The organism is Streptomyces sp. NPDC051738 (assembly GCF_044453205.1).
Lineage (GTDB): Bacteria > Actinomycetota > Actinomycetes > Streptomycetales > Streptomycetaceae > Streptomyces.
Map to the genome: position 1 here is coordinate 1 of NZ_JBITCM010000040.1, position 41,956 is coordinate 41,956.

At 69.5% G+C, this 41,956-nt stretch carries 32 protein-coding genes and 5 pseudogenes; 13 read left to right on the forward strand and 24 right to left on the reverse strand.

What is annotated here, in order from left to right; translation table 11 throughout:
- Positions 1–71: 71 nt before the first annotated feature.
- A complete protein-coding gene (locus ACIA8X_RS45845; protein ID WP_393462496.1) occupies positions 72–467 on the reverse strand; it encodes a hypothetical protein in 396 nt (131 codons plus the stop codon).
- 714 nt (positions 468–1,181) lie between these two features.
- Between ACIA8X_RS45845 and ACIA8X_RS45850 the strand changes: the two genes are divergently transcribed.
- A complete protein-coding gene (locus tag ACIA8X_RS45850) occupies positions 1,182–2,096 on the forward strand; it encodes a trypsin-like serine peptidase (RefSeq protein ID WP_393462494.1) in 915 nt (304 codons plus the stop codon).
- 536 nt (positions 2,097–2,632) lie between these two features.
- Entirely contained in the window at positions 2,633–4,390 is a 1,758-nt protein-coding gene (locus ACIA8X_RS45855) for an NlpC/P60 family protein (RefSeq protein WP_393462492.1), read from the forward strand.
- A 53-nt stretch (positions 4,391–4,443) separates the two neighbouring features.
- Here the strand turns inward: ACIA8X_RS45855 and ACIA8X_RS45860 are convergent, their stop codons facing one another.
- The 3 genes and pseudogenes from ACIA8X_RS45860 to ACIA8X_RS45870 form a co-directional block, all read right to left on the reverse strand.
- Positions 4,444–4,875, reverse strand: a complete 432-nt coding sequence (locus ACIA8X_RS45860) for a hypothetical protein (protein WP_393462490.1) — start codon at positions 4,873–4,875, stop codon at positions 4,444–4,446.
- 483 nt (positions 4,876–5,358) lie between these two features.
- Positions 5,359–6,261 carry a hypothetical protein gene (locus tag ACIA8X_RS45865; protein WP_393462504.1) on the reverse strand — a complete coding sequence of 301 codons (903 nt, stop codon included), beginning with the start codon at positions 6,259–6,261 and terminating at the stop codon, positions 5,359–5,361.
- A 101-nt stretch (positions 6,262–6,362) separates the two neighbouring features.
- Positions 6,363–6,995, reverse strand: a pseudogene (locus ACIA8X_RS45870) (serine/threonine-protein kinase); the annotation flags it as partial.
- A 268-nt stretch (positions 6,996–7,263) separates the two neighbouring features.
- On the opposite strand from ACIA8X_RS45870, the gene ACIA8X_RS45875 reads away from it, so the two are divergent.
- Positions 7,264–7,884: an alpha/beta fold hydrolase gene (locus tag ACIA8X_RS45875; RefSeq protein ID WP_393462488.1), complete on the forward strand. Its 621-nt coding sequence runs from the start codon at positions 7,264–7,266 to the stop codon at positions 7,882–7,884.
- Between the two features lie 93 nt (positions 7,885–7,977).
- Here the strand turns inward: ACIA8X_RS45875 and tnpA are convergent, their stop codons facing one another.
- Positions 7,978–8,409 carry an IS200/IS605 family transposase gene (gene tnpA / locus ACIA8X_RS45880; protein WP_393462486.1) on the reverse strand — a complete coding sequence of 144 codons (432 nt, stop codon included), beginning with the start codon at positions 8,407–8,409 and terminating at the stop codon, positions 7,978–7,980.
- A gap of 26 nt (positions 8,410–8,435) precedes the next feature.
- Here tnpA and ACIA8X_RS45885 point away from each other — a divergent pair, with 26 nt between their 5' ends.
- Both ACIA8X_RS45885 and ACIA8X_RS45890 read left to right on the forward strand, forming a co-directional pair.
- Positions 8,436–9,779, forward strand: coding sequence for an RNA-guided endonuclease InsQ/TnpB family protein (locus tag ACIA8X_RS45885; protein WP_393462484.1), 1,344 nt, complete (start codon positions 8,436–8,438; stop codon positions 9,777–9,779).
- A 100-nt stretch (positions 9,780–9,879) separates the two neighbouring features.
- Complete coding sequence (locus ACIA8X_RS45890; RefSeq protein ID WP_393462482.1) at positions 9,880–10,065, forward strand: alpha/beta fold hydrolase; 186 nt, start codon at positions 9,880–9,882, stop codon at positions 10,063–10,065.
- On the opposite strand, the gene ACIA8X_RS45895 is transcribed toward ACIA8X_RS45890, so the two are convergent.
- From ACIA8X_RS45895 to ACIA8X_RS45945, 11 genes are read right to left on the reverse strand one after another with little or no spacing between them, the layout of a single operon-like run.
- Positions 10,055–11,497: an aldehyde dehydrogenase family protein gene (locus ACIA8X_RS45895; RefSeq protein ID WP_393462480.1), complete on the reverse strand. Its 1,443-nt coding sequence runs from the start codon at positions 11,495–11,497 to the stop codon at positions 10,055–10,057. The two genes, ACIA8X_RS45890 and ACIA8X_RS45895, sit on opposite strands and share 11 nt — an antisense overlap.
- Entirely contained in the window at positions 11,497–11,871 is a 375-nt protein-coding gene (locus tag ACIA8X_RS45900) for a nuclear transport factor 2 family protein (RefSeq protein WP_393462478.1), read from the reverse strand. Before ACIA8X_RS45900 ends, ACIA8X_RS45895 begins: the two co-directional genes overlap by 1 nt.
- Before the next feature lie 34 nt (positions 11,872–11,905).
- The gene (locus ACIA8X_RS45905; protein WP_393462476.1) at positions 11,906–13,189 is read right to left on the reverse strand and encodes an acetyl-CoA carboxylase biotin carboxylase subunit family protein; all 1,284 of its coding nucleotides are present in this window, start codon (positions 13,187–13,189) and stop codon (positions 11,906–11,908) included.
- Positions 13,186–14,832, reverse strand: a complete 1,647-nt coding sequence (locus tag ACIA8X_RS45910; protein WP_399460739.1) for a condensation domain-containing protein — start codon at positions 14,830–14,832, stop codon at positions 13,186–13,188. The genes ACIA8X_RS45905 and ACIA8X_RS45910 overlap by 4 nt, the downstream gene beginning before the upstream one ends.
- A gap of 10 nt (positions 14,833–14,842) precedes the next feature.
- A complete protein-coding gene (locus ACIA8X_RS45915) occupies positions 14,843–16,135 on the reverse strand; it encodes a cytochrome P450 (protein ID WP_399460740.1) in 1,293 nt (430 codons plus the stop codon).
- The gene (locus tag ACIA8X_RS45920) at positions 16,132–17,919 is read right to left on the reverse strand and encodes an amino acid adenylation domain-containing protein (protein ID WP_399460741.1); all 1,788 of its coding nucleotides are present in this window, start codon (positions 17,917–17,919) and stop codon (positions 16,132–16,134) included. The genes ACIA8X_RS45915 and ACIA8X_RS45920 overlap by 4 nt, the downstream gene beginning before the upstream one ends.
- A 2-nt stretch (positions 17,920–17,921) precedes the next feature.
- The gene (locus tag ACIA8X_RS45925) at positions 17,922–18,713 is read right to left on the reverse strand and encodes a thioesterase II family protein (RefSeq protein ID WP_393462468.1); all 792 of its coding nucleotides are present in this window, start codon (positions 18,711–18,713) and stop codon (positions 17,922–17,924) included.
- Complete coding sequence (locus tag ACIA8X_RS45930) at positions 18,710–19,582, reverse strand: hypothetical protein (RefSeq protein WP_393462466.1); 873 nt, start codon at positions 19,580–19,582, stop codon at positions 18,710–18,712. The genes ACIA8X_RS45925 and ACIA8X_RS45930 overlap by 4 nt, the downstream gene beginning before the upstream one ends.
- The gene (locus ACIA8X_RS45935) at positions 19,579–20,904 is read right to left on the reverse strand and encodes an MFS transporter (RefSeq protein WP_393462464.1); all 1,326 of its coding nucleotides are present in this window, start codon (positions 20,902–20,904) and stop codon (positions 19,579–19,581) included. The genes ACIA8X_RS45930 and ACIA8X_RS45935 overlap by 4 nt, the downstream gene beginning before the upstream one ends.
- Positions 20,905–20,907: 3 nt before the next feature.
- On the reverse strand, positions 20,908–21,141 hold the full coding sequence (locus ACIA8X_RS45940) for an MbtH family protein (protein ID WP_393462462.1): 234 nt from the start codon (positions 21,139–21,141) through the stop codon (positions 20,908–20,910).
- Positions 21,141–26,981, reverse strand: coding sequence for an amino acid adenylation domain-containing protein (locus ACIA8X_RS45945; protein WP_393462460.1), 5,841 nt, complete (start codon positions 26,979–26,981; stop codon positions 21,141–21,143). Before ACIA8X_RS45945 ends, ACIA8X_RS45940 begins: the two co-directional genes overlap by 1 nt.
- A gap of 629 nt (positions 26,982–27,610) precedes the next feature.
- Between ACIA8X_RS45945 and ACIA8X_RS45950 the strand changes: the two genes are divergently transcribed.
- The 3 genes from ACIA8X_RS45950 to ACIA8X_RS45960 all read left to right on the forward strand — a co-directional run bounded on the left by ACIA8X_RS45950 (position 27,611) and on the right by ACIA8X_RS45960 (position 31,278).
- A complete protein-coding gene (locus ACIA8X_RS45950; RefSeq protein WP_393462458.1) occupies positions 27,611–27,877 on the forward strand; it encodes a hypothetical protein in 267 nt (88 codons plus the stop codon).
- 239 nt (positions 27,878–28,116) lie between these two features.
- Positions 28,117–30,864: a hypothetical protein gene (locus tag ACIA8X_RS45955; protein WP_393462456.1), complete on the forward strand. Its 2,748-nt coding sequence runs from the start codon at positions 28,117–28,119 to the stop codon at positions 30,862–30,864.
- Between the two features lie 180 nt (positions 30,865–31,044).
- The gene (locus ACIA8X_RS45960; RefSeq protein ID WP_393462454.1) at positions 31,045–31,278 is read left to right on the forward strand and encodes a response regulator transcription factor; all 234 of its coding nucleotides are present in this window, start codon (positions 31,045–31,047) and stop codon (positions 31,276–31,278) included.
- 122 nt (positions 31,279–31,400) lie between these two features.
- On the opposite strand, the gene ACIA8X_RS45965 is transcribed toward ACIA8X_RS45960, so the two are convergent.
- Entirely contained in the window at positions 31,401–31,952 is a 552-nt protein-coding gene (locus tag ACIA8X_RS45965) for an AAA family ATPase (protein ID WP_393462452.1), read from the reverse strand.
- Positions 31,953–32,316: 364 nt separating this feature from the next.
- On the opposite strand from ACIA8X_RS45965, the gene ACIA8X_RS45970 reads away from it, so the two are divergent.
- Positions 32,317–32,733, forward strand: a complete 417-nt coding sequence (locus tag ACIA8X_RS45970; protein ID WP_393462502.1) for a hypothetical protein — start codon at positions 32,317–32,319, stop codon at positions 32,731–32,733.
- Between the two features lie 31 nt (positions 32,734–32,764).
- On the opposite strand, the gene ACIA8X_RS45975 is transcribed toward ACIA8X_RS45970, so the two are convergent.
- Together ACIA8X_RS45975 and ACIA8X_RS45980 are read right to left on the reverse strand one after the other, a co-directional pair.
- Positions 32,765–33,478, reverse strand: coding sequence for a serine hydrolase (locus ACIA8X_RS45975; protein ID WP_393462450.1), 714 nt, complete (start codon positions 33,476–33,478; stop codon positions 32,765–32,767).
- Between the two features lie 661 nt (positions 33,479–34,139).
- Positions 34,140–34,887: pseudogene (locus ACIA8X_RS45980) on the reverse strand (AI-2E family transporter); the annotation flags it as partial.
- 127 nt (positions 34,888–35,014) lie between these two features.
- Here ACIA8X_RS45980 and ACIA8X_RS45985 point away from each other — a divergent pair.
- Complete coding sequence (locus tag ACIA8X_RS45985; protein ID WP_393462448.1) at positions 35,015–35,359, forward strand: hypothetical protein; 345 nt, start codon at positions 35,015–35,017, stop codon at positions 35,357–35,359.
- Positions 35,356–36,417: an IS5 family transposase gene (locus ACIA8X_RS45990; protein WP_393462500.1), complete on the forward strand. Its 1,062-nt coding sequence runs from the start codon at positions 35,356–35,358 to the stop codon at positions 36,415–36,417. The genes ACIA8X_RS45985 and ACIA8X_RS45990 overlap by 4 nt, the downstream gene beginning before the upstream one ends.
- Before the next feature lie 583 nt (positions 36,418–37,000).
- Here ACIA8X_RS45990 and ACIA8X_RS45995 read toward each other — a convergent pair.
- The 4 genes from ACIA8X_RS45995 to ACIA8X_RS46010 form a co-directional block, all read right to left on the reverse strand.
- Complete coding sequence (locus tag ACIA8X_RS45995; RefSeq protein WP_393462498.1) at positions 37,001–37,699, reverse strand: 2-phosphosulfolactate phosphatase; 699 nt, start codon at positions 37,697–37,699, stop codon at positions 37,001–37,003.
- Between the two features lie 183 nt (positions 37,700–37,882).
- Positions 37,883–38,236, reverse strand: coding sequence for an antibiotic biosynthesis monooxygenase family protein (locus tag ACIA8X_RS46000; RefSeq protein ID WP_393462446.1), 354 nt, complete (start codon positions 38,234–38,236; stop codon positions 37,883–37,885).
- A 185-nt stretch (positions 38,237–38,421) separates the two neighbouring features.
- Entirely contained in the window at positions 38,422–39,180 is a 759-nt protein-coding gene (locus ACIA8X_RS46005) for a DUF899 family protein (protein WP_393462444.1), read from the reverse strand.
- Positions 39,181–39,265: 85 nt separating this feature from the next.
- Positions 39,266–40,083 (reverse strand): IS5 family transposase gene (locus ACIA8X_RS46010; protein WP_393462442.1). Its coding sequence is split into 2 segments (ribosomal slippage): positions 39,266–39,732 and positions 39,732–40,083, totalling 819 coding nucleotides; the frame shifts between segments, so codons are not numbered across the junction.
- Positions 40,084–40,143: 60 nt separating this feature from the next.
- Here ACIA8X_RS46010 and ACIA8X_RS46015 point away from each other — a divergent pair.
- Positions 40,144–41,384: pseudogene (locus ACIA8X_RS46015) on the forward strand (UvrD-helicase domain-containing protein); the annotation flags it as partial.
- Between the two features lie 71 nt (positions 41,385–41,455).
- Here ACIA8X_RS46015 and ACIA8X_RS46020 read toward each other — a convergent pair.
- Positions 41,456–41,563 (reverse strand): annotated as a pseudogene (locus tag ACIA8X_RS46020) (hypothetical protein); the annotation flags it as partial.
- Positions 41,564–41,729: 166 nt separating this feature from the next.
- Here ACIA8X_RS46020 and ACIA8X_RS46025 point away from each other — a divergent pair.
- Positions 41,730–41,834: pseudogene (locus ACIA8X_RS46025) on the forward strand (helix-turn-helix domain-containing protein); the annotation flags it as partial.
- Positions 41,835–41,956: the final 122 nt, after the last annotated feature.

Here is a 41,956-nt window from a genome sequence, read left to right on the forward strand (position 1 = left end):
GAGCCCGATGCTCCACCCGGCGTATCGGCACCGCCGTCCGAGCCATCCACACACTCTTGACCTGCGATTATTCAGGATGAAAGAGGTTCACTGAGAACGAACCAAAGCGTGAGCCGGAACTGGGGCGTGCCCTTGCCAACTTGGCCCATAAGGAAAGTGATTTGGGAAAGCGCAGCGTCGCCGCCGAGGAGACCCTCACCATTGGCACGCGGCAGCGGAAGGCCGGCAGCCTCGAAGAAGTCGTCGTACAGGCCGAGGATGGTGTCGAGGTCTTCCGGCGGCTCGCGGCCGAGGACCCCGTCGCGCACGAGCATGCCCTGTGCGATGGCCTCGCACGGCTCGGGCTCGCGCTGGTCGCCGTCGGGCGAACTGACGCGGCGCGCGAAATCCACGCCCAGGTGGCGGCACTGGCGGCGCGTATCGGTGAGGATGCCGAGTAGGCCGAGGCGTTGACCGAACTTGCCCAAGCTCTGTCACCCGCTGTCGACAGAGGCGGACTATGGCGCCGCATCGCCAAGATGCGTCGGGGGAGACGGAGTCAGCCGGTGACCTCCGCGCTCTCGTGCGACGGCAGTACGACATTCACGAAGCGCGGCCGGCTGCTGATCCCGGAGGCACCCGAGGGCACGACGATGTTCCGTGACCCGAGGACGCAAGGAAGGGGACGAGCTTTCCGGGTTTCGTCGGAACCGTGCTCTCCCCTTGCACCGGCGACGTGCCGCGTTGCTCACCACTCCCACAGCCTTCAACCACACCATTTCCGCTCAACCCGCCGCTCTCAGCCGGAAACTGCGAACTTTCAGACAACCCCTGTCACGCGCGTTGATCGCCGCCCAATCCCCCTCCCAAGCTGTGTCGAGCGCGGCGGGGGCGTCGAAGCGCTTATTGTCATGGCCATTGCATGTAGTGGCCGGTGTCCCACGCTGTGCCCGTTTCGGTCGACACATCCATGCACCGAACATCAAGGGGGAACACGGGTGAACACATCTGCACGGAGAGCATTACGCGTCGGTCTCACCGGCATCGCGCTTGCCGTCGTGGCACTCGGCCTGCCCGCACAGGCGGCCACCGGGGCAGAGACCAGTGAGAGTTCAGCAGGCAGGGTCGCGGCCGCCTCCGCGGGGGCAGGCGCAGTCGCGTCGCCCGGGGCCGATGCCTCGGCGTACTGGACACCGAAGCGCATGGCTGAGGCCGAGATGGTGCCGCTCCCGGAACTGAGCGCTGAGCAGTCCCAGCGCGCCCGGCGCGCGGCAGAGACCGCCGCCACCGGACAACTCGCCCCACTGTCCGCACCGCCCACCGCGCCGAAGGCCCAAAGTGCGCAGAGCGGCGACGTGTCGCCGCTGGAGGTCAACGACGCCGAGCGTTGGGGCAGGGCCGGATCGGCGCCCGCGATCACCACCGGACGCCTCTTCGTCGTCAACAACGACGGCCAAGGCATGCAATGCACCGCGAGCGTCATCAACGCTGAGAACCGCAACACCCTGTGGACCGCAGGGCACTGCGTTCACCCGGGTGGTGAGGGCGAGGACGCGTACTACGACGTCGGGACGATGGCGTTCGCCCCGGACGACGACGACGGCCAAGCGCCGCACGGCCTGTGGGAGGCCACCTACGTCAACACGACCACAGGCTGGCAGGACGAGGAGGACTACCAGTACGACCTCGCCGCGGTGGAGGTCTCTCCCCAGGCCGCCAACGGCAACCTGCAGGAGTTCACCGGCGCTCAAGGGTTCCGCTTCGGCTACGGCCAGGACTTCAGCGAGGTGACGTTCCTCGGCTACCCGGGAGCGGGCAACGGCCGTGACTTCCCGAGCGATGAGCTGTACTACTGCCAGGACGACACCGAGGACGCCAGCATCTGGTACTGGGACGAGCGGCTGCAGATGGTGTGCGACATGGGGCAGGGATCGAGCGGCGGCCCCTGGATCGACGACCTGAACAGCAGCGGCGGCGGCTACATCATCGGCACCATGTCTCACATCGACGACACCGACCCCAATGTCCCGGACGACGAGTGGGAGGACGAACACGTCTGGTCGTCGGACCACGGTGACGGGGCGATCAACGTCTACAACGACGTGTCCCAGCACTGAGTCCTGCTGCCGCGGCAGCACAAGGCACGGCGCCATTGCACGCACATGGCGCCGTGCCTTCTACGGTTCGTGCGGCTCGGGCATCGGGGCAGGGGACGCGCTGCGCCTGCGTTCATCCGTCCAGTAGGTCGAGGCCGACCCCGGCTCTTCATTCTCGGTGGCCCCGCTGCCGACCCCCTGCGGCCGATACGTCGATGACGTCGCAGATCCGTCCTTCGGCCCGGCCGGAGACACACCGTCGGCATCGCTGTCCGAGACAGCGGACCCGGCCACCACTGCGGTCACCGCCCCTGCCGCACAGGCCGCGGCCACCACGGCCGTCCACCTCTTCCGCCTCGTCACACGCCTCGCCCCCTGTGTGCTGCGTACGGCATTCGGTACTTCTGGGACGTGCGCGACGCCCGTGTGGTTCCGTCCGGCTGCCCGCGACGGCTTCGTTGCCTGTCGTACCCCGCCGGACCGCTCAGTCCGCTTGGCACTGGCCGAAGTCGGGGGTGCCGCGACGCTTCTGTGCGCGGCCATGGATCATGCAACACATGTCTCACACATCTCGTCGAAGACTCCTCGCCGCCTTCGCGGCCTCGGCCGCCGCTGCCCCGCTCACCGGTCTGGCCGCCGCACCGGCGCGTGCCGCCGCGGCGGCGGACGTGCCGGGCTTCCCGGGGCCGGGTGGTCTGTCCTCGGCCCGTTCGTGGGTGACCATGGCGCCCCTGGGCGCCTCGTACTTCACGCCGGTGGCCCTTACCACCCCACTCACCACCACAGTGCTCTCCGGCACCCCGCCCCGCACCGAGGTCACCTCCGGCGGCAAGCGCGTCGCGCTGCTGACGCACGGCGCGCGAACCGTCGTACTCCCCGGACCACAGCGGACGTTCGTGGAGAACAAGCGGCCCTTCGTGGACGACTTCCAGCGGGCGCTGCCGGACCTCGCGTCGGACGAGGAGGACCGGGTGTACTGGGGCACCTCGCCGGGCGGCGGCAGGTGGGTCACGTCCGAAACCTTCAGGACCGACTTCTCGGTGGTGCCGGGCACCGGAATCATCGACCTCACGACCGCCGGGTACAGCCGGCACGCCAGCCTGCGCGACGACGAGATCACCGACGTCGACGTGCACTGCACGGCCAGGTTCGACAAGGTCCCGACGGGTCAGGCCTGTTCGTTCGCGCTGACCTTCGGTTACGGCAGCACCCAGAACCACTACCGGGCGCGGCTGTCCTTCCGCACCTCCGGGGCGGTCGAGATGCGGCTGGAGAAGGAGGTCGACAACGACGTGACCCCGCTGGAAACGGCGGTCCCCCTGGCCACGGGTGTGCCGGCGGGGACCGACTGGACGATCCGGGTGCGCCGGGATGGCACCCGCATCCAGGCGAAGGCCTGGCAGTCCGCGTCGGCGGAACCGTCTGCGTGGGCCTTCGATGTCACCGACTCCACGCCCACGTTGGCCAAGGGCCGGGTGGGCCTGCGCGCCTTGGCCAACGACGGTTGCACCAACCTGCCGGTCCGACTGTCCGTGACCCGCTTCGAGGTGGCCGCCGCGAACTGGGCGGTTTTGCCGACCGTCACCCACGGCGACTGGGCGCGGCTGCTGCCCGAGCCGTTCGACGGCGCCTGGACCGCCGAGCTGGAGCAGACGATCCGCGGCTGGGCAGGATCCACCGTCCCGGACGTACTGGCGTACGCCGCGATGTTCCTCGGCGGCGCTCCGGCGGTCACGGCCGGCGCCGGACCGGCCCAAGGCAAGCAAGTGCTGGGCGAGGCAGGCTACGGCTATCTCGACGCGCAGGGCTACCGGCTCGAGGGTGCCGACTTCCATGAGTACATGAAGGTGGGCTGGACCTTCCCGGGCGGCACGTACAAGGGGCCATCCAGCAAACAGGTCGGCAACCTCGACTGCTCGGGCTATACGCGCATGGTCTACGGCTACCACCTGAGCGTTCCCCTGGCCGCCGAGGAGGACACCTCGGGCACCCGGATCCCGCGCAAGTCCCGGCACATCGCCGACTACGCGCCGGGCGTGGTCGTCGACCGCGCTACCGGGACCACCCCGCCCGCCGCGGCCCTGCTCCAGCCGGGCGACCTGGTGCTGTTCAACGCCGACTCCGGTGACGACGGGGTCAGCCCGACCGTCGACCATGTCGGCATCTATCTGGGTCTCGACGACGGCGGCAAACGCCGCTTCCTCTCCAGCCGCAAGACGGCCAACGGGCCCACCATGTCCGACCTGGGCGGCGCGTCCCTGCTCGACGGCTCGGGGACGTACGCCAAGACACTGCACACCGTGCGCCGTATCTGAGCTTGTTCACCAAACACCGCTCAACACAGCGACGTTGAACACCGTCCGCCCGGTCAGGCAGGAGGCCGACGCCCAGTGCGCTGCTCCCAGCGGTCGAGTGCTGTGCCGAGTTCCGCCAGCGCCTGGTTGAGCTTGCCGTCGTTGTCCTGTCGGGCGCGGACCGAGTCCAGGTGCTCACGGGCGGATTGCTTCGGGCCGGTGTCCGCCCGGGCAGCCGCCAGGTGCGCTTCCACTGTGCGGATCGACGCCTCGCGCTCGGCGCAGGTCCCCTCCTCCGCGATGACCGCGTTGCGGATCGCCAACTCGAAGCTGTGGACCTGGTGTTCCGCGTACTCGTCGAATGCGAACGTCTCGAAATCCTGGTAGCCCTGGGGAAGGGTCAGATACAGGTAGTGGTGGTTCTCGCCCCTCTTCATCTCTACCGCAAGGCCCTTCAGCGGTACGTCTTCGCCCTTGAAGACCACCACGTGCTGATACAGCGACATCGTGCCGAACGGCCCGTTGGTCAGCTCGCCCCGGCCGAGATCTTCCTGCAGATGCTGCCATGCCTGCGTCAGCTCGCCGATGCGCCGCTCGTAGGCCTGATCAGCTGCGATGACACGGTCCCGAGCCTCCCCGAGCTCCCGCAGAGCCGTGCTGCGCAGCGAGCATCACGACGGCTGTCCAGCCTCTGCCTCTCAGCCTCATGTCCGGCCCCGAACGCATACTCCCGGCCGCCGGGATAGCGGTGCAGCTGCCAGCCTGCCCGTATACCCCCCGCTGCACCCGCAACAAACAAGAGCGCCAAGACCAGCCAGACCCCACCCACATGTCCTCCAGCCCCCTACGGAGCGAAAACACCGGCGTGCTGAGCGCGGTGTTCCGTCGAACTCCAGCAATATGAGGGGTGCTTGAGCCCGGGTCAACGGTGCCTGCGACAGGAGCGGTCCGGGACACCCTGATCGCTCACCCGCAGGACTCCGAGCGGGTCAGGAGGAGCGGGTCAGCCGGGAGGGCGATCCTGTGGTCTGGCTGCCCTCGTCCCCCAAGGTCAGGGTGTGGGCGCGGGTCTTCGCCAGGGTGTAGAGGTTGCCTCGCGCGCACAGCACTCCGGCCGACGGATCCGTGGGAGCGCTGGTGACCGCCTCGAAGACCATGGACGTTCCATGCGTCTCCCGCAGACGCAGCGTCTCGGTGCACCCGAGGTCCCGGCCTGTGCCTTCCTCGGTTACGTGGCTGATCTGTCTGCCCACCATCTCGCCCCGGTCCGCGGCGTGGAGGGTGACGGTCACGGCCACCCGGGTCGTGCGCGCGTTGATGATGCCGTCGCCAGCGGGGCTACCGGGGCCTGTGCCCTTCCACGTGCCCACCCAGGACGCGGGCAGGGCATTCCCGGCAGCGGTGGGGGAGGGGGACGTGGAGGTGGGCGGGGTCGTACGACCGTTCCCACCCGCCGCGTCGTCAGAGCCGTCGGGCCAGGCCAGCGCCGTGACGACGGCCGCGGTCGCGCTCGCGGCCACGGCGGCCGTCCATGCCCGCGCTGACGACCGGCCGGGCGCCGAACCGGCCCCGGACGGGGCGAGGGGCACATGGCCGGGAGCGGGATTCGACGGGAGGGCGGGGGGAGGGCCGTACGCGATCGGCGAGCCGTACTCGGGCGGTGGCCCGAACCCGGTCTGCGGTGCAGGGTCCGGCGCTGGTTGGGACTCTGGGGGGAGGGGTGCGGAGTGTTCCAGCAGCGCCGCCAGCTCGGTTTCCCGCGCGGCGATGTCCGCCTCCAGGCCCGGCGGCAGGGCCGGGGCCCAGACGCCGGGCCTCGCCGCGAGCCTCTCCAACAGCGCGTCCGCGGTGGGGCGGGCCTGCGGTGACTTCTCCAGGCAGGCGGCCAGCAAGGGCGCGAGCGGCCGCGGTACGCCGTCCAGTACGGGCTCCTCGTGCGCGATGCGGTAGAGCAGTTGGGCGGCGGACGGATCCTCGCCCGGGTGCAGAAAGGTCCGTTCCCGGTGGCGGCGTACACCAGGACCGCGCCCAGCGCGAAGATGTCGCCGGGCTCGGCCGATATCCCCCCGGTGACCTGCTCGGGTGCCATGTAACCGGGGGAGCCGATGACACCGCCGGTACGGGTGTGCCGGGTGTCGTCCGCGGCCCGGGCGATTCCGAAGTCGATGAGCAGCGGATGGCGGCGTGCCAGGAGCACGTTGGACGGCTTCACGTCGCGGTGCGCGAGCCCCGCCCGGTGCACGGCCCGCAGCCCCTCGGCGAGTTCCGCCGCCAGAGCCCGGACGGCGGACTCGGGCAGCGGGCCCTCGCACGCCACCCAGTCCGCGAGGGACGGCGCGGCCACGTACTCCGTGGCCAGCCATTGCGGCCGGTGACCCGCGGGGCTGTAATCGACGACCGACACCGTCCACGGGGAACGCACCTGGTCGCTGCTGGCGATCTCGCGGGCGAACCGCTGCTCGAACCCCGGGTCCAGACCGAACTCGGTGCGTACGGTCTTGAGAGCCAGCGGGCGACCCGACGCCGTGCGGGAGAGGAACACCTGCCCCATGCCGCCCTCGCCGAGTCGCGCCAACAGGGGGTAGCCGCCGATGGCATGCGGATCGGTGGGATCCAGACGTCTCATGAACCTCTCCGCGCGCTGCTCGGGCCGCAGGGGCGGTGGCCCGTGCCTGCGGCGGACGTACACCGCCCGTGATACACGCGGGCCTCTCCTGCACGCGAGGCATTCATATCAGTTCATATCTAGAGTGCTTGGCGGGGCGGGACCGTACGTCTCTTCATGCGCAAGCGAACCGCTAACCGCGCACTTCGGGCTGTTGTCGTGGCGCGTCAGCTGCACACCGGCCCCGACCCCGAATGGGTCAAGCTCAACGGCTAGGAGGAGCCCAGGGATGCCGTATGTCGTGGCACACGACGGGACGAAGATCGCGTATCGCATGCTCGGGCAGGGCCCGCCGCTGGTGTGCCTGGCCGGTGGGCCGGGAACGGACGTGCGGAGCCTGGGGAACCTGGGCGGGCTCGACCGGCATCGGACGCTCGTCCTGGTGGACTCACGCGCCGCGGGTGCTTCGGATGTGCCGGCCGACTTGGCCGGCTATGCGTACTCCGAACAGGTCCATGATCTGGAGGCGCTGCGTCGTCACCTGGGAGCCGGACCCGTGGACGTACTGGCGCATTCGGCAGGTGCCCTGACCGCCCAGCACTACGCGGCCTCCTTCGCGGACGGGGTGCGCCGTCTGGCGCTGGTCGCGCCCGCGGGCCGCGTCGGGCGGGAGGTCGACTCGGCCGAGGTCGCCACCCTTAGGGCGCGCCGCGCCGACGAGCCGTGGTACCGCTCCGCCTCTGAGGCCGCGGAACTGTTGGCCACGGGCGTGTCAGGTGCCGAGGCCGAAGAAGCCCAGCGGCGATTGGCTCCCTTTCTGTACGGCAGGTGGACCGACGAGACGCGCGCCCACCATGAAGCCGACCGCGTCCGGCCTCCCGCCGGGCTCTACGACGCCTTCTACCTTTGATCTTGGCCAGTGCTCCGGCCTTCAGGCCGGATGGTGAAGGCCATCTCAAAGTAGGGGTGACCCTCACCGGAGCACGGGTCTGCACTGTTGATCTCAGCTCACAAGGCGTTTCTGTCGCTCGATGTACTGCTGTATGACGGTCAGGGGCGCCCCGCCGCAGCTTCCGGCGAAGTAGGAGCCGGACCAGAAGTGGCCGCCCCACAGGTACCGGCGCACGTGCGCGTCGTACTCCTTGCGGAGCAGGCGGGCGGAGACGCCCTTGAGGGAGTTGACCAGCTTGGAGAGCTGGACTTTCGGCGGGTAGTGCACGAGCAGGTGTACGTGGTCCTCCTCGCCGTTGAACTGCTTGAGGTCGGCTTCGAAGTCCGTGCACACCTCCCGCATGATCTCTTCGCAGCGCGTCAGCATGACGTCCGTCATGGCTTTGCGCCGGTACTTGGTGACAAACACCAAGTGCACGTGCAGGTTGTAGACGACGTGACGGCCGGTGCGTACGTCAGGGTTTGGATTCCAGCGTGGTGACATAAACCAATTGTAGTAGAGTGATCGTCATGAGCGAACTCGGCCTGGTGAAGCGGCAGTTCGGGCACCGCGCCCGACTGGCACTGAGCCCTGCCGAGATCCGCGTCATGGATGACCAGGCGCACGCGGCCCGCACCATGTGGAACTGCCTGCACTCCTGGTGGCAGATGATGCCCAAGGGCAAGCGCACCCTGGCAGGCGCGGACGCTGCGATACGGCAGGCCCGTAAGGATCTCGATTACCTCGCCGTCCTTCCCGCCCAGGCCGCGCAGGCCGTCTTGAAGACGTACCACCGGGCGTGGGTGAACTGCTGGGAGGGACGGGCGGAGGAGCCCAGCTACAAGGGCCGCTTCCGCTCGCCGATGTCCGTGGACATTCCGCAGGGCCGGGACCTGAACATCGTCCGCGTCCACCGCCGGTGGGGCATGGTCAACATTCCCAAGGTGGGCCGGGTCCGCTTCCGCTGGACCAAGGATCTCCCGGTCGGCCAGCGGGCGAACAAGGAGAACCGGATCACCGGCGCCCGGCTGGTCAAGGACGCGTTGGGCTGGCACATCGCCTTCCGCATCCAGACCCTCGAACGCGTCCCTGAGCCGCACCGGGGGCCGGAGGCCGGCATCGACGCCGGAGTGAACATCCCCCTCGCCCTCTCGAACAAGGACCACCAGGACCACGGGCGCCCGCCGCGCCTGCCGAACGGTGACTCCGACCGTGACAGGTGGCTGACTGAGAAGGAGAAGGCCAAGCTCCTCAAGCTGGAGCGGCAGGCCGCGCACCGCAAGACGTTCCGCAAACGCGGGGAGAAGACCTCCAAGCGTTTGCAGCACACCTACGACCAGATCAAGCAGCTCCGAGCAAAAGCCACGCGACGAGCCCTTGACTGGCAGCACCAGACGACCAGGTATCTCGCCCGCACGTACGGCGTGCTGGTGGTCGAACAGCTCAACATCCTCGGCATGACCAAGAGCCCGGCCCCCAGGCCCGACCCCGAGCAGCAGGGCGCGTTCCTGCGCAATGGGGCCAAGGCGAAGGCCGGACTGAACCGCTCCATCGCCCAGGAGGCATGGGGCCGGACCGTGACGATGCTGACGTACAAGACCGCCCGCTACGGCGGCCGGCTCGTCAAGGTCCCCGCCCCACACACCTCCCAGCGATGCTCAGCCTGCGGCTTCACCATCCCCGGCAACCGAGAGAGCCGGGAACTGTTCGTATGCAAGAACCCCGACTGCGGCTGGACGGCGAACGCCGACTGGAATGCAGCGAGGAACATCTTGCACCTGTACCGGATCGGCCATGTCATCGTGGAGGTCCCGGCCGCCGGAAGGCGCGGTCGCAGGGCGGGTAAAACCGTCAAACCTGTCGCCGCAAGGTAGACAGGAATCCCCTTCCTGAGCTTGCGAAGGGAGGGGAGAACTTCAACGAGGGAACCCGGCCGAGCAGGCGACCGCCGAGCGGCTGCGGTTCCTGGGGTCGGTGGCCGTCCCGGTGCTGGTGCTGGCCGGCGCCGAGGACTGCGTCGCCGGTACCCGGCCGGCCGCGCTGACCGCGGAACTCTATCGGCACGGCCGTCTCGAGACCGTTCCGGGCGCCGGCCACCATCCGTGGCTGGACGAACCGGAGTACTTCCGCCACTCGGTCGAAGGTTTCCTCAGGGACTGACTCCGGGGCCGGTGGGGTCGGCCTCCACTTCGTCCGGGGCGCCGCTCGTGGGCCGGTCCAGGTGCTGCACCACCTTCAACGCCCCAAAGGACAACAGGCCTTGCACGCCGCCTTCATAGCCGTACCCGCTCGCGCCTCGTCCCCCAAGGGGCGCGTCGGGCGCGGCCCCTGGGGAGCAGTTGACGCCGACGCTCCCGGCGTCGAGCCGCCGTGCCAGCTCCCGCGCGTGTGCGGTCTCGCCGTAGACGTACGCCGACAGCGCGTACGCGGTGCTGTTGGCCAGCGCGACGGCTTCGGCGTCGTCGCGGTAGGGCACGACCGGCGCGACCGGACCGAACGGCTCCTCGTGCAGGATCCGCGCCTGCGGCGGCACGTCGCCGAGCACAGTGGCCGGATAGTGGAAACCGGCCGTCCCGGGGACGCGCCCCCCGAGCAGCAGGCGCGCGCCGCCGCGTACGGCGTCCTCGACCAAGGCGTGCACGGCGTCGCGGCGGCGCGCGCTGTTCAACGGCCCCATCGTGCCGCCCGGCTCGCTGTCCGGGGCGGGCGCGCACCGCACCAGGCGTCGCACGAAGGCGTCGACGACCTGCTCGTGCACGATAAAACGGCTCGGTGCGCCGCAACTCTGGCCGGTCGAGCCGAACTTGGCGATCGTGAGGGCGTCCGCCGCGGCCTCGACATCCGCGTCCTCGGTCACGATCACCGGTGCGTGGCCGCCCAGTTCGAGGACGCACGTGGTGAGCTGCTCCGCAGCGGCGGCGGCCACCAGACGGCCGACGGCGGTGGAGCCCGTGAAGGAGACGCGCCGGAACTCCGGGCGGCGCACCAGGGCCTCGGCCTCGGCCGGAGCCGCGTGCACCACCTGGACCAGACCGTCGGGCAGCCCGGCTTCGGCCGCCGCCCGGGCCACCGCGGCGGCGACGCACGGGGTCTCCTCGGGGCCCTTGACGACGACGGAGCAGCCCATGGCGAGCGCCGGACCGAGCTTGCGGGCGAGTACCACGGCAGGGAAGTTCCACGGCACGATCGCCAGCACAGGGCCGGCCGCGTCCACCACGACCTCACGCGCGACCCCGGCACGTTCGGGCAGCGCGATGGGCCGGGTGACCTCGAGGGCGGCGTCGGCGCTCCACCGCAGGGTCTCCACCGCGCGCTGCAGTTCCGCCATCGCCTCGGCCGGCGTCTTGCCGTGCTCCTGGCTGAACCGGGGCGCCAGTTCGGGCAGTCGACGGGCCAGGACGTCGGCGAGGTGCCGGATCTTCTGGGCCCGTTGATCCACGGTCGTCCCCGCCCAGCCCGGCGCCGCCGCCGCGGCCGTCCGCGCGACACGGGGCACGTCCTCTGCGGACAGCAGCGGGACCTCGCCGATGCACCGCCCTGTACGGGGATCGACCACAGCGGCTATCGCGCCGCGTCTCGTCTGAGTGGCCATCAGATCGCCGGCCGGAAGAAGTAGGTACGACGGCCGACGATCCGGCCGTCGCGCACCGTGTAGGTGTCCGCGAACTGCTCGTCCAGAGGTTCACCGGACCGGCTCGTGCCGGCGAACCTGCCCCAGCAGGCGGCGGCTTCCAGGTCACTGACGATGTGCAGTACCTGATGGCGCCCGGAGGCGATGACGCGTTCGACGCGGTAGAACCGCTCGATTCGCGCCAGGCCCCGCAGCGGCTCGTAGCCGGGACGGTCGTAGACACAGTTCTCGGCGAAGACGCGGCCGAGGTCGTCCCAGCGTGCCGCGTCGATGATGGAGAAGAGCTCGGTCACCAGGCTCTCGGCCGACCGGGTGACCGTCGTCAGTGCTGCCATGTCGTCCTCTCTGGGTAGGGTTCGTGACTTCGGGTCAGGCCAGCAGGGACGCGGCGGACACCCGGTGCATGCCGTCCACGTCCTCGAATTCGTAGGTGAGAACCGCCAAGGCCTTCGCGATAACGGCGGTCATCGCGTCGTGGTCGTCGCAGGCGCCCCACAGAATGTCCATCTCGTGGGTCATCACCCCGCCGGGCAGATCGTCGCCGGGCCGCACGAAGGTGCGGTACCCGGAGATCCCGTCCAGCTGCCGCGCCTCCCGTCGGCCGTGGACGGCGACGAACCGGCACGGGGCGACCGGTGCGAGCCCGTGGTGCTGGAAGTGCACCTTCTCCGGCCGCAGTTCGCCGGCCTCGACCTCCTCGCCGAGTGCCTGTCGGCCCGCGAGCCGCACCAGGTCGACTCCGCAGGCGCGCCGGGACAGCTCGTTGATGTGCCCGCCGACCCGCCCGTTGACCTCGATGATCCTCGGACCCGACGGGGTCAACTTGAGCTCGGTGTGGGTCAGGCCGGTGCGCACGCCCAGGGCCATCAGCGCCCGCGTCGTCAGGTCGAGGATCTCCTGCCGTTCCGCTTCGGACACTTGGGCCGGCCAGTACTGGCCGGGCTCCCGGAAGGGATGGACCAGCGGGAACTTTCCGGTCAGCGCCAAGTGGACCACTCCGTCGGGGCCGCAGAGGCTCTCGACGGACACGTAGTCACCGGACGGCAGCCCGGCCCTGCCCACCAGCAACTCCTCGACGACGAGCGGCGCTTCGTGGCCGGGGGACGTGCGCACGGCGGCGAACAGGTCGGCCAGCAGAGCCGGGGCCGCGGCCGCGTCGTACACCGCGTGGGTGTGGCGACTGCCCTCACCTCTGACGGGCTTCACGATCGCCGGAAGACCGACCGCCGCGACCGCCGTGGACCAGTCCGCCGGCACCCGCAGCGGATGGCTGCGCACCTCGTCGACGCCCGCCTCCCGAAGCCGTCGCCGCTGACGCACCTTGTCGGTGAGCAGCCGGGCCGTGTCCTCGTCGTGGAAGGGCAGCCCGAGATCGGCGGCGAGCCGGGCCGCGGTCCGTAACATCGGTTCGCTGAAGGTGACGAGCGCCGACGGCCCGTACCCGCGCAGCGCGGCGGCATCTACCGCCGGGTCACCCGTGAGCGGGAGAACGGACCCCAGGGTGTCCAGGACCTCCGCGAGCCGCGCCACATGATCGGTGGGTGCCACGACGAACACGATGTCCGCGAGGTCACGCAGCCCCACGGCGATGTCCCCGGCGGCCACGGCTCCCTTGTCGTAGACGACGGCGATGACCGGCCGACCCCCCGTCATGCGCGCACCGCCCGCGATACCGACGGCAGTTGGGCCGGGGCCGAGGGATCCTCGGCCGCAGCGGCCAACGCCTGACGGTACAACTCGGCGTAATGCTCCGCCTGATTCGGATCCACCAGGTCGGGGTCGAAGTCCACGACGACGCGGCTGCCGCCCTCCAGCCCCTCGACCTCGAAGTCGACACGGAACGGGAAACTGGGCTTGCCCTCCACCCACCAGCCGTCGGCCCGCAGGGCGGTCAGGTTCCCGAGACCCTCGTAGAGGTGGAAGTCGGTGTAGTTGAACGTGACGTCGAAGGCCGGACGGCCGAGCCGGGTCTCGATCTGGGCCAGCGGAAACGCCCGGTGGGGCATGGATCGCCGCTCGGCCGTCATGGCGTCCCCGGCGAGTTCCGCCCACGACCGCGCGGTCCGCACGAACCGCATGGGGAGTGTGTTCAGGTAGAGGCCGACCACCAGGTCGGAGTCCGCGGTCTCCGGACGGGTACTGACCACCACGCCGGTGACGATGTCCTGGTCGCGGCCGAGCCAGGCGCCGAGCGTCCAGGCGTGCACGCCGAGCACGAAGGCCTTCAGCGACGCCCCCGACCGCCGCGCCGCCGACCGCAACGCCTCGAGCAGCTCCGGCTCCAGGCCGAAGGCGTGCTGGCCGACCGCGTTCGCCGCGGCCGTGCGGACGCCCGGGTCGATCAGCAGCACGGGCACGTCCGCCTCGGCCCGCCAGAACTCCGCCGCCTCGGGGGAGGCGATGGCCGCGGCCTCGGCGGCGGCGAAGTCCTGGTGAGCGGTGGCGGGGAGCTCCGGCAGGTCGGGGGCGACGCCCCGCAGCAACGCGTCGTACACCGTGAGCAGGTCCACGATCATCCGGCCCAGCCCCCACCCGTCGGCGATGGCGTGATGGCAGGAGAGCGCCACCTGGAAGGAGTCCCGCTCGGTCACGACATGGCAGCGCAGCAGCGGCGCCCCGCTCCAGTCGAGGGGCCGCTTCACCTGCTCCGCGCTCCACCGCCGGGCGAGCTCGGCTGCCGTGTGAGGACCGTCCTGGTCAGCCGGCTCGACGGTGAGCCGTGGCTCGACCTCGGCCCACACCAGCTGGACGGGCACTGAGAACGTACCGAGGTCGAAGGAGGTACGCAGCGCCGGGTGGCGGCGGCTCACCGTGGTCAGCGCCTCGCGGAACAGCTTCTCGTCGAAGGCCGCCCGGGTCCTCCAGCCCGTCCTGGAGTGATACAGCTCGGGATCCCCGCTGGCCTCGCACAGGTAGATCATCCCGACCTGGAGCGCCGAGGCCGGGACCGCCTCCGTCACCGCGTCGGGCACCAGGGCCCGGTCCACCGGGTCGAGCAGACCGGCGCGGGCCGGCCCGGCGGCGCCGGACGCGGCTGCCCCGAGGGACTGTCCGGCACTGGCCTGTTCGGAGGTGTTGGCCTGTTCGAGGTGGGCCGCCAGATCGCGGGCCGTCGGGTAGTACAGGAGGTCCCGCAGGGAGACGGACAGACCTCGGCCTTGCGCCTCGGTGACGACGCGCAGCGCGGTGAGCGAGTCCCCGCCCATCGCGTAGAAGTCGTCGTCCGGGCCGATTTCCTCATCGCCCAGGTGCGTGCGTATGAGATCCAGGAGCAGGTCGGTGACAGAGGCAGTCATGGGTTCTCCCTCAGAGCGAACGGGCCTGGGGCGGGACGCGTCGGCGTGCGTCCGCGCGCAGCCGGGTGCGGACGGGCAGCCGGGTGAACCCCGCCACGAAGTTGGACGCGAGCCGGCGCGGCGGCCCGGCCGGCTCGAACTCCTCTACCAGGGCGACGATCTCCTCGAAGAGGACGCGCAGGGTCAGCCGGCCGACGGCTGCGCCCAGGCAGTAGTGGGGGCCGTATCCGAACGCGATGTGCCGGTTGTCGGGCCGGGGCACGAGGAACCGCTCGGGGTCGGCGAAGACGGTCTCGTCACGGTTGGCCGAGCCCACCCACACCGCCACCGCGTCCCCCGCCGGCACCAGGCCGCCGCTCAGTTCGACGTCCTGGACCGCGTGCCGCAGGAAGGAGCGGGCAGCGGACGTGAAACGCAGTCCCTCTTCCACGAGTTCCGGGACGAGTTCCGGGTTCTCCCGCACCGCCCGGTACACCTCCGGGTTCCGGGCGAGCGCGAGCACGGTGCCCGCCGCGGTGTGCGGAGTGGTGGCGTTGGCGCCGAGCAGCACGCTGTAGCAGTTGACGACGACCTCGTCCCGGGTGAGCGCGGTCCCGTCGACGGATACGGCCGTCAGGTGGCGGATGAGGTCGTCGCCCTCGGTGCCCGCCCTCGACCGGGCCGTTCGCGCGAAGTACTCGAACAGCTCGTGGTGTGCGATGGCGAGCGTCGCGGCGCTGCTGCCCGTGCGGTGGACCGGATCCTCGGGCGCCGCCGCCATGCCCGTCCACCGCACGAGGTCCGGCCAGTCCTCCTCGGGCAGGTCCATCAGAGCCGCGGCCGCGGCCATGGGCAGCAGCGCGGCGTGCTCGCTCACGTCCCACACCTCGTCGTCGGCGACGGATCGCAGGACCGCGTCCACGGCAGCCCGGATCCGCTGCTCGGCCGCCATCAGCGGGGCACCGCTGAACAGGGCCCGCAGCGGGCGGCGCAGTTCGCCGTGGCGGGGCGGGTCCGTGGCGACGAGCATCTTGCCCGCCGCCGCGTCACCCCGCCCGAGCTGTTGGAGAAGGCTGCCCCGCTCGGACGTGAACTCGCGGTGCTGACCGAGCACCCGGCAGGCGTCCTGGTAGCGGGTGACCGACCAGAAGGCGCGTCCGTCCGGCAGCTCCTGACGGTGCAGCGGCGCCCGGCGCCGCATGGCCGCCCATGTCAGATGGGGGTCGCTCGCGGCGTGGAAGCCCGCGTCGAACAGGTCGACGCCGTCCAGGTCGACCGTGTCGAGGTCGGCAACCGACCAGCCGCCCGCCGGGTTCTCCGTCACGATCGCGACCTCGCTTCCTGCACGGCCCGGGCCAGCCCGGCGGGGCTCGGGTCCAGATACAGGGAGCGCGGCGAGATCTCGACGCCGTACGACCGCCGTAGTTCGCCCAGGATCGTCACGGCCAGCAGCGAGTGCCCGCCGATCTCGAAGAAGTCGTCGTCCGCGCCGACCCCGAGGACGCCGATGTGGTCCGTCCACAGCTGGCAGATCGCCCGCTCAACCGGCGACTCGGGCGCCCGATGGGGCGCGCTCAGCTCGGGCCTCTCCTGCACCGACGCGGCGGCCAGAGCGGCACGGTCCACCTTGCCGTTCGGGGTGAGCGGCAGTGTGTCGACGATCCGCACGAGGGCGGGCACGCAGTAGTCGGGCAGCACCCGCACCAGCCGCTCCCGCACGTCCAGCGCGGAGAGTTGACCTCCGTCATCGGCGACCACATGGCCGATCAGCCGGCGTTCGCCGGACGGTGCCCGCTGGACGACGACGGCTGCCCGGGCCACGCCGGGCACCGCGGCCAGCGCCGACTCCACCTCGCCGGTCTCGACCCGAAAGCCCCGGATCTTCACCTGGTCGTCGTCGCGCCCGAGGAACTCCAGCGTGCCGTCGGTCAGCCACCGCACCCGGTCTCCGGTGCGGTACATGCGGGCGCCGGGCGTCGCCGCGTACGGGTCGGCCACGAACCGCTCCGCCGTCCGTCCCGGGTTCCCCAGATAGCCGTGGGCCAGGCCCTCACCGGTGACGTAGAGCTCGCCTTCCCCGTCCTCCGGCACGGGGCGCAGCCGCTCGTCGAGGACCCGCACCCCGCTGCCCCTGATCGGCCGGCCGATCGGGACCGTCGTGGTCACGGGCGCCTCCCGCATGGGGTGGCAACAGCTGAACGTGGTGTTCTCCGTGGGCCCGTACCCGTTGACGACGGTGGTCTCCGGCAGGGCGGCGACGGCGCGGGCGACATGCGGCGCGGACAGTACGTCGCCCCCCGCCAGGAGGTAGCGCAGCCCGCGCAGTTCGGCCAGACCGGTGTCGACGACATGGTGGAAGAGACCGGCGGTCAGCCACATCATCGTGACGCCCTCGCGGCCCGCGTACGCGGTCAGTTCGGCCGCGGACAGCTGCCCGGGCGGCGGAACGGCGAGCCGAGCCCCGGCCAGCAGCGCCCCCCAGACCTCCCACGTCGACGCGTCGAAGGCGAGGGGCGCGAACTGGAGGAACACGTCGTCCCGGCGGATGTCGGCGATGTCCGTCCCGACCACCAGGCGCAGCACCGCCCGGTGCGGAACGCACACACCCTTGGGAGGGCCGGTGGACCCCGAGGTGTAGGCGACGTAGGCGATGTCCTCCGGGGTGGTCACAGCGGCCGGCCTCGCGGCCTGCCCGCCGCTGTCCGCCTGCCCGCCGTCGTCCGCCTGCCCGTCGCCGTCCGGGGTGAGTACCGTCCGGCCGTGGCTCGACATCTCGGCCGCCAGGTGGGCCTGCGACAACACCACCTTCACCGAGGCGTCGTCGAGGATCGTCTGCCGCCGTTCGAAGGGCTGTCGGGCGTCCAGCGACAGGTAGGCGGAACCGGCCTTGAGCACGGCCAGGATCATCGCCACCGCCGCGGCGGAGCGCTCGGCGTGCACGGCGACGACGTCTCCGGGTCGCACCCCGTGCCGCCACAGCCGCCGCGCCGTGCGGTCGGCCCTGGCGTCGAGTTCGGCGTAGGTCAGCTCGCCGTCGCAGGCGCTGACCGCGACCGCGTCGGGTGTCTCGCGGACCCGCTCGGCGAACACCCCGTGAATGGTCTGCATGATCAGCCCCGACCTCCTCCGTGACCGGTCCCCGCACCACTCGGCTCGGGGCTCCTCGGGTCGGCGAGCAGCGACGCGAACAGGTCCGTCAGCTGCTCCGGTGCGGAGAGGAAGGCGTAGTGCCCGCCGTCGAGCACAGGGAACCGGACGTCCGCCGAGTACTCCTGCCACGGCCGGATCTGCTCCAGGGTGATCTCCTCGTCGTCGGCCCAGTGCAGCGCCGTGATGCCGACGGGCAGAGTCAGCGGACGCTGCCGGCGGTAGACACGGTTGGCGTCGAGGTCCTGGTGCAGCACCTCCAGCGTCAGCTCGATCAGGGCGGGATGCGGCTCGCCGCCCCGCTCGACGATGATCCGGCCCAGCTCCCGGCCGAGTTGCTCGTCGTCCATGTCCAGGAAACGGTCCTGCGGACAGTGGTGCGGGGGCACCTGGGCCGAGACGACCAGCCGGTGCGGCAGTGGCAGACCCCGCTCGGCCAGCAGGGCCGCTGTCTCGAACGCGGGCAGCGCGCCCGCGCAATGCCCGAACAGCACGAACGGCCGGTCCAGATAGGGCAGCAGCTGTTTCACCAGATCGGCCGCCAGCTCCTCGTAGGTGCCGTAGTGCGGCTCCCGCACCCGGTTCTCCCTGGCCGGGAGCTGGATCGGGCACACCTCGGCGGTGCCGATCATGCGGGGCCACTGAGAGAACATCGAGCCGCCCACACCGGAGTACGGAAAGCAGAAGACGCGGGCCTCGGCGTCCTCGGACGGCCTGCGCAGCAGCCGGGCGGGGAAGGGACGCGTGTCGCTCATGTCCACGACACCACGGTCTTGTCGTCGACGAAGCCGAGAATGCCCGCCAGCGTGGTACGGCGCAGCTGCGGATCGGTGTTGGGCTCGACCGCGTGGACGTGGGCGCCGTTGAAGACATAGACGTCACCGGCGTGCACGTCGACCCACTTCAGCTCGATGCCCTCCAGGGTGTCCAGGGGGTAGGGCGACCCCGTGTAGTGCAGGCCCAGTGCGTGCTTGGACGTTTCGTCGGGCCGGATGTTCCAGTAAGCGAGCCGGCCGCCGTCGCCGTTCTCCAGGCAGATGTTCAGCGCCGCGGGCTGGTACCCGGCCACCTTCTGTATCTCGAAGTCGGCCTGCTGCGGTTCGGTGCACTGGGACAGATCGTCGTGCGGGGCCAGCGCGTACTCGCCCTGGCCGTGCCAGGAGCGCAGCAGTCCGCGGCAGGCCTCCCGGTCCTCGTGCCGGGCCGGCCGTACCGTGGCGCCGTCCTCGGCCAGCGCCCTGTCCAGGCCTGCGAAGAAGATCTTCAGGGGATCGTCGGGAACGGCCAGCACGTCGTCGAGCGCCGCGGCCACCTCCGCGGTCTCGTCCAGGTATGCCGCGGTGGTCTTGTGGTAGTGGTAGGCGCCCAGGAAGTAGCCGGGTGCCTCCACGCCGCGGGCCCTCCTGGCGGGGCTGGCCCAGAACCGCTCGGCCAGCTCGGTGCAGGTGCCCGGCTTCACCATGCCGCGGAACATGACTCCCGCGATCCGGCCGTGCAGGACGTCGAGGAGCGCCCCCGGCTCGAAGGTGTCGTACTCGCGGAAGACGAAGTAGTCGGCGTCACCGCTCCAGCCGGTGAGCCGGCGGTGGGACGCGGTGCTGTTGGTCGTGGCGAACGTGGTCATGACTCCTCCAATCGGTGATCGCCGCGGGCCGGGTCGGCGCCCGTGTCCGAGTGATCCTCGGGCGGGCCGGAAGCCGGGACGGAGACCGCGGATGTCGCGCCTTGCGGGGACTGCCCCTCGTCGACCGCACGCAGCGAGGGCAGCAGCAGGACGACGGGTCCTGCGAGCACGATCAGCGCGCCGGCCCAGACCAGCGCGGGACCGACGCCGAGCGCCGCCGACGCGGGACCGGCGAGGGCGAGCCCGAGCGGAACGAACGCGAACGAGCCCACGGCTTCGTACGACATGACCCGGGCGAGCTTGTCCTCGGGCACGTTCTGCTGCAGGGCGGTGTCCAGCAGCACTTCGTAGACGTCGATGCACACGCCCGCCACGAAGGCGAGCACGGCGACGGCGGCGACCGGCGCCCCGGACGCGAGCAGGAACAAGGGCAGCGGGAAGCCCATGGTCAGCAGTGCCGCCAGCCGGAGCGGGCGGCGGGTGCGCAGCCGTACGGCCGTGGTGCTGCCGACCACGTAGCCGATGGCCTGGGCGGTGAGGATCAGGCTCCAGGCGGGCGCCCCGCCCAACTCGTCCTTGGCGACCACCGGGCCGAGCACGTAGAAGCCGCCGGCCAGCAGCACGTTCACGACGCACAGCTGGCCCACCATCACCCACACCCACTGGCGTGCCGTGAACTCCTTCCAACCGTCCCGTAGTTCCCGCACCAAAGACGTGGACGTTCCGGTCGGCGGGGTCGACTTCAGCCGGATCCCGGACAGGAGCACGGCGGAGACGAGGAAGGAGGCCGCATCGATGGCCAGAGTCGGCCCGGCGCCGACCAGGGCGACCAGGATCCCGGCGACGGCCGCACCGATGATGTTCCCGCCGCGCATGGCCAGTTGCAGCAGGCCGTTGGCGGACTGCAGGACATTCCCCGAGACCAGCTGCGGCATCACGGACCGGGAGGCCGGTTCGAAGAGGGCGGCGGCGGCGCCGTTGACGCACGCCAGCAGGGCGAGGGAGAGCGTCGAGGCGTGCTCGCTGATCACCAGCGCGGCCGCGACGCCCTGCGCGAGCCCGGCCACCACGTCCGCCCCGACCATCACCCGGTACTTGGGCCACCGATCGGCGACGACGCCGCCCAGCAGGACGAACACCACCTGGCTCGCCAGCCGGGCGGTGAGCACCAGACCGAGCCCGGTGGCCGACCCGTCCGGCAGTTCGAGCACGGTGAAGGCCAGGGCGACCGGAGCGATCGCGTTGCCGAGCAGGGAGACGGAACGGGCCGACAGGAGGCACAGCACCGAGCGATCGCGCAGGACCCAGAGGTTCGAGGACAACGGTCACCCACCCGTGCCGAGGTGCGGACCGGGTCCGGAGGCCACCAGGCCGGCCGGACGCAGGTCGGTCCAGTGCTCCTCCACATACGCCACGCACTCCGGGCGGGGCCGGTCCGCGCGGACCAGGTCCCAGCCCGGCGGGACGTCGGCGAAGGACGGCCACAGCGAGTACTGGCCCTCCGCGTTGCGCAGGACCCGGTACAGCGCATCCGGATCGTCGAAGGGGTTCGTCGTCATCAGTGGTCTCCGTTCGCAGGGGCCGTACCGGCTCCGTGGGGGGATACCGGCCGTTCGAGGGCGGCGCAGAGATGACGGCCGATCTCCGCGAGCGGGGCCGGGTGGTTCATGTTCGTGTGGGTGGTCTCGATCGGGTGCCAGACCACCTCGCCGTCCACGAACTCCTTCCAGACGTCGGGCGTGGGAGCTCCCTCGGTGCGGCCTTGCGTCGCCATGAAGAACAGCACGTCGCCCGTGATCCGCTTCGGCTCGTACGCGCCCACGATGTGCCGGTTGTGCGCCATCGCCGTCAGCAGGGCGACCAGTTGGGGTTCCTGAAGGCTGGCGAGGGCCCCCGTGTCGTTCCGCAGGATCTCCACCGCCTTGGCGATCTCGGGCGATCCCTCCTGCGGGATGACCTGCGGCCGGGACGGGTCCAGCAGCGCCGCCAGCATTTCCCGGTCGTCCAGGCGGTAGTGGTTGGGCACGCCCGGATAGCAGTCGAGCATGGTCAGCAACGCCACCTCATGGCCCTGCCGCTGGAGCTGTGCGGTCATCTCGAAGGCGACGATGCCGCCGAACGACCAGCCGAGGAGGTGGTAGGGGCCGGCGGGCTGGATGGCCCGGATCCGCTCGGCATAGTCGGCGGCCATCTCCTCCACCGTGGCGGGCATGTCGTCCGGGTGAAGCAGGCCCCGCGCCTGGATGCCGTGGACCGGGACGTCACCGGGGATGTGCTTCAGGAAGCCCGCGTAGCTCCAGCTGAGACCGCCGCCGGGGTGGATGCAGAAGAGCGGGGGCCGCGTGCCGCCCGGCCGCAGCGGCAGTTCGACCTCCAGGGCACTGTCCCCGTTGCCGATGCCGGCGTGTTCGGCCAGCCCGGCCACGGTGGGTGCCTCGAACAGGGTGCGCATCCCGATCCGAAGCCCCAGGGTGGCACGCACCCGGCTGATCAGCCGGGCCGCCAGCAGGGAGTGCCCGCCCAGCTGGAAGAAGTCGTCGTCGATGCCGACCGAGGGCAGTCCGAGCACCTCGGCGAACAGCTCGGACAGCACTTCCTCACGCGGTGACCTGGGCCGTCGGGCGCTGACGTGGCCGGTGAGGTCAGGCACCGGCAACAGGTCCCGGTTGAGCTTGCCGTTGCCGCGCAACGGCAGGGTCTCCAGGCTCACGAACGCGGCCGGCACCATGTGTTCGGGTACCCGCGCGGAGAGGTGGTCGCGCAGCTCGCCGGGACCGGGGCCGTCCGGCGATCCCGGCACCACGTAGGCGACGAGCCGCTTGTCGCCGGGCACGTCCTCGCGTACGACGACCGCCGCGCGTGTGATGCCGGGATGTTCGCTCAGGACCGTCTCGATCTCGCCCAGTTCGATGCGGAAACCGCGCACCTTGACCTGGTCGTCGGCCCGGCCGGCGAACTCCAGGGCGCCGTCCTGTCGCCAGCGCGCCAGGTCCCCGCTTCGGTACATCCGCTCGCCGGGCGCACCGAACGGGTCGGCGACGAACCGCCCGGCGGTCAGGCCGGGCTGCCCCAGATACCCGCGCCCGACGCCGACGCCCGCCAGGTACAGCTCGCCCGTGACGCCCACCGGCACCGGGTTGAGCCACTGGTCGAGGACGTGGACGCGGGTGTTGGCCAGCGGCTGCCCCACGGGGATGACACCGTCCAGGTCCGCCGGGCGCACCCGGTGGACGACGCTCATCATCGTGGTCTCGGTGGGGCCGAGCTGGTTGACCACCTCGCAGCCCCAGCGGTCCAGCAACTCCCGCGCCTCGCCGGGGCGCAGCGTCTCCCCGGCGGTGCCGACCAGGCGCAGCGAGGAGAAGTCGGCCGGGTCGGCGCCGTAGACGGTGATCGACTCCAGCAGCGAGGGTACGACGCAGAGGATGACCGTGGGACGGCTGACGCGAATGGCGTCGATGACCACACCAGGATCCCGGCTGCCCTCCTCCGGCAGCAGCGCGACGGACGCGCCCACCGCCAGCGGCCCGAAGATCTCGCGCACCGGAGGCTCGAAGGCCAGAGAGGTGATCTGCAGGCTGATGTCCTGGGCGGTGAGGCGGAACCGCCGTGCCATGTCGAGCAGCCGGTTCACCACACCGCCGTGCTCGATCAGCACACACTTGGGCCTGCCGGTGGAACCGGAGGTGTAGATGGCGTACGCCAGATCCTTCCCGCCGGTTTCGCGGACGGGCCGTACGACCGGGGCGGCGTCGAGCCGTGCGTCGGAGTCCACCCGGACCACCTCGGTGCCGTCCGGGGTGATGCCGTCGGCGAGGTCGCCCCGGCTGACCAGGAGGGCGGCCCCGCTGTCGGCGACCATGTAGCGCAGCCGTTCCGCGGGCAGCTCCGGGTCCAGGGGCACGTACGCGCCGCCCGCCTTCCACACGCCGAGCAGGGCGGCCACGGCCTCCGGGCCGCGCGGCAGGCAGATCCCGGCAACGGTGCCCGGGCCCACGCCCAAGTCGCGCAGCAGGTGGGCGTACTGGTTGGCGCGTTCGTCGAGGCGCCGGTACGTCCAGCGGACATCCTGCTGGATCAGAGCCGTCGCCTCAGGGCTGCGGTCCGTCTGCTCCTCGACCAGGTCTGCCACGGTCTTCCGGTGGGGGAAGGGCGCGGCCGTGTCGTTGCGGTCCACGACCAGCAGCCGGTGTTCGGCCGGATCGAGAACGGCGAGGCGGCCGAGCCGTGTGTCGGGCCGCGCCACCACGTCCCGCAGCAGCCGGACCAGGCACGCCGCGAGGCGCTCGGCGGTCTCCCGGTCGAAGAGGTCCCGGCTGTACTCCAGGTCGCCCAGGATGCGCTGCGGCGCGTGGGGCGCCGCACCCCCCGTGTCGAACTTGAAGGACAGGTCGAACTTGGCGGTGCCGGTGGTCACCGGCTGGGACGAGACCTCGAGTCCGGGCAGGGCGAAGTCGTCCGGGATACCGTTCTGGGCCGCGAACATGACCTGGAAGAGTGGGTGACGGGCGGCCGAGCGGGGCGGATTCAGTACCTCGACCAGCCGCTCGAAGGGCAGGTCCTGACGGTCGTAGGCGGCGAGACTGCCCGCGCGCACCCGGCCCAGCAGCTCCGCGAAACTCGGGTTGCCGGAGGTGTCGGCGCGCGTCACCACCGTGTTGACGAAGAAGCCCACGAGCTGGTGCAATGCCTGATCGTCACGGCCCGCGACGGCGTTGCCGATGGGGAGGTCGGTGCCCGCTCCCAGGCGGGTCAGCAGCGCGGCCACCGCCGCCTGGAGCACCATGTGGACCGTACAGCCGCTGCGCCGGGCCAGGGCGACCAGATCGGCGCTCAGCTTCTCGTCGAGGTCGACGGGAACCATGTCACCGAGAAAGCTGGGGTCGGCGGGGCGTGGACGGTCGGCCGGCAGCGCCAGTTCCTCCGGGGCGTCCTCCAGCGCCGCCCGCCAGAACGCGAGCTGCCCGGCCGCCAGAGTTCCGGGCCGGTCGTCGCCCTCCAGCAGACGCCGCTGCCACAGGGCGTAGTCGGCGTACTGGACGGACAGGGGCGGCCACGCCGGCGCCGTGCCGGACAGCCGGGCCGTGTACGCCTCCGTCAGGTCCCGCATGAGCGGTTCGAGCGACCAGCCGTCACCAGCGATGTGGTGCAGCACCAGGAGCAGCACACTGCGTTCGGCGCCGGTCTCGAAGAGCGTGGCACGCAGCGGCAGATCGGCCGCAAGGTCGAAGGGCCGCCGCGCTTCCTCGGTGAGCAGTCCGTCCACCTGGCCGGGGGAGGCACTGCGGACGACCAGCCGCAGCGCGGCGTCCGCCGGAGCCAGGATCCTCTGGTACGGGGTGCCGTCCCGGTCCACGTACAGCGTCCGCAGGATCTCGTGCCGCTCCACCACGTCCCGCAGGGCCGCTTCGAGAGCCGCCACGTCGACGCGGCCACTCAGGCGCAGCGCATAGGGGATGTGGTACGCCGGGTTCTTCCCGTGCACCTGCTGCAGGATCCACAGCCGTTGCTGGGAGAAGGACAGCGGGATGTCACCGGACCGGTCCGCCGGCGTGAGGGCGGGACGACTGGAATCGGCGCCCGTCTCCAGCCTGCGGGCGAGGGCCGCCGGGGTACGGGTGTCGAACAGGTCCTTGAGGGCGACCTCCACGCCCAGCAGCGCACGGATCCGGTTGACCACACGGATGGCTGTCAGCGAGTGGCCGCCGAGCGCGAAGAAGTCGTCGTCGGGGCCCAGCCTGTCGCGGTCCAGCACTTGGGCGAACAGCTCGCGGATCAACTGCTGGCGCAGGGAGCCGGAGAACGCGTCGCCCGGTGAGAGGGGGGTGTCGGCGGGGGCGTGGGGCAGGGGCGCCCCTTGTCCGCCGAGCGCGTCCCGGTCCAGCTTTCCGTTGGGCGTGAGGGGCAGGGCGTCGAGGGTCCGCAGAGAGGCGGGCACCATGTAGTCCGGCAGTCGATCCCGCAGGTGGGCGCGCAGGCCGGGCTCGTCCAGGGGGACCGACGGGTCGGGTACGACATAGGCGACGATGGCCGGCGTGCCGTCGGTGTCCTCCCGGGCGGCAGCGGCCTGCCGGACGGCGGGATGGGCCGTCAGCGCCGCCTCGATCTCGCCCAACTCGATGCGGAATCCCCGTATCTTGACCTGTTCGTCGGCTCGGCCCAGGTACTCGATGTCGCCGTCGGGCAGCCGGCGCCCCAGGTCTCCGGAGCGGTAGCCGCGCACAGTGCGGCCGTCCGCGCCGGTGATCGTGACGAAGCGCTGAGCCGTCAGTTCCGGACGGCCCAGGTAGCCCCTGGCGACGCCGGGACCGGTCACCACGATCTCGCCCGGCTGCCCGTCGGGAACGGGAGCCAGGTCCTCGTCCGCGATGAGCACGCCGAGATCGGGCAGCGGACGGCCGATCAGGCTGCCGCCGCGGTCCAGGTCCTCGCGCAACACGCGCCGGAACGTGGCGTGCACGGTGATCTCGGTGATGCCGTACATGTTGGCGAGCGCCGGAGTCCGGTCCCCGTACAGGTCCAGCCATGGCGCGAGGTCGGTGAAACGCAGCGCCTCCCCGCCGAACACCACCCACTTCAGGGGGAGCCGCTCGTCGTGGCGGGCCTCCTCGGCGACCAACTGGGCGAACGCGGTGGGAGTCTGACTCAGGACGGTCACCCGCTCCTCGGCCAGCAGCCGGCGGAACGCGGCCGGATCCCGGGCGGTGTCACCCGGGACGACGACGATCCGGCCACCGTGCAGGAGAGCTCCCCACATCTCCCACACGGAGAAGTCGAAGGCGAACGAGTGGAAAAGGGACCACACGTCCTCGTGGTCGAATTCGAACAGGGCCTGGCTGCTGTGGAAGAGCCGCAGGACGTTGTGGTGGGTTATCTCGACACCCTTGGGGCGGCCCGTGGTTCCGGACGTGAAGATGACATAGGCACGGTTTGAGGGTGCGATATCCGGTGCCGTATACGTCGCGTCATCGGCATCGTCGGGCACGTCGTCGACGTACACCACGGGTACGCCCGTGGGCACTTGGCCGGCCAGCGAGCGTGAGGCCAGGACGAGGGGCGGCTCCGCGTCTTCGAGGACCGCCCGCACTCTGGCGCGAGGGGTGGCGGGATCGAGGGGGACATAGAAGTTGCCGGTCTTCAGGACGGCGAGCCCGGCGGCCACCATGTCGGCGGAACGATTCACCATGAGGGCAACAGCCTGATCGCCTGCCGACGCGTGTGGCTGGATCCTGTTGGCCAGCGAGTTCGCGCGTAAGTCCAATTGGTGGTAGCTGAGACTTTCCTCGCCGCAGCGTACGGCTTCCCTCTCGGGATACTTTTCCACCGTTGCCGAGAATGCCTCAAGGAGGTTTTCCGAGAAGGGTGAATACTTTTCGGAAATGGCTTCTCGTATCGGCATTGATCCCCCGTACCCTCGCTCACTTCTTGAAAGGGCGGCGCGGAATCTGCATATGCAGACCGCACGCACATGAGGACGCTAGTCACCATCAGAGAAATGATCAACCACCCGTCTCTGTATGGCCGAAACGGATACGCGATCCAGGCTGCAGGGTTGGCTCTTTCGCGCAGATGGAAGGGCTGATTCGCAACCCTTCGGCAATTCTGGATCATGGCTTGAAGGGAGGCGTTTCTCCTTTGAGGGAGCGGGTACGGATCAAAAATTCTCCGCCCCGCTGGACCCCTCAGGACCGCTCAGGACCGTTCACCACCGCTCGGGACTGCGGTGGCAGGGGATTGCGCGGGGAGGGGTCCCGGTCGAGGCGGGGTTCAATGGCGGCCATGATGCGTAGAACGTCCTCCACCGCCGTCGTCGGCGTTGTTGTCGCTGTCGTGTTCGCCGCTCTCACGTCGTGTTCCTCGGATACGTCGGACGGGTCCCCGGCCGAGGGCCGGCCCAGTGGGTCCGGCTCCGGGGCGCCGGCGTCCGACCCCGGTCCGACTCCCACGGAGACGGCCTCGCTGTCGCCCTCGCCGACCGGGCCGTGCGCTGACGGGACGTGTGAGATTGAGGTCGCAGTGGGGGACGTCGTGACAGTGCCGGAAACGTACGGCCTCGGGCAGATCAAGGTGACGGCGATCACCGCCGACGAGGTCGAGATGGTCGCGCCGCTGACGGGATCGGGCTACAGCGTTTCGGGCTGTTCCGGTGGCGGCGGCGTGTCCTCGGAGGGCAGCGGCGGCGTCGGGCTCCGCTGCGGCAAGGGACCAGCCGCGACCATCAATGACGCCATGAGCCTGGAGGTCGTCGAGATCCGCGACACTGCCGCCGTCCTGCGTATCGGGCCCGTTGGGTGACGTACGAGTAAGTGGGCCCGTGGGCCCGTGGGCCCGTGTGCGTGTGGGCGTGTGGGCGTCGCTTTCTGACGTCGGGACGGAAAGGGCCTTTTCGCAGCGCCAACCATTGAGTACCGCGTGAGGTCGCCGGAGGCATATCGGCTCCAGGTACCGCCGGCTCGGGTGCTACCGTGCCGCGCAACATCAACTGGCTGTCACGCATGCGGTGTTGTGGGGGACCTTTTGGGATGGATGAGCTCATGGGCGCAGAGGACGGCGCGGAGCGCCCGGGGCTGGGGCGTCCTTGCGGTACCTATCGCCCGCAGCGAAGAAAGCTCTCCGCGTACGCGCTGCTCCTGCTGGCCCTCACTCCCTTCTCGGCCCTGACCTACCTCCTGACGATCCTCCTCTGTGCGTTCTTCGACTGGGAGGGAGCCGTCGCGGCGAGCGCGCTCGGCGGGCTGGCGTTGCTGGGGCCGTTCGCTGTCCGAGTGCTGTGGGATCGGCGGCACACAAGAGTGGAGTTCCGCCTTTACCAGAAGGGCCTCGTCGCGATTGCGGCCGACGGTACGGAAGCGGTCTATCCCTGGCATTCGACCGCTGTCTTCACGACCGGCTGGAATCGCTACAAGCTGTCCAACCCCGAGGGGACGGTCGTCACGTTCGGGGCGGCGCACCGTAGCCCCGCAATCGGCGGCGAGAAAATCCGAGGCCTGCGCACTCGTACGGTGATCAGGGGCGCGCAGCTCCCTCAGGAGGAGGAGTGGGGTCCGGCGATCCTGCAGGGTGTCCGGGACGCGCGGCTGGCCCCGGCCGTCGAAACGGCTCTGAGCGGCGGTGAAGTCTCTTTCGGAGACCTCGTGTTGAGCCAGGACGGGCTGACCATACTGCGCAGGCGCGGCCGGGACGAGTTCACCACCTGGGAGGACGTCGACTCGCTCTCCCTCACGGCCGAGGGCGACCTCATGGTCGCCTCGCGTGGGAGCGACTTCCCGACATATTTCGCCAGGCCCCGGTACCAGGTACCCAATCTGGAGATCTTCCTCGAAGTCGCCTGTCGGCTGCACGAAGGCAGGTCGCAGCCCGCACCCGATCCGGGCACACCGACTCCGGCCGCACCGACTCCAGCCGCACCGACTCCGGGCACCCCGACTCCGGCCACACCGGATCCGACCGGACCCGCGTCGGCTGCCCGCGATGACGAGGAGTCGCCGAGTGGCGTGCCGGAACTCCTGGCCCTGTACGTCACCTTCGGGGTGGGCGCGTGGGCGGCCTGGCGCCTCGGCACCCGGCAGGAGATCGACGGACCGGGGTCCGCACTCCTCGCCGTCGTCAGGGCGGCCTTCGGCGGATTCTTCGGGGCGATCTTCGGCCTGGGCCTCGCGGCAGTCCTCATGGTCGTGCCGAAGACTGTGGGCGGGCTGCTCGTCGAATCCCTGATCCGCTGGTTCCGGCACCGCCGATACGTCGCCGCGGCCGCCCTCGCGCTGTGCACGGTCGCCCCGTCGGTGGCACTGCTCCTCGTCCTGTTCCGCGCATTCCCCTCCCGTCTGGTCCCCCTGGTGGCGCTGCTTTTCTTCGGCGGCTGGACGTTGCTGCTCGCGGTGAAGCGGTGCGGTGCGTCCGAACGCCTGCTCGTGCGCCATCTCCCGGATCTCCCTGGCGTGTTTCTGGTCGTCCTCGCCGTCGAGCAGCTCTACTCCGGCGACGTACTGACCCTCACGCCGGCCGCCGGACTCTTCTTCCCGCTCGCCATCTGGCTCTCCTGGCGCGGCTGGCGAAAGTTGACGGAATCGACGCGGCCGACGGTGCAGGCGATGGCCGACATCGTCCTGTCCGTGGAACTCGGCCTGGTGCTTACCGTGTTCATGGTGTGGCTGGCCAACGTACTGTCGTTCACCCCGCTCCAAGTCACCGTTGTGCGCGGCATGGTGGAAAAGGTCCAAGGACTGACCGAGGTGCACTGGCTGTACTGGATGGCGGCCTACACGGTGCTGGCTGTCGGCAGTTACGCCGTACTGCGCTGGACGGACCAGGTCGCGCGGGTCAGAGGGCGGCTGCGCCCGGCGCGCTTCAGCGAATCCCGGCTGCCGCTGGGCATCACCGCCAACTTCGCACGGCGGTCCCTCTCAGGGATCAATATCGGCATCATGGTCGCCCTGCTGTTCCTCGTCGTTCCGGCTCCGGTGTCCGAGGGCGCATGGAAGCGGCCGGTGGCGGAGAGATACGCCCTCGAGGTTCAGCGCCGGCAGTACGCCGAGGGCTCTGCGGCTGCGTACAAGGAGATACATCAGCAGGTCTCGGCGCATCCCCGGGCCGCCGCCCGGCTGAGGGCCATGATTCTCGCCGTGCACCGGGCCGCTCCTTCGCCACCCGGAGAGCCCGTGAACCAAACGGCGCTGGACATCGCCCGACAGGTCGGCCGCTTCCAGGCCGCCACCCTCGCTCTCGACGACCCGGCGCCAGAACCGGCCCAGACCCCGGAGGCCGACGACCTCGACGGCCGGCTCGATCAGCTCGACGAGAGCCAACAGCGCACCGCAGAGCGGGAGCAGCAAACCGACCGGTTCGCCGAGCTCGCCTCCCTCGCGATCACCCGCGCCTTCGACGCCCTCGACCTGGGCGACAACCAAGCCGTACAGCTCATCAAGGAATACCTCGGCGGGCTGGTGGAGGACGGCCCGGTGAAGAAGATCTTCCACCAGTGGGGCGAAGGAATCGGCCGGCCCCCGCCCGACGGCGGCCGACTCGTGCGCATCGACGTCCGCCGCCTGACGACGGTGGCCTACGACCGCACCCGGGCGGCCGTCGAACGCGCCGACGCCGGCCTGCTCGCCTTCTATGCCCGGTTCGGCATCGGCATCCCCACGGAGGACACCTCGCTGACACCCACGATCGACCTGGCCAACCAGCACCGGTACCTGCAGCAGGGCACAGGCCCCTGCACCGGCTGCGTCAACTCCACGACCGGCGGTACCAGCACGGGCGGAGGCGGCGGCCGCCGCTGAGCCGAGGCCCGCGGGGCCCGCATCCGCCCAGCCGTACGCCGTCGGGCGGTGAGACGGCGGAGGCGATCAGGGCGACGACGCGAGCCCGGGCGCGCAGGACACCGACCCCGTCGCCCGGGCTCCGGGTCAGCGCCTCAGCAGCAGGTTTCGGCGAGGCGCTCCCTCTACTTCGCCGCTGCCGTGGCGAGCGGCGCGGTCCACCCCTTCCCCGAACTCACCGCTCGCGAACGGGATGTCCTCGACCTGATGGCCCGCGACCTGAACAACGCCGACATCACGCACCGCCTCGTGCCCCAGCCGAAGTCCGTCCGCAAGCGTGTCTCCAGCATCTTCGCCAAGCGCCGCGTGGCCGACCGTGCCGAGGCCATCGTCCGCGCCCGCGAGGCGGGGCTCGGGCGCTCGGGGGCGGGCTGAGGGAGGCACGTCACGCAGCGCCGAGTCCGCCCTCGCCGCATGGGCGACCCGCACCGGGCCAGCTCCACACGGCAGCTGCCCTCACCGTCAGGGGCGGCTGACCTCAACCGCCGGCATCGCGATCACACCCCGGAGGTTCCGCTGGCGAGGACCCGGGCCAGCACCTGGTCGGCCAACTCCTGCGGGGGCAGCTCGCCGTCCAGGAACACCGTGTCGCTGGGCAAGGTGTCGGCCGCGGCCATACATGGCGCGATCCTGTCCTTGCACCAGCGCCGAACCTTCTCGTCCTGCTCAGGGCTGTCCGGGGTGAAGACCCGGCCATCGATCCGCTGCTCCAGAACCTCTCGGGAGACCTTGAGGAAGAAGTGGTGGACATCGATGCCCGCATCCTTCAACGCACCGAAGATCTCACCGACATAGCCAGGGTCGACCAAGGTCATGGGGACCAGGACCGGGCGGCGATACTCCTCAACCAGTCCCACCGCCAGGTCGGCGACCTGCCGTCGCCACAGCCGAAGGTCCTGGAAATCGCCGGTCGGCACCTCCACGATCTCCCGCAGCACATAGCCGACCATCTCCGGGTCATAGACCAGTACCTCGGGCCAACGCGGACGCAACTCGTCCACCAGCGTGCTCTTTCCGCTGCCGAACGCACCGTTCACCCAGACGATCAACGTGATCCTCCCGCCCCGTTGCCATGCCCCCTACGTCGGGCCCGGCATGTCGGATCAGCATGCCGCGCGGTCTGGTGGGGCCAAACTCCACTGCCAGATCAGGCCCGAAAGATCGCTAAGCGGGCCGAAACCCGCTGCCGAGCGAAGCCGGCTCACGTTGTCGAGGCCACCAAGGTCGTGTCGGCTGTGGCCTTCAGGACAGACTCATTGCGGCTGGCGTGCAGGTTCAGGAGAGCGGAAGCCGAGGGCCGAGGCCCTTTGGTTCGGATGACCGAACTCTAGGCATGTGATCGCGCTCATCGAGTGCGGAGCCTCCGACGGCCTCTGTAGCCTGGCGTCGCTGTACGTCGGGGGGGAGCTGACCGTGGAGAACATCCTGTCCGTGGCCATCGGGGCCGCTATCGGCCTCATGGGGGTGTTGCTCGGTTCGTGGTTCACCGCACGCCGACAGGACCGCATGTGGCTTCGCGAACAGAAGCTCAAAGCCGGGATCGGCTTCAACACGGCCGTGGTTCAGCTACTGGACTACCTGAAGGAAACGCAGCTGAGTGACGACGGTCCCGGAGCCAACGAGTTGGCGAACCGGATGCAGGAGGCACGCTCAGCCCTCTACCTGCTCTGCGCCGACGACACCGTCGACCTCGCCGATGCTCTCGCGCGTCGCGTCTGGAGCACCCGGCCCACCGACGGCAGGGACGACCGCCGGGCCGAGTTCCGGGAGACCTTGGACCTCCTGCGCAGCTTCACCCACCAGCTTCGGCAAGAAATCGCCAGACCGTAGTAGATGCCCTCCTGGGGCGGTGTTGGTGCGGCTAATGGGTGATGGGGGGTACGGGAGGGGGGTTGCTGCAGAGGGCGTGGATGGCTGTTTGGGTTGCTCGCTCGACGGTGGTGATGCCGTGGGTCATGGTGGGGCTGCCGTGGGAGAGAACGACGATGTAGAAGGGGCGTCCATGGGCTTCGATTCGTCCCATGGTGTTGATGGTCCAGCGTTGTGTGTGGGTGCGTTGTAGCCAGCCGTTTTTGAGGCGCCAGCGGCTGCCTTCCGCGGATACTCCCCAGTCCTGGTCGGCGTCGATCCGGCCCATGTAGGTCTGGATGAGGTCGCGTGAGGTTTTGCTGAGTGGTGAGTGGTTGGTGAACACGGTTCTCAGCAGGGTGAGTTGGTCGGTGGCGGTGGTTTGGGTGAGGCCCCAGTGGGTGTCGGGTCCTGGGGTGGTGGAGGTCAGTCCGAGGGCTTTGTTGGCGTGGGCGAGTCCTGGGCCGCGGCCGATGCGTCGCCATAGGGCGCCTGCGGAGTCGTTGTCGCTGCTTTGGATCATTGAGGCGGCGGTGGAGGTCTCCCAGGGGGTGAGGGAGCGTTCTTCGCGTTGGGCTTGCAGGAGCAGGGCGGCGAGGATGTTCACTTTCGCGAGGCTGGCGGTGATGTGTTTCTGTGAGCCGTACACCGCCCGTCGGCTGGTCCTGGGCTCCAGAACGGCGACGGACACCTGAGTGCCGCTCTGCGTTCGGATCGGTTCGAGCAAGCGAGAGAGCGCGCTTTTCACTTCGGTCTGGGCCGACGTCCGCGTGCTGGGACTGCCTGGCGGAGCCGGGGCCGGCTTGCGCTTCGCCGACGTTATTACCTCCGGGCTCTGCGCCGGGGGGCGTCCGACCCGGTGTTCGGTGGTGGTGTCGGCGGAGGCGACGCAACTGGTGAGGAGTATGCCAGCTGCTGAGCATGCCAGTGCGAGGTGCATGCGTTCGCGGCGGGTGCCGGCGTTGTCGTGCCCGGCGGGGTCGGGCGAGAAGGACTGGTGCCTCCTTCCACGGGGTGGACGGGGGGTGTGCTTCGGTTTCATCGGGAACCTCAATCGGGCAAAGGGGCGGCAGCTGGAGGGGCAGTCGGCATGTCCACAGTCTTTTCCGGGGTGAGGCGCGCCGCATCCTGGAGCGTTTTCCCTCTGTTGGCGTAACGCGCGCGCCGTGGGGGCTGTCTGACGGTCTCTTGGAACCCGGGGTGAAGGCCTGTCTGTCGTGGCCTGGTGCGTCTGCTCCGCGCGGCCTTGCTGTGGGAGGCAGGTGCACCGGGCTGTGGTGTGTGGTGGTTTGTGTGTCACTCGTGGTGGTGAGTGGTTGGGGTGTTTGGGGGTGTGCGGCAGTGGGTGGCGGTGGGGGTGGGCGGGGTGTGGAGGGTGCCGGGGGTGTTCAGGGGGTGTGGTTGTGGTTGGTGTGGGTTGTGTTCTGTTCGGTGTTGCCGCTGGTGGTCCGCAGTGTTTGGCGGATGGACCAGGTGACGGCTACGAGTGGTACGGCTACGACGGCGCCGATGACTCCGGCGGCGACGGCTCCGCTGACGACGGCGAGTGCGACGACGACGTGGTGGAGCTGGACGGCCCAGCTCATCACGATGGGCTGCAGGAGGTGGCCCTCGATCTGTCCGATGACCACGATCAGGATTACGACGAGCCCGGCGGTGAGGTGAGGGGCCCTTTCGAGGCGAGTGCGACCACGGCCGCTACGGCCAGGGCGATGGGGAAGCCGATCAGGGGGATGAAGGCGGCGAGGAATTCCAGTAGTGCCAGCGGGAGGGCGAGCGGTACGCGCAGGGCGGCCAGGGCGATGCCGACGAGGGTGGTGCGCTGCCGTGCTGCCGGGGGGAGCTGTTCGCACAGCCATTGCCACTGCCGGTCGCCGGAGTGGGTGAAGAAGATGGCGCAGAACAGGGCCAGGGCGAGCACGGTCAGTACTTCGAGGAGCCGGCTGGCGCCGCTGAGTGCTTCGCTGGCCAGGGTGGAGCGGTGGCTGGAGAGGAGCTTGCCGATCCGGGACTGCAGGTCGTCGAACACATCCGGCGGGAGGGGGGTTGTTCCAGGCGGCGTTCGATGCGGTCGATTCCAGCCACGAACTCTTTCTCCAGGCCGGTCCGCTGGTCTGCCACGGCCTCGCCGACCAGGGTGCGACTTCTCATTTCGGTGTCACCAGTGGTTCTCATCTGGATGTAATGAGCCCTTTTTCAACCTCAGCAGGGCTGTTGACGCGGCTCGCTCCTGGTTGAGCCAGGTGGAGACTGTGGGGGCAAGATGACCTATGTGCCCACCATGGTTGTTGAGATCCACGTGCCGTTGCTGCCGACGCCCGGCCTGTCGGACGGCTCCTACCTGTTTCCCTGGATCGAGGAGGTCGAGGACTTCCTGTCCGATCTCGAAGACCAGGGTGACGTGGAAGTCTTCGATGAGGGAGAGGAGGACGGGGACGTCTACGTCTTCTTCATCACCGGAGCCGCTGAGGGGGATCTTCTGGCGGTGGCGTCCCGCGTGGCCACCCTTCCTGGCATCCCTGCGGGAACCGTCGCGGTCGTCAGTAGCGACGAGGTCGAGGAGTTCGGTCTGGGACCACGGGTGGCACTTCCACTGCCTGCACTCTGAAGACCGGTCCGGAGCCTGTGTTCAGTTCAGCCCTACGGTTCCTGGCCGGGAAGCTGACAGCCCTGCGCCGTGAACGCGGAACACGGTGGCGCCGGCTCGGAACGGCGCGGCAGGCACTGCTGGTCCTGGCCCACCTGCGATGCGGACACACCTACGCCCAGCTGGCCACCGGGTTCGGTATCAGCCTCAGCACCGTCTACCGGTACGTGAGCGAGGCCGTCGGACTGCTGGCCGCCCTCGCTCCCGGCCTCGCCGAAGCGGTACGCGCCGCTTCCCACAAAGCCTTCGTGATCCTGGACGGAAGCCTCCTGCCGATCGACCGCATTGCCGCTGTCAGGCGCTCGGTCGCTCCCGAGGGGGGGCTGACCACGAAGGTCCACCTCGCGGCTGACGGCCGGGGTCTGCCCCTGGCCATCGTCGTCACACCGGGCCGTGTCAACGACTCCACGATGTTCGACACGGTCTTGGACGCGGTGCGGGTGCCCCGGCCTTCGGCCGGGCGGCCCCGTCGCAGACCGGAGAGTGTCATCGCGGATAAGGCATATTCCTCGCGGGCCATCCGGCTCGGCTTACGCCGACGCCGAATCCGCACGGTCATCCCGGAACGGGCCGATCAGGCCGCTGGCCGGAAGCGGCGCGGGGCAGCCGGAGGGCGGCCTCCGGCGTTCGACGCCGAACAGTACAAGGCCCGCAAAGTCATCGAACGCTGCTTCAGCAGGCTCAAGCAGTTCCGGGGCCATTGCCACCCGCTTCGACAAGCTGGCAGCCCGCTACCTCGCTGGACTGCACCTCGCCTCGCTCATCCTTTGGCTCCGCGAGCCAGGGGGAGTCGCCCAGGTGGGTCGGCAGTGACGAGACATCGGTCTTCAGTCCCACCAGTTGAACAGCAGGTCGCTCAATGCCCCAGGGTGCCAGTAACGGATCTGAGTGAGCTCCACCTCCGCCAGCTCAGTCACATCCACCCCGGACATCGGCGTACTCAGATCCTCAACGGGCAGGCAGCGGAAACCGGCGCCTTCGAAGCCAGCCACCCACGGCGGAGGGTCCACGAAGCTTGACAGCGGCTGCCCTGGCACAGGAGGTGCACTGGCGAAGGCGATGATCGGCAGGTGTGCGTGGCACAGAACGACATACGCCTCCAGTCGGCTGGTGATGGTCACCGAGTGGAAGTTGGACGCCCCGGCGCCGGCCAGCTCGCTGACACGGCCCCTGATCCCTCTTGCGGCTTCCCAGCAGACACTACGAAAGAGCGTCACGTCCGTCTCCGGAACCAGTTCGTCACTGTGGCCCCAAAACCCAGTCGCTCCACGCTCAAGCCGCATCAACGCTCTCCTTCTCCACAAGGAAATCGTGCCACGGCAAGACCAATTGTCAGACACGGCCTAGGCGAAATACGGCCGAACACCGGCAGCCGCCTCCCACTTGCCCAGCCAGCGCCCCAGAAACAGCATCCCAAGACGGAACCGGCCGCCGAGAAGAGCCCTGCCTGATACCCAACGCCACCATGCCAAGAGCCGGACCCCCAAGGCGCCGATTGCGCCGGCCCCATCCCCACCCGGCCACCCTCCGGCAGAACCCCCGCACACGACACCGCCCTGATGGGGTGAGCGCTGCCACCTGACAGCCCAAAGTCCCAACAGGTCAGCGGATACCGGACGGAATGTCAGACACCGCAACAGGACGGAGCACCATGAGAGATTCCTCCCGGCGAGCCACCATCGCAAAGGGGAACCTGTCGATCTCCAAGCAGAGATCGACATCGTCCGGATGGAATCCACTCCGCAGACCACCAGCAAGGTCCGCCGCAGCACGAGAAGTCCTCGCACGGCGCAGATACGGAGCCGCCTCGACATCACCCCCGGCCACACACTGGCCAATGTACTCAGCGCAGGCCAGATCCTCGTCGGCCTGACCGCCCTCGCCGGTGACAACAAACGTCACCGGACCGCAATCCGCAGCCCGCAGAAACCGTGCAGTCGGGCCGGCCACCACAAAGCTCGCACACAAAACCAGCGGCGCGCCCGCAACGGCCAGCGCACCCACAGTTCCTGCTGTCGTCTTCTGCACCAGCGTGCGCCCAGCAAAATCACATGACCTCAGCAAGCCAGGTGAGTTCACCGCATCGAAGCCCGCTGCCGGAGCCCCGTCCTTCAAAGCCAGCCAACCCGGGCGGCTTTCCTTCAAAGCGAGTGCCTCACTCTCCGTTGAGGCCAGGACGATCCTCTCGACTCCACGCGAGAAGGCCCAAGCAGCTACGGTGAAGGCGCGCATGACATCGATAACGACCGCAACACGAGGAACGCCGGTCAACTCGGGGATGCCAACGAAGTGATGGTCCATCACACCATTCTGACGTCCCTGGATCACCAGAAGATCACGACAGATCCGGCTGCCACCCGCGATGACGGCCAGCGAGGTCGATGCCCGGTACGACAACGAAGCCACCCCGTTCGATGCGAGCTCATGGCGGGACAGCCGCTGAAATGACGTCGGCCGGTCAGCTGCCGTCGGGCTCTGCACGACCTACGCCCGCATGAACCCGTGGCTCCGCTCCACCTTCGCCACATGCAGCGTGTAGCTCTGATACCACTCGACTTGCCCACGCCTTTGCGCCGCGCGGTGCTCGGCGTTACACCGCCACTCCGTGAGAGCGTCGGCGTCGCGGAAGTACCCGACGGTGATGGACAACCCACCAGGAGTATGAGCCTGGTCCATCCCCAAAAACCCAGGAACATCCTTCACCAGATCCTCCATACGCGCGGCAGTCTCGCTGTAGCCACTCTGGTCCTCGGTCCGCGCCGCAGTGAAGACAGCCACGTAGTAAGGGGGTTCATAGGCCTTAACGGGCGCGACAGGCGCCTCGGAGTGATCGCTCATGGCACCAACGTAAGACAGACTGCGCCCAACGATCGGCGTCCCGGCACCGCCAGCATCACCCCATCAGGAACCTCGTTCGACTGATCAAGACCGCCGAACGGCAATCGGACGCCTTCTGAGCGGCTGCGTGCAGCGGGCGGCGGGAGGTTTTGGGCGACGGCTGGGCTGTTGCTTCGGGCCCGGCTTCAAGAGCAGCAGCCCGAGCTGCCCGTGCTGGCCTGTCCATCGTGGAGGCCGTCGTCGTGCCCGGCCGCGATCCGTGCCCATTGCGCGGTCGGCCGCCCGTCCTTGCGGAACTGCTGACCGCGGGTCTCGTAGGGCTGTGGCCAGCCCGGTGGGCAGTCCTCCCAGGTCTCCTGCCGTCCGTAGACAGTCATGTCCAGGATGCCGTACGACGCCGCCATGGGTTCGACGCCGCGGCCCGTGGTCCAGTACGTCTCGTAGACACAGTCCCCGTCGCGGAGGTAGCACGCCTTCATCCCGAAGTGGCGACCGGCGATGAGCCGTTCGTGAGACTCGGCGGGTACGGAGTACCACGGCAGCTCCCAGGCCATGAAGCGGCGGTAGCGGTCCGACTCCTCGTAGGGCCCCTGGCAGAAGACAGCGAAGGTGACGTCACGCTGGTGCAGATAGGAAAGTTCACGGACCTGGCCGGTGAAGAAGGTGCAGCCCTCACACTGCTCGGCGGCGGGGCGGCCGTCATGCCACATGTGATACGACACGAACAGCTGGGTACGGCCCTCGAAGACGTCGATCAAGGGGACGGGTCCCTTGCCTCCGACGAGCAGGGTCGAGGGGTCCACCTCGGTCATGGGCAGGCGGCGCCGGGCGGCGGCGATCGCGTCGCCCTCCCGGGTGTGCGCCTTCTCCCGGGCGCGCAGGGTGTCGATTGCCGCCAGCCACTCCAGACGGGAGACGACAGGCGGCGAGTTCGTTGCAGTCATGTCCGTACTGACCCTGCAGCCCGCAAGAACTCATCGTTCGACTGATCAAAACTCCGAACGGAATGCGGACGCCTACTTACTGTCCCTAACAAAGCCGTTGGACGTGGCGGTGGGTGATGAGGCAGACGGCAAGTGCGAGGAACGCTTCGTGGATGTCGTCGCGTCGTTCCCAGCGGATGCGTAGGCGGCGGAAGCCGTGGAGCCAGGCGATCGTGCGCTCGACGACGTAGCGGAATGTCCCCAGGCCAGTGCCGTGCGGCTCGTCTCGCTTCGCGATCACGGAGTGGATCCCGCGTCGCCGGAGCAGGCGGCGGTACTTGTCGTGGTCGTAGCCGCGGTCGGCCAGGAGAGCGTCGGGTCGTCGGCGTGGTCTGCCGACCCGCCCCGCAATGGCAGGGATCTTGTCGAGCAGAGGCAGGAGCTGGGTGACGTCATTGCGGTTGCCCCCGGTCAGCGACACCGCGAGCGGGATGCCCTGCCCGTCGACGATGAGGTGGTGCTTGCTGCCCGGCCGTGCTCGGTCGACCGGGCTGGGCCCGCTTTTGGGCCCCGCCGGGCCGCGCGGACATGCGAGGAGTCGATCACCGCCCGCGACCAGTCCAGCTGGTTCTTCGACCGCAGCTTCTCCAGCAGCAGCACGTGCAGCTGGTCCCAGACCCCGGCCTCGTTCCAGGCCGCCAGGCGCCTCCAGCAGGTCATGCCCGAGCCGAAGCCCAGCTCTTGGGGCAGATACTCCCACTGGATCCCGGTGTGCAGGACGAAGAGGATCCCGCACAGAGCCTGCCGGTCCGGCACTCGAGGTCTGCCCTCGACCATCTTCGGCGCCGGCTCCGGCAGCAACGGCTCGATCAGCGAGCACAGTTCATCCGACACGATCCAGGGCCGCGACCGACGTTTCCCCACGACCAAACCAACGACAGACCACACCGATAATCACGTGATCAACAGCTTTTGTTAGAGCCAGTTAACGCACCCCGCCGCCCGGCCTGGCGAACCGGACAAGCCCTCGGCATCACCAAGGCCATCCGCATCGGCGACCGCGAGGTGACACAAAAGGCCCTCTCCAACGCCGCCCTGCGCACCGTCACCCGCTTCTGCCACCCCGCCGACGAGGCCATCACCCGCCACCACGTGCCCCACATGCGCGGCCTCTAAGACAAAGACCTCCACGCCGAACTCGCCGCCCACATCGCGCCGTTCGCCCGCAAAGCCTGGGCCGACCTGCAACACCCCGACGACGGCACAGTTCGCTTCGACCACGACCACTACCTGAAAATCTGGGCCCTCACCCTGCCGCGCCTCGACGCCGCCTTCCTGCTGCTGGACGAGGCCCAGGACACCAACCCCGTCATCGAGCAGGTCTTCCTCGCCCAGCGCGACCGCGCCCAGCTGGTCATGGTCGGCGACTCCGCCCAGGCCATCTACCACTGGCGCGGCGCCAAAGACATGATGGCGGGCTTCGACGGCACCCAGCTTGCCCTGTCGCAGTCCTTCCGTTTCGGCCCCGGTCTAGCTGTGGAAGCCAACCGCTGGCTGCACCTCGCCGACGCCCCGATCCGCCTCACCGGCACCCCCGCCGTGCCCACCGAACTCGGCCCCGTGACCCACCCGGACGCCGTACTGTGCCGCACCAACGTCGGCGCCATGGCCCAGGTCATGACCCTCATGGCCGCCGGATATCGGGTTCCCCTGGCCGGGGGAGGAGACAGCCTGCAGGCCCTCGCCCTCGCGGCCCGCGACCTGAAAGAAGGCCGCCGCACCCACCACCCCGAACTCATCCTCTTCCCCTGCTGGGGAGACCTGCAGGACTACGCCGCCCACGACCCGGCAGGACGCCACCTGCAGCCCCTGGTCAACCTCGTCGACGCCCACGGCACCGACGCCATCCTCACCGCCGTTGCCCAACTCGTGCCCGAGCCGCATGCCCAGGTCACCGTCACCACCGCCCACAAGGCCAGTGGACGCGAATGGCCCCGCGTGCAATCGCCGACGACTTCTCCCGCCCGAACGACACCGCAAACGACCAGCCGGACACCACGACATCACCCGAACCCATCGACGATGCTGAAGCCCGTCTCGCTTACGTAGCAGTCACCCGCACCCGCCAGCGCCTAGACCTGGGCGGACTGTCCTGGATCCACAACCACCCCAACAGCCAGCCGCCCCATGAGGGCAAACACCTCCCGGCGGACCGGCTCCTATGAAACACATGCCGGACCGACACCCGCAGCCCAGCACTCCACAGAGAGGCGGGGTGGTTCCCGCCGTCCGTCGGTCAGGTAGCCGAAGGGATGCGCGCGGCAAGTTCCCGGGCTAGCCGTCGCGCCGTCTCTGCTTGGTCTCCTGCGCCGTCGGCGAGTTGCACCAGGATCGTCAGCACCTCGTGTGCTTCATCAGGTCTCCTTGGTGGATACTCCCGGCTTCAACCGGGAGAGGAAGCGAAGCTCCTGCGGAGCAGGGCAAGGGGCTGTGATTCGCCGCCTGGGCGGATCGCAGTGTTTTGACCCGCAGGTTTGATCTTCACATTTGGTCGCACTAATTTGTGACGCATGGCAACTTCCCGCGTGAAGCGGGCTTTTAAATACCGCTTCTATCCGAGTGATGTGCAGGCGGCTGAGCTGTCGCGCACGTTCGGATGTGTGAGGAAGGTCTACACCTCGCGTTGGAGGCCCCTACACGGGCAGGGTCATTGCATGTTCGGGATCTGTCCGGGTTCGTCACGTGAGGCCGAGGGTTCGTAGGGGCCGGAGGTAGTCGCGGCCGGCGTGGCGGAGGG

Bases quoted from the DNA above. Each gene is read 5' to 3' on its own strand.
- ACIA8X_RS45850 (WP_393462494.1), top strand. From the start codon at position 1,182: ATGGCTGAGGCCGAGATGGTGCCGCTCCCGGAACTGAGCGCTGAGCAG.
- ACIA8X_RS45855 (WP_393462492.1), top strand. From the start codon at position 2,633: ATGTCTCACACATCTCGTCGAAGACTCCTCGCCGCCTTCGCGGCCTCG.
- ACIA8X_RS45860 (WP_393462490.1), bottom strand. From the start codon at position 4,875: ATGTCGCTGTATCAGCACGTGGTGGTCTTCAAGGGCGAAGACGTACCG.
- ACIA8X_RS45875 (WP_393462488.1), top strand. From the start codon at position 7,264: ATGCCGTATGTCGTGGCACACGACGGGACGAAGATCGCGTATCGCATG.
- tnpA (WP_393462486.1), bottom strand. From the start codon at position 8,409: ATGTCACCACGCTGGAATCCAAACCCTGACGTACGCACCGGCCGTCAC.
- ACIA8X_RS45885 (WP_393462484.1), top strand. From the start codon at position 8,436: ATGAGCGAACTCGGCCTGGTGAAGCGGCAGTTCGGGCACCGCGCCCGA.
- ACIA8X_RS45895 (WP_393462480.1), bottom strand. From the start codon at position 11,497: ATGGCCACTCAGACGAGACGCGGCGCGATAGCCGCTGTGGTCGATCCC.
- ACIA8X_RS45900 (WP_393462478.1), bottom strand. From the start codon at position 11,871: ATGGCAGCACTGACGACGGTCACCCGGTCGGCCGAGAGCCTGGTGACC.
- ACIA8X_RS45905 (WP_393462476.1), bottom strand. From the start codon at position 13,189: ATGACGGGGGGTCGGCCGGTCATCGCCGTCGTCTACGACAAGGGAGCC.
- ACIA8X_RS45910 (WP_399460739.1), bottom strand. From the start codon at position 14,832: ATGACTGCCTCTGTCACCGACCTGCTCCTGGATCTCATACGCACGCAC.
- ACIA8X_RS45920 (WP_399460741.1), bottom strand. From the start codon at position 17,919: ATGCAGACCATTCACGGGGTGTTCGCCGAGCGGGTCCGCGAGACACCC.
- ACIA8X_RS45925 (WP_393462468.1), bottom strand. From the start codon at position 18,713: ATGAGCGACACGCGTCCCTTCCCCGCCCGGCTGCTGCGCAGGCCGTCC.
- ACIA8X_RS45930 (WP_393462466.1), bottom strand. From the start codon at position 19,582: ATGACCACGTTCGCCACGACCAACAGCACCGCGTCCCACCGCCGGCTC.
- ACIA8X_RS45940 (WP_393462462.1), bottom strand. From the start codon at position 21,141: ATGACGACGAACCCCTTCGACGATCCGGATGCGCTGTACCGGGTCCTG.
- ACIA8X_RS45945 (WP_393462460.1), bottom strand. From the start codon at position 26,981: ATGCCGATACGAGAAGCCATTTCCGAAAAGTATTCACCCTTCTCGGAA.
- ACIA8X_RS45955 (WP_393462456.1), top strand. From the start codon at position 28,117: ATGGGCGCAGAGGACGGCGCGGAGCGCCCGGGGCTGGGGCGTCCTTGC.
- ACIA8X_RS45985 (WP_393462448.1), top strand. From the start codon at position 35,015: ATGACCTATGTGCCCACCATGGTTGTTGAGATCCACGTGCCGTTGCTG.
- ACIA8X_RS45995 (WP_393462498.1), bottom strand. From the start codon at position 37,699: ATGGACCATCACTTCGTTGGCATCCCCGAGTTGACCGGCGTTCCTCGT.
- ACIA8X_RS46000 (WP_393462446.1), bottom strand. From the start codon at position 38,236: ATGAGCGATCACTCCGAGGCGCCTGTCGCGCCCGTTAAGGCCTATGAA.
- ACIA8X_RS46005 (WP_393462444.1), bottom strand. From the start codon at position 39,180: ATGACTGCAACGAACTCGCCGCCTGTCGTCTCCCGTCTGGAGTGGCTG.